The 57,671-nt window shown below is 37.6% G+C and carries 46 protein-coding genes (1 of these 46 cut by a window edge); 14 read left to right on the top strand and 32 right to left on the bottom strand.

Annotation, left to right across the window (positions count from 1 at the left end; genetic code table 11):
• Positions 1-193 precede the first annotated feature (193 nt).
• The 3 genes from GMB86_RS04005 (at position 194) to GMB86_RS03995 (ending at position 3,256) form a co-directional block, all read left to right on the top strand.
• Positions 194-553 carry a Lin0512 family protein gene (locus GMB86_RS04005; protein WP_155217034.1) on the top strand — a complete coding sequence of 120 codons (360 nt, stop codon included), beginning with the start codon at positions 194-196 and terminating at the stop codon, positions 551-553.
• 30 nt (positions 554-583) lie between these two features.
• On the top strand, positions 584-1,786 hold the full coding sequence (locus GMB86_RS04000) for an MFS transporter (RefSeq protein ID WP_155217032.1): 1,203 nt from the start codon (positions 584-586) through the stop codon (positions 1,784-1,786).
• Between the two features lie 123 nt (positions 1,787-1,909).
• Positions 1,910-3,256 carry a D-serine ammonia-lyase gene (locus GMB86_RS03995; RefSeq protein ID WP_155217030.1) on the top strand — a complete coding sequence of 449 codons (1,347 nt, stop codon included), beginning with the start codon at positions 1,910-1,912 and terminating at the stop codon, positions 3,254-3,256.
• Positions 3,257-3,292: 36 nt separating this feature from the next.
• Here GMB86_RS03995 and GMB86_RS03990 read toward each other — a convergent pair whose 3' ends face one another.
• From GMB86_RS03990 to GMB86_RS03980, 3 genes are all read right to left on the bottom strand, one after another.
• Positions 3,293-4,705 (bottom strand): MATE family efflux transporter, encoded by a 1,413-nt coding sequence (locus GMB86_RS03990; protein ID WP_408033828.1) that lies wholly within the window; start codon positions 4,703-4,705, stop codon positions 3,293-3,295.
• 408 nt (positions 4,706-5,113) lie between these two features.
• Positions 5,114-7,363 carry a sensor histidine kinase gene (locus GMB86_RS03985; RefSeq protein ID WP_155217028.1) on the bottom strand — a complete coding sequence of 750 codons (2,250 nt, stop codon included), beginning with the start codon at positions 7,361-7,363 and terminating at the stop codon, positions 5,114-5,116.
• Positions 7,341-8,033 (bottom strand): response regulator transcription factor, encoded by a 693-nt coding sequence (locus GMB86_RS03980; RefSeq protein ID WP_155217026.1) that lies wholly within the window; start codon positions 8,031-8,033, stop codon positions 7,341-7,343. Before GMB86_RS03980 ends, GMB86_RS03985 begins: the two co-directional genes overlap by 23 nt.
• A gap of 388 nt (positions 8,034-8,421) precedes the next feature.
• On the opposite strand from GMB86_RS03980, the gene GMB86_RS03975 reads away from it, so the two are divergent.
• The 4 genes from GMB86_RS03975 (at position 8,422) to GMB86_RS03960 (ending at position 12,815) form a co-directional block, all read left to right on the top strand.
• Entirely contained in the window at positions 8,422-8,970 is a 549-nt protein-coding gene (locus tag GMB86_RS03975) for a biotin transporter BioY (protein WP_155217024.1), read from the top strand.
• A gap of 81 nt (positions 8,971-9,051) precedes the next feature.
• Entirely contained in the window at positions 9,052-10,050 is a 999-nt protein-coding gene (gene bioB / locus GMB86_RS03970; RefSeq protein ID WP_155217022.1) for a biotin synthase BioB, read from the top strand.
• A gap of 249 nt (positions 10,051-10,299) precedes the next feature.
• On the top strand, positions 10,300-11,532 hold the full coding sequence (gene pepT, locus GMB86_RS03965; protein ID WP_155217020.1) for a peptidase T: 1,233 nt from the start codon (positions 10,300-10,302) through the stop codon (positions 11,530-11,532).
• A 173-nt stretch (positions 11,533-11,705) separates the two neighbouring features.
• Positions 11,706-12,815, top strand: a complete 1,110-nt coding sequence (locus GMB86_RS03960) for a 5-methyltetrahydropteroyltriglutamate--homocysteine S-methyltransferase (RefSeq protein ID WP_329602746.1) — start codon at positions 11,706-11,708, stop codon at positions 12,813-12,815.
• 115 nt (positions 12,816-12,930) lie between these two features.
• Here the strand turns inward: GMB86_RS03960 and GMB86_RS03955 are convergent, their stop codons facing one another.
• From GMB86_RS03955 to GMB86_RS03820, 28 genes are all read right to left on the bottom strand, one after another.
• The gene (locus GMB86_RS03955; RefSeq protein WP_155217018.1) at positions 12,931-13,920 is read right to left on the bottom strand and encodes a C-terminal binding protein; all 990 of its coding nucleotides are present in this window, start codon (positions 13,918-13,920) and stop codon (positions 12,931-12,933) included.
• A gap of 38 nt (positions 13,921-13,958) precedes the next feature.
• A complete protein-coding gene (gene hisC / locus GMB86_RS03950) occupies positions 13,959-15,068 on the bottom strand; it encodes a histidinol-phosphate transaminase (RefSeq protein ID WP_155217016.1) in 1,110 nt (369 codons plus the stop codon).
• Between the two features lie 60 nt (positions 15,069-15,128).
• Positions 15,129-15,917 carry an ABC transporter ATP-binding protein gene (locus tag GMB86_RS03945; RefSeq protein ID WP_155217014.1) on the bottom strand — a complete coding sequence of 263 codons (789 nt, stop codon included), beginning with the start codon at positions 15,915-15,917 and terminating at the stop codon, positions 15,129-15,131.
• 4 nt (positions 15,918-15,921) lie between these two features.
• Positions 15,922-16,788: an ABC transporter permease gene (locus tag GMB86_RS03940; protein ID WP_230458990.1), complete on the bottom strand. Its 867-nt coding sequence runs from the start codon at positions 16,786-16,788 to the stop codon at positions 15,922-15,924.
• A gap of 120 nt (positions 16,789-16,908) precedes the next feature.
• Positions 16,909-17,919, bottom strand: a complete 1,011-nt coding sequence (locus GMB86_RS03935; RefSeq protein WP_155217012.1) for an ABC transporter substrate-binding protein — start codon at positions 17,917-17,919, stop codon at positions 16,909-16,911.
• 231 nt (positions 17,920-18,150) lie between these two features.
• Positions 18,151-19,476, bottom strand: coding sequence for an amidohydrolase family protein (locus GMB86_RS03930; protein ID WP_155217010.1), 1,326 nt, complete (start codon positions 19,474-19,476; stop codon positions 18,151-18,153).
• Positions 19,476-20,750 carry a Zn-dependent hydrolase gene (locus GMB86_RS03925; RefSeq protein WP_155217008.1) on the bottom strand — a complete coding sequence of 425 codons (1,275 nt, stop codon included), beginning with the start codon at positions 20,748-20,750 and terminating at the stop codon, positions 19,476-19,478. The genes GMB86_RS03930 and GMB86_RS03925 overlap by 1 nt, the downstream gene beginning before the upstream one ends.
• Entirely contained in the window at positions 20,725-22,020 is a 1,296-nt protein-coding gene (gene hutI / locus GMB86_RS03920) for an imidazolonepropionase (RefSeq protein WP_155217006.1), read from the bottom strand. The genes GMB86_RS03925 and hutI overlap by 26 nt, the downstream gene beginning before the upstream one ends.
• Positions 22,021-22,120: 100 nt before the next feature.
• Entirely contained in the window at positions 22,121-24,139 is a 2,019-nt protein-coding gene (locus GMB86_RS03915; protein ID WP_155217004.1) for a urocanate hydratase, read from the bottom strand.
• A gap of 103 nt (positions 24,140-24,242) precedes the next feature.
• Positions 24,243-25,757: a histidine ammonia-lyase gene (gene hutH / locus GMB86_RS03910; protein ID WP_155217002.1), complete on the bottom strand. Its 1,515-nt coding sequence runs from the start codon at positions 25,755-25,757 to the stop codon at positions 24,243-24,245.
• A gap of 156 nt (positions 25,758-25,913) precedes the next feature.
• Positions 25,914-26,363: a hut operon transcriptional regulator HutP gene (hutP, locus tag GMB86_RS03905; RefSeq protein WP_155217000.1), complete on the bottom strand. Its 450-nt coding sequence runs from the start codon at positions 26,361-26,363 to the stop codon at positions 25,914-25,916.
• A 253-nt stretch (positions 26,364-26,616) separates the two neighbouring features.
• Entirely contained in the window at positions 26,617-27,348 is a 732-nt protein-coding gene (locus tag GMB86_RS03900) for an SDR family NAD(P)-dependent oxidoreductase (protein ID WP_329602749.1), read from the bottom strand.
• A 63-nt stretch (positions 27,349-27,411) separates the two neighbouring features.
• Positions 27,412-28,188, bottom strand: coding sequence for an ABC transporter ATP-binding protein (locus tag GMB86_RS03895; protein WP_155216996.1), 777 nt, complete (start codon positions 28,186-28,188; stop codon positions 27,412-27,414).
• Between the two features lie 30 nt (positions 28,189-28,218).
• Positions 28,219-28,983, bottom strand: a complete 765-nt coding sequence (locus tag GMB86_RS03890; RefSeq protein WP_155216994.1) for an ABC transporter permease — start codon at positions 28,981-28,983, stop codon at positions 28,219-28,221.
• Positions 28,984-29,036: 53 nt separating this feature from the next.
• Positions 29,037-30,008, bottom strand: coding sequence for an ABC transporter substrate-binding protein (locus GMB86_RS03885; RefSeq protein WP_155216992.1), 972 nt, complete (start codon positions 30,006-30,008; stop codon positions 29,037-29,039).
• A 287-nt stretch (positions 30,009-30,295) separates the two neighbouring features.
• Positions 30,296-31,612: a histidinol dehydrogenase gene (hisD, locus tag GMB86_RS03880; protein WP_155216990.1), complete on the bottom strand. Its 1,317-nt coding sequence runs from the start codon at positions 31,610-31,612 to the stop codon at positions 30,296-30,298.
• 586 nt (positions 31,613-32,198) lie between these two features.
• A complete protein-coding gene (locus tag GMB86_RS03875) occupies positions 32,199-34,274 on the bottom strand; it encodes a catalase (protein ID WP_155216988.1) in 2,076 nt (691 codons plus the stop codon).
• Between the two features lie 160 nt (positions 34,275-34,434).
• A complete protein-coding gene (locus tag GMB86_RS03870; RefSeq protein ID WP_155216986.1) occupies positions 34,435-35,442 on the bottom strand; it encodes an aldo/keto reductase in 1,008 nt (335 codons plus the stop codon).
• A gap of 329 nt (positions 35,443-35,771) precedes the next feature.
• On the bottom strand, positions 35,772-36,236 hold the full coding sequence (locus GMB86_RS03865) for a YcjF family protein (RefSeq protein WP_230458989.1): 465 nt from the start codon (positions 36,234-36,236) through the stop codon (positions 35,772-35,774).
• A 218-nt stretch (positions 36,237-36,454) separates the two neighbouring features.
• Complete coding sequence (gene rlmN, locus GMB86_RS03860; protein WP_155216981.1) at positions 36,455-37,522, bottom strand: 23S rRNA (adenine(2503)-C(2))-methyltransferase RlmN; 1,068 nt, start codon at positions 37,520-37,522, stop codon at positions 36,455-36,457.
• 100 nt (positions 37,523-37,622) lie between these two features.
• Complete coding sequence (locus GMB86_RS03855) at positions 37,623-38,675, bottom strand: AI-2E family transporter (RefSeq protein ID WP_155216980.1); 1,053 nt, start codon at positions 38,673-38,675, stop codon at positions 37,623-37,625.
• A gap of 450 nt (positions 38,676-39,125) precedes the next feature.
• On the bottom strand, positions 39,126-40,466 hold the full coding sequence (locus GMB86_RS03850; protein ID WP_155216978.1) for a C1 family peptidase: 1,341 nt from the start codon (positions 40,464-40,466) through the stop codon (positions 39,126-39,128).
• A gap of 173 nt (positions 40,467-40,639) precedes the next feature.
• Positions 40,640-41,452 carry a sugar-phosphatase gene (gene yidA, locus GMB86_RS03845; RefSeq protein WP_155216976.1) on the bottom strand — a complete coding sequence of 271 codons (813 nt, stop codon included), beginning with the start codon at positions 41,450-41,452 and terminating at the stop codon, positions 40,640-40,642.
• A gap of 262 nt (positions 41,453-41,714) precedes the next feature.
• Entirely contained in the window at positions 41,715-43,346 is a 1,632-nt protein-coding gene (locus GMB86_RS03840) for an NAD-dependent malic enzyme (protein WP_155216974.1), read from the bottom strand.
• 344 nt (positions 43,347-43,690) lie between these two features.
• Positions 43,691-44,710 carry an NAD(P)-dependent oxidoreductase gene (locus GMB86_RS03835; RefSeq protein WP_155216972.1) on the bottom strand — a complete coding sequence of 340 codons (1,020 nt, stop codon included), beginning with the start codon at positions 44,708-44,710 and terminating at the stop codon, positions 43,691-43,693.
• A 472-nt stretch (positions 44,711-45,182) separates the two neighbouring features.
• Positions 45,183-47,063, bottom strand: coding sequence for a molecular chaperone HtpG (gene htpG, locus GMB86_RS03830; protein WP_155216970.1), 1,881 nt, complete (start codon positions 47,061-47,063; stop codon positions 45,183-45,185).
• Between the two features lie 420 nt (positions 47,064-47,483).
• Positions 47,484-48,242, bottom strand: coding sequence for an SDR family NAD(P)-dependent oxidoreductase (locus GMB86_RS03825; RefSeq protein WP_155216968.1), 759 nt, complete (start codon positions 48,240-48,242; stop codon positions 47,484-47,486).
• Between the two features lie 26 nt (positions 48,243-48,268).
• On the bottom strand, positions 48,269-48,676 hold the full coding sequence (locus GMB86_RS03820) for a universal stress protein (RefSeq protein WP_329602745.1): 408 nt from the start codon (positions 48,674-48,676) through the stop codon (positions 48,269-48,271).
• A 351-nt stretch (positions 48,677-49,027) separates the two neighbouring features.
• Here GMB86_RS03820 and GMB86_RS03815 point away from each other — a divergent pair, with 351 nt between their 5' ends.
• The 3 genes from GMB86_RS03815 to GMB86_RS03805 all read left to right on the top strand — a co-directional run bounded on the left by GMB86_RS03815 (position 49,028) and on the right by GMB86_RS03805 (position 52,543).
• Positions 49,028-50,485 carry a sugar porter family MFS transporter gene (locus tag GMB86_RS03815; protein WP_155216965.1) on the top strand — a complete coding sequence of 486 codons (1,458 nt, stop codon included), beginning with the start codon at positions 49,028-49,030 and terminating at the stop codon, positions 50,483-50,485.
• Positions 50,486-50,859: 374 nt separating this feature from the next.
• A complete protein-coding gene (locus GMB86_RS03810) occupies positions 50,860-51,258 on the top strand; it encodes a hypothetical protein (RefSeq protein ID WP_155216963.1) in 399 nt (132 codons plus the stop codon).
• 4 nt (positions 51,259-51,262) lie between these two features.
• The gene (locus GMB86_RS03805) at positions 51,263-52,543 is read left to right on the top strand and encodes an ammonium transporter (RefSeq protein ID WP_155216961.1); all 1,281 of its coding nucleotides are present in this window, start codon (positions 51,263-51,265) and stop codon (positions 52,541-52,543) included.
• A gap of 12 nt (positions 52,544-52,555) precedes the next feature.
• Here GMB86_RS03805 and GMB86_RS03800 read toward each other — a convergent pair whose 3' ends face one another.
• The gene (locus GMB86_RS03800) at positions 52,556-53,812 is read right to left on the bottom strand and encodes an amino acid permease (RefSeq protein WP_329602744.1); all 1,257 of its coding nucleotides are present in this window, start codon (positions 53,810-53,812) and stop codon (positions 52,556-52,558) included.
• Between the two features lie 274 nt (positions 53,813-54,086).
• On the opposite strand from GMB86_RS03800, the gene GMB86_RS03795 reads away from it, so the two are divergent.
• From GMB86_RS03795 to GMB86_RS03780, 4 genes are all read left to right on the top strand, one after another.
• Positions 54,087-54,311 carry a YozQ family protein gene (locus GMB86_RS03795; protein ID WP_155216959.1) on the top strand — a complete coding sequence of 75 codons (225 nt, stop codon included), beginning with the start codon at positions 54,087-54,089 and terminating at the stop codon, positions 54,309-54,311.
• A gap of 157 nt (positions 54,312-54,468) precedes the next feature.
• Positions 54,469-54,825 carry a DUF2512 family protein gene (locus tag GMB86_RS03790; RefSeq protein ID WP_230458988.1) on the top strand — a complete coding sequence of 119 codons (357 nt, stop codon included), beginning with the start codon at positions 54,469-54,471 and terminating at the stop codon, positions 54,823-54,825.
• A gap of 398 nt (positions 54,826-55,223) precedes the next feature.
• Entirely contained in the window at positions 55,224-56,651 is a 1,428-nt protein-coding gene (locus GMB86_RS03785; RefSeq protein WP_155216955.1) for an FAD/NAD(P)-binding protein, read from the top strand.
• Between the two features lie 291 nt (positions 56,652-56,942).
• Positions 56,943-57,671: the 5' portion of a NupC/NupG family nucleoside CNT transporter gene (locus GMB86_RS03780; RefSeq protein ID WP_155216953.1), read on the top strand. 456 nt of this gene lie beyond the right edge of the window; only the first 729 of its 1,185 coding nucleotides appear in the window; it begins with the start codon at positions 56,943-56,945; its stop codon lies beyond the right edge, outside the window.

Genomic DNA, 57,671 nt, shown 5'->3' with positions numbered 1-57,671 from the left:
GACCTAAAAAAATAACTTTTTTTGAGATTATCTCAGCTCCACAGAGAAGTTTTTCCTCCGTTCTCTTGATATAATGAGGAGAGAATAATATCTTCTACAATCATCTAACAAAGGGGATAATAGAAAGAAAGATATTCAGTAAGCAATGGATTTATAATTTAACTAATCTATCAAACATATGGAGGATACATTTATGGAAAAGTTAATGTTTATTCAAACAGGATTTGGTGTGGATGTACATGGACAAGATGTGACGAAGGCAGCTATTAGAGCGATTGTAAATGCGATTCATACTAACTCAATGCCTGGTATAACCGACGTATTACCTAACCATGATTTGAACAAGATGAAGGTAAACATTAAATTGGCTGTACCTTGTGACAAAGACAAATTGGATATTGAAAAAGTTAAAGCTACTATTCCATATGGAACCGTTACCGTTGAAGTGATGGATGGCGGCATGTTGACCCGTAGCGGAATCTTTTTAGAGGATAAAGAAGATAAAAACGATTTGATGTATATTGTTAATGCATCGATTGAGACAGGCTATTGAAGAATTAAACTATAGGAGGAATCTTTGTCGATGAAAAATGCGATCACAGAAAGAAAATTGCTTGGTATTGCGGGACTAGCATGGCTATTTGATGCCATGGATGTGGGCATGCTGTCTTTTATTATTGCGGCTTTAAGTGTGGAATGGCATTTAAATGAGGTTCAAATGGGATGGATTGGAAGCATTAATTCGATTGGGATGGCTGTCGGTGCTTTTCTTTTTGGCTTATTCTCTGATCGTGCAGGAAGAAAATCCATCTTAATTATCACTCTTTTATTATTTTCCCTAGGCAGCGGGTTATCTGCATTAACAACCACACTTTCGCTTTTCCTGATTTTTCGTTTCATTGTTGGAATGGGGCTTGGCGGCGAACTTCCAGTAGCTTCAACGCTTGTTTCGGAAAGTGTTCAACCCGAAAAACGTGGCCGAATCGTTGTCTTACTTGAAAGTTTTTGGGCGGTCGGTTGGCTCATTGCAGCTCTTATTTCGTACTTTATTATTCCACACTTTGGTTGGCGAATGGCTCTTATTCTCAGCGCTATTCCAGCTTTATATGCGATCTATTTAAGGATTCATATGCCTGATTCACCAAAATTTCAGTCCGCGAAAACAGAAACGAATAAACCTTCTTTTATAAAGAATATCCTTCACGTATGGTCCAAAGAATTTGCACGCCCAACCATTATGTTATGGATTCTATGGTTCTGTGTTGTCTTTTCGTATTATGGCATGTTTTTGTGGTTACCAAGTGTGATGGTCATGAAAGGATTTAGTTTGATCAAAAGTTTTCAGTACGTCTTAATAATGACCTTGGCTCAGCTACCTGGATATTTTACAGCCGCTTGGTTTATTGAAAAATGGGGTCGTAAATTCGTTCTTGTTACCTATTTGATTGGTACAGCATTAAGTGCCTATTTCTTTGGCTCTGCAGAATCTCTAACTGCCCTTCTTATTTCAGGCATCTTATTGTCATTTTTTAACTTGGGTGCTTGGGGAGCATTGTACGCCTACTCTCCTGAGCAATACCCAACCAGTATCCGTGGAACAGGATCAGGGATGGCTGCAGCTATTGGACGGGTTGGCGGTATTTTAGGACCCCTTCTTGTTGGCTATCTCGTTACTCAACATGTATCCATTAATACAATCTTCCTTATTTTTTGTATATCCATTCTTATAGGTGCTCTCTCTGTTCTGTTATTAGGTAAAGAAACAAAAAGTCGTCAACTTTTATAAATTGAAAACCAAACCAGCTTCATGCGGGCAGTTATCCACCACCTAGTAACGCTTGTTTACACTCATTGCCTTGAGGTGGGGGTCAAAAATTGCCGTTAATGCCGGATAAATTGGAGTGACCTTATGTCTACAAATGATGGCAATACATTGGGAAAGAATGATCCATTAATTAGAAAACTGTTAACTCTTGAAGAAACACTTTGGACAAACCCAAATTATTTTAAGAAGAATCAAACGACGAAAAAGAGCTCGATAACCATAGAAGACATTCAAGAAGCTGAGGAGCGGTTACAACGTTTTGCACCTTATATAGCTAAAGTCTTCCCGGAAACCCGTGCAGCAGGCGGACTGATTGAATCGAAACTAACAAGTATCCCTAAGATGAAAGGCTATCTTGAAAAAATCTATCAAGTACCTATTCATGGTCGTTTATTACTCAAACGTGATGATCAGCTCCCGATCTCTGGTTCAATTAAGGCTAGAGGTGGTATCTATGAAGTTCTTAAGCATGCAGAGTCACTCGCTATCCGCCATGGACTTTTAAAAACAGAGGATAACTATGCTATTTTGGATAGTGAAAAATTCAAAACCTTTTTCTCAAACTTTTCTATCGCTGTAGGTTCAACAGGTAATCTAGGCTTAAGCATTGGTATCATGAGTGCACAGATTGGCCTTTCTGTAAAAGTTCACATGTCGCATGACGCCAAACAGTGGAAAAAGGATCTCCTAAGAGAAAAAGGTGCCGAGGTCGTTGAATATAAAACCGATTATAGTCTGGCTGTTGAAGAAGGGAGAAAGGAAGCAGAGAAAGATCCCACATGCTATTTTATCGATGATGAAAATTCTAAAGATTTATTTCTAGGGTATGCCACTTCCGCACTTCGACTAAAAAAACAACTTGATGATTCCAATGTCACCATTGATGCGGCTCATCCCCTTTTTGTTTATCTGCCTTGCGGAGTGGGTGGCGGTCCTGGCGGTGTCGCTTTTGGTCTAAAAACGCTTTATCAAGAGTCTGTTCATTGCTTTTTTGCTGAACCAACACACGCCCCTTGTATGCTTCTAGGACTATCAACAGGTCTGCATGATCAAATCTCAGTCCAAGACATTGGATTAGATAACAAAACAGATGCCGATGGTCTAGCTGTTGGTCGGCCATCCGGTTTTGTGGGAAAATTAATTGAGCCCTTTATTAGTGGGTGTTATACCGTTAGTGATACCACACTATATCGATTGCTAAGTTCTCTGATTCAAACCGAAGGCATTTATTTGGAACCATCGGCTCTGGCAGGGATGTTGGGACCGATTCAACTTTTAAAAAATGGACAGTCTTATCTTAAGACGAACGATCTGATGAACAAAATGAAAAAAGGGACTCATATCGTTTGGGCAACAGGTGGAAGCATGGTTCCAGCCGAAATCATGAAAGAGTATGATAAAAAAGGTCAAGCATTATTAGGAAAAAAATAAGAGAACTCGCTTTATAGTGAGTTCTCTTTCTATTGATTAATGAACAGTTGCTGGTTTTGAGTTAGCTTCTTTTTTATCATCATCAACTAAACTATATTTTTGCCAAGCTCCATTTTTCCAACGAAAATGCATCGTAATGGCACGAATCCATTCGTCTGCGGCATTCGCTATCCAAATTCCTGGCAAACCCATGTTTAAATGAAAAACAAGAAAATAGCCAAGCGGTAAACTGACACCGACCATCGAGATTAGCCCCATATAGAGAGGAAATTTGGCATCCCCCGCCGCCCGCAAGGAATTAATCATAATAATATTGCCTGTGCGTCCTGTTTCAAGCAAAATACTAAAGAGGATCACTTCAGAACCAAGCTTAATAATATCAGCATTGGTTGTGAACAAGCCAAAAAGTGGTTCCCGTGCAGCTATGATGATGATATCCATCACGATGGTCACTAACAAAGACCATTTCACACTTTGCCTTACTCTTCGATACGCTTCAACCGGTTCTTTAGCTCCAACTAGTCTTCCAGTAATGATGGCTGTTCCCATGGAGACGGCCACACTGAATAAATAGATGTACATCGAAATATTCACGGCATATTGACGAGTAGCCATGGCTTCGGCACCAAGATAGGTCGCATAAAAGAAAAACACGAGCTGACAGCATTGATAAGTGATTTGTTCAACTGCAGATGGAATGCCTATATTAAAGATCTTTATTACATAACTTTTTGTTAAGGTTAAATAATCCTTGATTTTTAGTCTAACATCCATAAGATGATAGAACAGAATGAAAAAGATAATCAAACAAATAAATCGACTGCTGATATTTGATATAGCTGCCCCTTCAACTCCCATAGCTGAGAATCCAAAGTGCCCAAAGATAAACATATAGTTAAACAGTAAGTGTAGGATATTCAGTAACACTGAAACGAGCATGGTATGCTTCGTATAACCATAAGTTCGAATAATAGCGGCTAATATATTAATAAGTGCTTGTAAGAAAATACCTCCACCAACTATCAACAGATAGGTTTTGGCATAGACATAAATATCGCCATGTAAGTTCATGGCTTGGAGCATGAACCCTCCGAAAAGGATGAAGATCAGGCTAAGAGAGATACCCACCATTAAATTTAAGGTAATGGCGACCGCAGAAATCTTAGCTGCTTCATATAATTTTTTAGAGCCAATATATTGCGCAATAACAATCGCTGCACCATTGCCGATCACCTCTAAAACTAAGATCGCAATCGTAATAATCTGATTGGATGCTCCTACTCCTGCAACAGCATCATCGGAAACACCGCTGATCATAAATGTATCGACACTACCAACCAACATAAACAAAAAGACCTCTAGAAAAATAGGCCATGTTAGACGAATGAGTTTTAGATCGTTAGGTACAGACTGCGTTGAAACAGCTTGTTTCTTTTGCACTCTCGTCACCTTCCTCCTTAAAATAAAGTGAAACTTCCATCAGTGGGGGTTTTCTTCATCCCCCACTGATGGTTAGCTGAACCAATCGGACCTTTACGGGCAGTTGATCCCCCACCTATCTTCTTTGACTACTCAGAATCTTGAGGTGGGGGTCTTTACTTGCCGTTAAGGCGGGATGGGATAAAATGAAACTTTTCTAGTGTGTGGGTTATAAACCCCACTTATACTTTGATTCTCAATAATCTTTAAGCAGGATTTTTTATTGGTCGGAAATAATAATTTGTTAAAAGCTCTACGTATAGTAGCATATTATTCTTGGTAATGCACGCACTTTTGAACAAATTTTTTCATCATTTTTTTACCCTTATTTTCTAAATATATAAAAGCCTTATCCATTAAGGTTAAGGCTTATACGTCTTATATATCCAGTTTTACGGTAACTTTAAACAAATCCCCATCTAATTCAATGTCAAACTGCCCATGATGCAGATCAATGATCGATTTACTAATCGCAAGACCAAGACCTGATCCTTCGGTATGACGTGAAGCATCTCCTCGCTTGAAACGTTCAAAAAGTTCGTCCATATTACCACCAAGTTCATATTTGGTGACATTTTTAAATGTGATGATCGCTTCATTTTCTTTTACTCTTAAATCAATATAAACACGTGTATTTTCTAATGAGTATTTAACAATGTTTCCAATTAAATTATCAAAGACACGCCATATTTTTTGTCCATCAACAATTGCATGAACAGGCTTGTCTGGCTTAGTTACTCGAAATTGAAGCTTTGAATCTTGAATAATATCATCGTACTCCGCTAAAGCTTGCTCAAGAAGCTCATTTAAATTCACTTGTTCCATAACGAGTTCAATATTACCACTCGTCATTTTTGTGACTTCAAATAAATCATCGATCAGCACCTTCAAGCGCTTGGCTTTTCGATCAATAATCTGAACGTAACTGTTACGTTCATCATGTGTGAGATCGGGTGTTTTTAGTAATTCCGTGTACGTAATCACGGAAGTTAACGGTGTTCTTAGATCATGACTCACATTGGTGATTAATTCGTTTTTTAGTCGTTCACTTTTTGCTTGTTCCTTTTGAGATGTCTTTACCCCATGCTTAAGTGTATTGATGTCTTCTGCAAGTTTTGCAAGTGGCGTTAAGCCCTTTACAGGAAGATCTTGAGGTAATTCACCACGAACAATTTGTCTCGCATTGATGATGATTTGACTTAAATAGCCCACATATCTGAGAACCAATATAAGGGTTGGCAATCCTACTATTAAAAAAGCTAACAAAATGGGAATTAAGGAATCCCATACATAATAAGAAAAAGCTGCCACAATTCCAAAACAAAAGACAAGCGTTAAGAGAACAAAAACAAAGATTTGCATACCCACCAGATTTTGAAATGTTTTTGATATTGAAAAATAGATCAAATAAATGACACTTTTTTCCCATTGAAGAGATCGTTTTTTATTTTTTACTATATCCATTAAAAAGATCAGTTGAATAGCAAGTGTTGCCATGGACAAGATAGCGAGTCCTTGTTCCCAAAAAATGTCGAGACTATAAAATGTATAATCGACATTAGTCCAGCTCGTACTGTCATTAATAAAGGTTGTAACAAAAATGAGATTCAATAAACAAAGCATGGCTCGTAAATCAATGGGTATTCGGTCATAGACTTTTATAAGATGTGTACTGACGATGCGTTGATAAGTATTCCGTTTCTTATTTAAATAATAACTGAAGATTAGAGCAGCTAAACCGAAGACAAGACAGATGATAATGATGACTCTTTTAATATTATAGTTATGGTATTGATCCATAATAAAGTGATTTTTTGGAGCTGAATTTAAGATAAAGATTTGTCCCTCATAAGTTTTTGCACTTTTGCTCAATACGTTTACAATGGTTACATTAGGTGTTTGTAGACTCTCGCTCTCTGATGTTGTCTGAAATCCAACTCCTTCATCTGGTATATTTATAAAATTTGCTGTATTAAATTCTGTTTGTTTTGACAACGAAAACTTATCGTTAAAAAGCATATCATTTTGGTTAATATCCTTGTCTTGACTTGATATGTTCGTATAAATTTTATCCGTCTCAGTATCCCTGAGGTAATATTTGAATACTTTCTTCCCAAATTCCAAGTTTTTTTGGTTATATTTTTTGATATTTTTGTAGTATTTATCAATTTGTTCTTCTTTAGCTTTGATAATTTTGTTTCTTACGTAGTCATCGCTACTAAAGTTTTTATTTATATCGTCTATTTTTTTATCGCGTTCTTTTTTATAGTAATTTTCGGCATTTTTATTTTTATTCTCCTTTGCTTCATTAATTTTGTTTTCATATTGTTCTGTTATATTAGAGACTTGCTCCATTAAATCCCCATACTGATAGCGATAATCATGAATTTCTTGATCAGAAACGGTTATATGTTTTTTGACTTCTAATGGACTAGAATGGTTCAACTCGAGTGCTGCTAAAGCCGTTTCAAATTCATTTAATTCACTTTGGAAATTTGGTGTTTGAAAATAATTACCTCTGATATATTGTGTACCATGGCTAACTACCGTGTATAAACCATATATGCCGCTTACTAGAAGTAATATCCATATTCCTATTAACAATCTATTTTTCAATTTTGTATCCAATCCCCCATACCACCTTTAAATATCTTGGATTCTTCGGATCTATTTCAATTTTTTCCCTTATTTTTCGAATATGTACGGCAACCGTATTTTCCGCGTTATAACAAGGCTCATTCCACACTCGCTCATAAATGTCATGAATGGAGAAAACCCGTCCTGCGTGTGTCATTAATAATTCACAGATTTTGTATTCAATCGGGGTCAGCTTAACTTCTTCACCATTGACCGTGACCCGTTTTGCTGATGGTTCGAGAGTCAACCCGCGGATATCAATGACTTGTTCCATACCGTCATAGGTTCCTAGTTTCACATAACGTCTCAACTGTGATTTGACTCTGGCAATCAATTCTAGTGGATTAAAGGGTTTTGTGACGTAGTCATCCGCTCCTACTTGTAAACCAAGGATCTTATCCGTGTCCTCGCTCTTGGCGCTCAAAATAATTATGGGAATATTCTTTTGTTCTCGAATTTTAAACGTCGTGGAGATGCCGTCTAATCTAGGCATCATGACATCCAAAATAATAAGATGAATCTCGTGTTCATTTAGTTTATCTATGGCTTCAATCCCGTCTTTTGCTTTAATCACGGTAATTCCTTCATTTTTCAAATATATTTCAATCGCATCACGAATTTCTTTTTCATCATCTACAACCAATACTTGGTAATCATTCATCTCTCTCACTCCTTTCTCTCGAGTATATCATGTGAATTTCTCTTTCACTGCTTATAGTCTAATTCATAAAACTTAACAACTTCCTATAATAAAAATGAAGATTTTCTTAAGAAATTATGAGCTAAATGTGATGATGATTAGGCTTTTTTGTCCAAATTAAAAGCACCTTCTATTCGAAGTGCCAGTATTGTTTTTTTATTTAGGCTCTTTTCCAAGAGATAGTTCCTAGTTTTGTTTTTTGGTTAGTAGTCCCTGTCTAGTCATTTTCCTTCCACCCTTTTTTAGTTATTTTCCCATAAACCAACCGTTAACCAATCAAAATATATTGTTGACAAATAAACAATGTAAACCTATCATTATTCTTAGTTAACACATAAGGAGGACTATCATGAAAACGAAATCATTAACTCTTATATCGTTATTTGTAGCTGTTATGATCGTATTTGGAACCCTACCTACCATCCAAATTCCATTTATCCCTGTCCCATTTACATTCCAGATGATCGGTGTCATGTTGGTGGGGAGTATTTTAGGTGCTAGAAAAGGATTTATTGCCATGTTGGTCTTCATCATACTCATAGCTGCTGGGTGCCCATTTTTATCCGGCGGAAGAGGTGGTTTAGCTGTATTATTGGGACCGACTGGAGGTTATGTTCTATCATGGCCGATCGCTGTTTTCGTCATCGGACTTATTACAGACCACATTAAAGTCATGAAACTTGTCGTGATCCAGTACTATTTCGCTATTTTAGTAGGTATCTTCACTATTTATTTTTCAGGCGTACTTTGGCTATCCATCTATAATCACTTACCGCTTAATAGTGTCATAGCAGGAAATTCTATTCTATTTGTTTTGGATCTTGTAAAAGCCGCTTTATGTGCAACTTTAGCCAGTCAATTAAGAAGCAGACTTGCTGTCTCTGGTAAGTTGTCTTAAAGCTGAATTTCTTAAAAGATAAGACGGACTTTTTGTTTTCATTAGAACACGGCTAAAATACTTAGAAAAGAGGATGCGACAATGAAATGGTTTAGTTTAGCTCAAAAAGTGATTAATGGTTATGAATGTACCAAGGAAGATGCCTTAGACATATTAAATACTCCAGAAGAAGATACATTAAGTCTTGTTCATGGTGCCTATCAGATAAGAAAACATTATTATGGTAATAACGTTAAGTTAAATATGATTATAAATGCAAAAAGTGGCCGTTGCGTAGAGAACTGTGGTTATTGTTCACAGTCTATCTATGCTAATACACAAATTGAAAATTATTCCCTTGTTAATGAGGAAACGATTCTCAAAGGGGCAAGGAAAGCAAAAGAAGATAACGTGGGAACCTATTGTATTGTGATGAGTGGTCGTAAAGCTTCGCCTAGAGAAATACGGGCGGTTTGTTCAGCCGTAGAAAAAATTAAAGATGAAATGAATCTTAAGGTCTGTGCTTGTCTTGGGCTTATTAATGAAGAACAAGCTAAAGAGTTAAAAGCAGCTGGAGTGGATCGATTTAATCATAATATCAATACAAGCGAAGCCCATCATGATCAAATTACAACGACGCATCACTACCAAGACCGTGTAAATACCATTGAAGCTGTCAAAAAAGCCCACATATCGCCTTGTTCAGGGATTATTTGTGGCATGGGAGAGTCTAAGGAAGATTTAATCGATATGGCTTTTGCCTTGAAATCCCTCGACGCTGACTCCATTCCAGTCAACTTTCTCCATGCTATCCCTGGTACAAAACTAGAAAACATGGATGACTTAACGCCGAATAAATGTTTAAAGATCCTCGCTCTTTTTCGTTATATTAATCCAAAAAAAGAAATTCGTTTATCTGGCGGCCGTGAAGTTAATTTGCGCTCACTACAAAGCCTTGGTCTTTATATCGCCAATTCCATCTTTGTCGGGGATTACTTAACAACAGCAGGACAAGATAAAACCGAAGATTATAAAATGATCGAGGACCTAGGATTTCATATTGAGTCAAATGCATTTGAAACAGAAGCCCAAAAGCTCTAGGATTATAACTCGCTCCTTTCGTAATGTAGCTCTGATTTGGTTTGGTTTTTGTAGTAATTCAGTTCAACCAAATTAACCTTCGAAATTACGAGTAAGGAGCTAGTTTCGTTCATGATAACTTTATGAATGCTCCTTAGGGTATGAATTTGGATAATTATGATATTATAAACCTATACATACTCATGTGTTTGTTCAAAAAGAGGCTTTATAGACCTCTTTTTGAGCATTAATCAAAAGGAGATGACAGACATGAAGGATGAACTCATTGAACGATTCACTTCATATGTAAAAGTTGATACGCAATCAAATGAAGATATTGAAACTTGCCCATCAACCCCTGGTCAATTAACCCTCGCTAACAACCTTGTTGAAGAACTTAAGTCTATTGGCATGGAAGAAGTAACAATAGACGAGAACGGCTATGTTATGGCTACACTACCTGCAAACACAACGAAAAACGTTCCCACTATTGGTTTCTTGGCACATGTCGATACGGCTACTGATTTTACTGGAAAAAATGTCAATCCACAAATTGTTGAAAATTACGACGGGAAAGACATCGTTTTAAATGAAGCTTTGAAAGTTGTTTTATCACCAACGACCTTCCCAGAACTTGCAAAATATAAAGGTCATACACTGATTACAACAGATGGCACCACTCTTCTCGGAGCTGATGATAAATCTGGTATTACTGAAATTATGACCGCCATGAACTACCTCATTCAACATCCAGAGATCAAACATGGTCGGATTCGAGTTGCGTTCACACCAGATGAAGAAATAGGACGTGGACCACATAAGTTTAATGTTAAAGCTTTTGATGCTAAATATGCGTACACGATGGATGGCGGCCCTCTTGGTGAATTACAATACGAAAGCTTCAATGCAGCTCAAGCCAAAATAACCATTAAGGGAAGCAATGTCCACCCTGGCTCTGCAAAAAATAAAATGATCAATTCCATGAAAATCGCGTTTGCTTTCAATAGCAAATTGCCAGTTAAAGAAGCCCCAGAATATACCGAAAACTATGAAGGATTTTATCATTTACTTTCGATCGAAGGGGACGTTGAACAAACAAAAATGATCTACATTATTCGTGATCATTACCGCGAGAAGTTCAACGAGAAAAAAGAAACCGTGAAAACACTCATTAATGAATTTAAACAAACATATGGTGAAGATAACGTTATTCTTGAATTAAAAGATCAATATTATAATATGCGTGAAAAAATAGAGCCCGTTAAAGAAATTGTGGATATTGCACATCAAGCCATGGAAAATCTTGATATTAAACCGATTGTTGAACCTATTCGCGGAGGAACCGATGGATCTCAACTCTCTTACATGGGCCTACCTACACCAAACATTTTTACAGGCGGAGAAAATTTCCACGGTAAATATGAATATATATCCGTTGATAATATGATCAAAGCAACGAATGTCATTGTTGAGATTGCTAAATTATTTGAAGAAAAAGCTTAATAAGAGAAAAGAGAAGGTGCGAGAATTTGCTCACACCTCTTTTTTTCATTCTTCATGAGCATTTTATCTACTTAATTTTTAATTCCGAGTCAATTTATCAAATTTAGGTATTCCTTTTTTTCTAAATCTTTGATATCATTCAACTACTCTAACCTAGAAAGGAACATCAACCAGTGAATCAATCAATCAAAAGAAACTTTCCCCCCTTCAGAGCAGATCAAGTTGGAAGTTTACTCCGTACTGATCGTATAAAACAAGCACGTCAACAAAAAGCTCAAGGCGAAATCACTTCAGAACAATTACGTCTCATTGAAGATGAAGAAATAAAACGTATTGTAGCTAAACAAAAAGAGATAGGGTTACAAGCCGTAACAGATGGCGAATTTCGCCGTGCATGGTGGCACTTCGATTTTCTCGAAGGTTTGGACGGTGTCAGGGAGTTTGTCTCAGATAGTGGTATCCAATTCCATAACGTAACGACTAAAGCGCGTGGAATAAAAGTTGTTGATAAAATTGACTTTACCAATCATCCCATGTTAGAAGATTATAAGTTCTTACATCGTATTGCAGGAGATCACGTCGCAAAAATGACCATTCCAAGTCCTAATATGCTTTTATTTAGAGGGCTAGTAGAAGATGGTGTCTATCCCCATAAGGAAGACATGTACCGTGACTTATCTCAGGCTTATAAAAAAGCAATAAAATCTTTCTATGATGCCGGTTGTCGTTATTTGCAACTCGATGATACAGCTTGGGCTCATTTATGCTCTGACGAACAAAAAGAAAAACTACGTTCGCAAGGATTTGATCCTGAGGAAATGCGATTAACATTTACAAAAACGATTAATGACGCTGTAGCCGATCGTCCAGAAGATATGAATATAACCATGCATATTTGCCGAGGTAACTTCCAATCAACTTGGTTGTTTGCTGGTGGATATGAGCCCATAGCTGAGGATATTTTCGGAAAATTAAATGTAGATGGTTTATTCTTAGAATATGACAATGATCGCTCTGGCGGATTTGAACCTCTTCGTTTCGTTAATCGTCCAGATCTCAATATTGTCCTTGGACTGATCACGTCAAAATATGGTGAACTTGAAAATGCAGATGACGTTAAACGCCGTATTGAAGAAGCTTCAAAATACGTTAATCTAGATCAACTTTGCCTCAGTCCACAATGCGGATTTGCTTCCACTGAAGAAGGAAACAAACTAACAGAAGAGCAGCAATGGGACAAGCTACGCCATGTAGTCAATATTGCAAATGACGTTTGGAAGTAAACGTAATAATTAAAAAACAGACAAGGGAGGTAAGTTTTCCTTCCTTGTTTGTTTTATTTACTAGGCACTAACTTTGATTAAAGGTACTGATCTTTATCATGATTAATTATTAAGCCTATGGTTGAACAGATTCAACTTGATTCAATGCATAATTTAACTTTCTGCCCTGCACGACATCAATAATAACCTGGCAAGTTCTTTCTTTTAGCTCCCGAAGCGACTCTTCTGTGACATAAGCTGAGTGGGGTGTTAAGAGTATTTGTTCACACGAGAAATAGGGATGATTTGGCGCAGGTGGTTCCAAGTCTAAGACATCAATTCCTGCACCCTGTATCCACCCAGATTCTATCGCGCCAAGTAAATCCCCTTCATTTATGACAGCCCCGCGGCACGTATTAATCACATAAGCCCCTTTTGGCATCATGGCAAGCGTTTCTTTATTAACCATATTCGTTGTTTCTTCGGTTAAAGGCACATGTAAGGTTAAAATATTAGATGTTGCAAATAGCTCTTCAAATGATACTGGTTCAACTCCATGCTTTAGAATCTCATCATCTGACACATATTTGTCGTATGCGATCAATCTTACTCCGAACATTTGAAGCTTGCGTGCGACAAGCCTTCCGATACGGCCAAAACCAAGAATCCCCACGGTTTGATTCTTAAACCGATAAAGCGGAAGAACATCTAATGGATCCCATTTCCCATTTCTAACCTTTTGGTCATAGTCCTTCAATTGACGAGAGAGTGCAAACATGAGTGCAATTGAATGATCTGATACTTCTTCGGTACAATAATCCGGAATATTAGCTACAGCAATTCCTCGTTCTGTAGCTGCATCAATATCAACATGATTGTAGCCAACGCCAGAAATGGATATAGCTTTACAAGCAGGTAATTGCTCGATTAACTGCCTGGGGCATGGAAATCCAATTTGTGCAACGACCCCATCAGCATAAGGACCATACTTCTTTAAATCCTCTTCTAATGTTTCCGAACGACTGACTTTAAATGTAAAACCGTATTTGTCATACACCTCTTTTTCAATCGAATGATCTGTCCACTCGTCGTCTAAGATCCAAACAAACGGTTTTTGATTGAGCATTGGGTTCACCCCTCTATGACTATGATCCAACTTCTTGATTAATTCAATTGCTTAATATTAGCTATAACAATAGAAAATCTATCTATAAACTTAGTATTCTCACCATGTGAACCAATGGAAACACGAATATGAGTATTATATCCCCAGCCTGAGCAAGGTCTTATGAGCACGCCTTTTTCCATTAACTTTTGAAAGACTTCTACTGCATCCATCTTTACATCAACGAAAATAAAATTAGTATGAGAAGGGGTCACATCAAAGCCTTGTTCTTCAAAGAATTCAACCAATCTTTTCCTTTCAGCTGAATTTTTTTCAATGGTTTTATCTCGATGTGCTTGATCTTTTAATGCAGCAAGAGCTCCAATATGTCCGACTCGATTGACGCTAAATACTTCTCTTACCTTTTTCATGCGATCAATCAATGGCTTTTGTGCTATGGCATAGCCTACCCTGTTTCCTGCAAGACCATAAAGTTTAGAAAATGTCCTTAAAACAATCACATTCGGGTATGTTTTAATAAAATCGACACCCGTTGTATAATGTTCTTCCTGAATAAATTCAATATAAGCTTCATCAAGTATGATGAGAACTTGTTCTGGAACTTGATCTAAAAATGTTTGCAGACGTCCTTCCTCAAGAAGCGTCCCCGTTGGATTGTTGGGATTACAGACAAAGATCATTTTCGTTTTATCTGTTATTTGAGTTAGTAATCCATCTAAATCATAGACAAACCCATCAAGTAATGGGATTTCAACAGGTTTTCCACCCATAAGTAGAGTGCTTGAACGATAGGCGGCAAATGTCGGCGTACAATAAATCACTTCATCGCCTTCATTTATAAAAGCTTGGCCTAATTGATTGATCAAATTATCTGCACCATTTCCAGTGACAATTTCTTCTGGTTTAATACCATAATATTGAGCAAGCTCTGTGACAAGCTCCTCACAAGTTGCCTCGGGGTACAAATTAACTTCTTTAACAGCCTCTATCATCGCTTCAATCGCTTTTGGGGATGGACCCAGTGGATTTTCATTTGACGCTAGACGAATCACTTCATCCAAATGATAGTCTTTTTTCACTTCTTCAATAGATTTTCCTGGTATATATTCTGTTAGAAGATCGGTATATTTCCGCTGATATTCGGCCATGTAAACCCTCCTTTAAAACTGACAAGTCAATGCATCCGTAAAATAGTTCAATGACTCGCTTTACTTTTGAACTTCAAGTTCAATCGCTTTTAGACTTTCTTCGCGAATAAGTTCCGTTAAATGGTCTTTAATTTTTATGAAAGTTGGATCTGATTTGACATGATAGGTCCTAGGGTGTGGCAACTCAATTGGCATATCTTCCTTAATTTTACCTGGCCTAGACGTCATAACGAGAACTCGACTTCCTAAAAAAATGGCTTCTTCTACATCGTGTGTAATAAACAGAATGGTTTTCTTTTTCTTTTCCCAAATATTAAGTAATAGTTCCTGCATGATAAGACGTGTTTGACTATCTAACGCTCCGAATGGTTCATCCAGTAATAAAATTTCAGGATCGTTGGCAAGCGCCCGTGCGATGGCCACACGTTGTTTCATGCCACCGGATAATTGATTAGGGTAGTGTTTTTCAAATCCTTTTAACCCGACGAGTTCGATATAAGAATCGGATATGTCTTTCCGATCAGCCTCTTTCATCCCTTTATTTTTGAGACCAAATTGAATGTTTTTTTCAATCGTTAGCCAAGGAAACAGTGAATAGGCTTGGAAGACCATTCCGCGATTGGATGAAGGTCCGACTAATTCCTGATCACCTAAGTAAATATGACCCGATGTTTGTTCTTCAAGGCCACCCACCATCCGAAGCAAGGTCGATTTTCCACAGCCGGAAGGTCCAAGTATGGTGATGAATTCATTCTCCATAATGTCAAAGTTGATCGTATCTACCGCAAGAACATCGGTTTTTCCTTTATACACTTTTTGTATATTTTGTATGGTTACTTTAGGTTTCAATGGCTTACCTCCCGTAATTCCAAGAAAAGAGTTTTCTTGTCACGATTTTAAGTACGACATCACATATGAGCCCTAAAATACCGATAACAATGATGCCAAAGATAATGTTACTCGTTCGTATCATTCGTTGTGATTCGATGATGACATGTCCTATACCTGAAGGAGCAGCAATTAATTCAGCAACAATAATGTACGTCCAAGCCCAACCTAAGACGAGTCGAGTAATTTCCATAATCCCTGGCATTGCAGCTGGCAAGATAACGGATTTTATAATGCCAAAATTTGTGGAACCTAGTGTATAGGCTGCTTCGAGAAGCTCTTTCCTCACATTCCCAACTTCTACGGCAATCATCAGAACTAATGAAAAGAAGCTCCCAACAAAAATGACGGCGAGTTTCTCTGGTTCTTCAACACCTATCCACAAGATAAACAAAGGGATAAAAGCGGAAACGGGCATATATCGGACAAAGGAGATCACGGGTTCAAAAAAGGCTTCTACCACTTTAAATGTGCCGATCAGAACTCCTAACGGTAAGCCAATGATCAGAGCAAGAAGAAAACCGACAAAGACACGTGATATCGTGGCTAGGATATCTGTTGCAAAACCTAGTTCAGTAAATAATGTGACAGCTGAATTTATAATGTCCGTTGGTGTAGGTAAAAATAATGGATCAACCAAATGTGTATATGTGATCCCTGACCAGACAAGTAGGATGAGAATAAAACTACTAATACTTAATGATAAATAAAGTTTCTTTGAGATCGCCTTTTGCGGCTGAAGCCAGGATATTCTGCGTTTAGTTTCTTTTTTATTTTGCTCTTGGTACATTGGAATGGAAGCGTCATTCACGGCTGTTTTTGGATCCTGCATCGTTCGACCTCCCTAAGGTTTGTAAAATAACAGGTGGAGAGCCCTTCTCCACCTCATACATCCATCGACTTCTAATCATGCGGGCTCTTTTTCTTCATCACTGGTGGTTACCTGAATAGATTACTTAATAAACGAGTAGTTGATAAGTGAATCAGCGCCAGGATCTTTTTTAATGAGATCTTCTTTAAGCCAGAACTTTGTGGCTTTCTCAGTGAGTTCCATTAATTGTCCCGGAGATTCTTTTGTACCAAAGTAGCTTTCATTTTTTTCTCGATCATAATAACGGACCCCGCTAACTGCGCCTTTGAATTCATCGCTTGTTTGACTTGTTGATTTCGCCATAATACTAATGGCATCACCTTCATGCGTTTTATAGTAATCCACCGCTTCATACCATGACTTTACAAAAGCTTTCATGGCTTTAGGATTTTTCTTAATGAAATCACTTCGGAAAGCGATGGTATCTTCAATTACGCCTGGTGTTTCTTTACTGTCTAAAAGAACATGACCAAAACTTGTTTTCTTTGCATTTGTTAACCAAGGTTCCCAAGTGACAGCAGCATCTAATTTCTTAGCAACAAAGGCTGACCCTGCATCCCCTGCAGACATGTTTTGAATTTTAACATCTTTAACATCAATGTTGTTTTTATCAAGCATGTAGAGGAACCAGAAATAACTTGCGCCTCCATCTGTTTGTACACCTACTGTTTTCCCTTTCAAATCGGCTAAACTTTTAATGTCTTTCTTTGCGACCATGCCATCTCCACCGTATGAATCATCCAAAGCAACGACTTGTTGAACGGGGATGCCAGCAGCCGCTGTCATCACGTGAGTATCTACTGTAGAGGCAAAACCTTGAATAGTATTAGCAGCGAGAGCACTTCTTCTGTCTGCTACGGCTTCCATTTTAATCAATTTAACATCTAATCCATTTTTCTTGAAAAAGCCTTTTTCCTGGGCAATATATAACGGAGCGTAACCCACCCAACTGGATAAAGCGATAGCCATCTTTGTCGTTTTTTTATTAGAAGAAGAACTGTTACCGCTTGGCTGATCTTCCTTTGATCCACATCCAACGAGACTTATTAATAAAATAACTCCTAAAATACTAGCTAATAGCTTCTTTTTCATCTGAATACCCCCACCATATTTTTTTATATTCAAAAATAAGACTTGTCCTATTTTACTAGGTGTCCAAGAATTCAAGGAGATAACCTCCAAACTTCTGGACACATGGCACGGTGACGATTCTAAGATGAAATATATTCCAACTTTTTTAATATATAAAAAATTGAAACAATAGGAACAGTTTTATTTTCACATAACTAAAAATAAAACTCAACTATTATATCAATAATTCATTCAACGTTTTGTTAACTCCCACTTTTCAAATAATTGATCGACTTTCCGAACAATTTGCTTTTCAGACATGGTCACGAGTTCACCATCCCTTACAATCTCTTTCCCATCAACGATCACATTTTTTATGGCATTGGGTTGTAATGAATAAACCACATTTGCAAAAAGTTCGGTTTTTGGGGATAATGACAAATCGTTTAGATCTAAACAAATGAAATCGGCCTTCATGCCAGGTTTTAATTCCCCGACTGGGAGTCGCAGCATTTTAGCACCGTTTTTAGTCCCCATATCAAATACTTGCTTGGCCGTGATACACGTACCATCAAGACGACTGACCTTTTGTAACAACGCACACATTCGCATTTCTTCAAGCACACTAATTCGATTATTGCCGCATGCGCCATCGGAACCTAATGAAATTGTAACGCCTGCTTGCGCGAGATCAGGAATTCGAGTAATCCCATCGGATAAAAACATATTGCTGGATGGACAATAAGCAAGGCTACAGTCACGTTCACCAAGCAGCTTAATCTCAGAGTCATCAAGCCAAACAAGATGAATGGCGATCATTCTTTCATCAAGGACACCGAGTGAATCTAAATAATGAACCGGCCTCAAGCCATATTTATCCATAATTTCATTTACTTCAAACATTTCCTCAGCCACATGAATATGAAAAGGAGTATCAAGTTCTTCGGCCAAACGATGACCTGCTTGAATCATCTTAGGTGAAGCCGCATGTGGACTATGTGGTGCAGGTTGGATCGTGACCATGGGATCTCCCTGATACTTGATGGCTAGGTTGCGAGTACGGGTAACCGCATCATCAATCGATTCTCGGTACTGAATAGGTGCTCCTTCCCAATCATACATCGTTCGGGCCATCACAAAGCGGATACCCAAATCCTTGGCGGCTTGAATAACCGCTTCGTCATTGTGCAAACCGTTATCATGGATGTAGAAAAAATCACTGACGGTTGTCGCACCATACTTTAGCATTTCACCAAAAGCAAATAACGCTCCTGTATAAATGGCTTCTTCATCCATTAATGGCGTACAACGGTATAATGCTTCATCCCGCCATTCTAGAAAAGGACGATCAATCGCCATGCCACGTAATAAACTTTGAAAGGAATGATTATGGGCATTAATGGTTCCAGGTATGATGGCCTTATCTTGATAAAGAACCTGCTCAACTCCATGATATTTTCCTTTCATTTGTTCTACTGGACCAATATCCTTAATGAGACCTTTTTCGACTAGCATGGCCTGATTTTTTTTAAATTGGTCATCCATATATATTTCGTTTGCTATAAACAGTTGGGACATCACGAGCCCTCCTTATTATTTAAAGACTGATCAAGTAATAGTAAGGTATGGAGCATTGTATTCGCTGCTTTTTCTATATCATCCATACCTGTGAATTCATCTGGGCAATGACTCTTTCCATTTTGACTCGGTACGAATATCATTCCACTTCGCGTGATGGTTGCCATATGGGTCGCATCATGGCCCGCCATACTCCCTAAACGCAACGTTTTAAGAGATAATTGCTTAGCTGCTGTTTCAATCGAATCGATGACATCTCGATCCATTGGAGAGGGAGGTTGATTAAGAAACACCTGTCTATCTAATTTCATATGCTTTCTATTTTGGAAAACTCGTTTCAAGGCACACTCCCAAGATGAGACAACCTGCCTTATCTCCTCCTCTGTTTTCCCTCGAATTTCAACGGTCAATTCCACTTCCTCGGGAATGATGTTGGCTGCATTTGGCTTAATATGCAGTTCACCAATGGTTCCAACAACTTCATCGGAGGGATGGTCTCGGCAAATAGATTCAAGGAGAAGGATGCATTCGGAAGCTGTTGTTAGCGCATCTTTTCGATCGTTCATCATGGTTGTACCTGCGTGATTGGCTTCTCCAATAATTCGTAGTTTTTCACGATAGATGCCTGTAATGGATGTCACAACACCTATTGGAATTTGATTTCTTTCTAATCGTTTACCTTGCTCGATATGTAATTCTAAGAATGCCGCAATCGTTTTTGAATCTATTTGGGCACGTTCTATATTGTCAAAATCTCCTCCAGCTGAGTTCAATGCGACTTCAAGAGGTAGACCTTCTTTATTTTTTATCCCTTTAATATCCTTCGCTCGCAGGCGTTTTGTCACGATTCGGCTGCCAAAGGTCGATAAGCCAAAAGGATTCGGTTCTTCAGCTGAAAATGAAACACACGTAAATGGATGTCTTGTTTCTTTTCCAGCCTCATAAAGTCTTGTCATAATTTCTAAACTAATTAAAACGCCAAGGGCCCCGTCATATATTCCACCATTTGGTACTGAATCAATATGGGAACCAAATGTGATATGGGGTAAGCCTTCATATCCTTTCCTTGTAGCCCAAATGTTTGCTGCTTCATCTACTTTTACATTTAGATTAATGGCTTTAAATTGTTCAATTAACCATTTTCTCGCTTCAAGTTCCGCTGGGGTAAAGGTCGTTCGATCAATGCCACCTTCTTCATTCCTACCAAATTGTGACAGAATCTTAAGCTGGTTTTCCAATCGATTTCGGTTAATGGATAGATTGGTAGTTATCAAGCATTCTCCCCTCCTGAACAAGGACCTGGCCTTTCTTGATCACCGTTTGTACAAGGTTGACGCCATAATTGTATTGGAGAATTTGATAATTCTTAGCATCAAATAATACCAAGTCTGCTTGTTTTCCAACTTCAAGACTACCAATCGTGTCCGCTTTATCAATCGCATGAGCTGCATTAATAGTACAAGCTGTTATCACTTCCTCCGGTGTCATACCCATCGTGAGACAGGCTAAATTCATGACAAGCAGGAGCGATTCAGTTGGCGAGGAACCTGGATTACAATCGGTTGCTAAGGCTACGGCCATGCCACTATCGATCATTCTTCTTGCTCTTGCAGGTGTAGTCATAAGGAAGAAGGCGGTACCTGGCAGAAGGGTCGCAATGACTTTTTTATTGGCCATATCTTGAATACCTTGATCGGACGCTTTTAACAAGTGATCTGCTGACACCGCTTCTAACTTCGCCGCAAGTTCAGCTCCACCAAATGCCTCAATTTCATCTGCGTGAATTTTAGGTTTTAATCCATATTCAATCCCTGCATTCAATATTCTTTCAGATTGCTCAAGCGTGAAGACACCATCTTCACAAAAAACATCACAAAACTCAGCCAACTTATCTTTTGCAACACGAGGTAATAGTTCTTTAATAAGCAAATCAATATATCCTTCTGGATCCTCTTTAAATTCAACCGGTACAGCATGGGCTCCCATAAAAGTCGAAACGACGTCGACAGGGTGGCGTTCATTTAATTGTTTAGCCACATGTAACTGCTTTAACTCATCTTTGACATTAAGACCATAGCCACTTTTTGCTTCAACGGTTGTTACGCCGTGTTTTATAAATTTATCAAGTCGTTCAGCTGATTGATCGAATAATGTTTCCTCTGATGCTTTTCTTGTTTCTGCCATCGTGCTTAGAATACCACCGCCTTGTTTATGAATTTCAATATATGTGGCGCCTTTCAGTCTCATTTCGAGCTCATTTTCTCGGCTGCCTGCATAAACAAGGTGAGTATGTGGATCGATTAAACCAGGAGTGACAAGCTTACCACTCGCATCGATGGTCTTAATGTCTTCCTTTTTGTCGTTTTTAAGATAGTCCATCGCCTCCTGGTCTGTGCCCACGAAAGCGATGATGCCATCTTTCACTACAACACTTCCATGCTCAATCAATCCTAAGTCCTTCATCGATTGACCTGCCCTAGGCTCTTTACTTCCTTTCATCGTAACAACCTGCGCTGCATTTTTAACATAAAGTATGTGATTCATTAGGCGTTCATTCCTTTACTATTTCAGTATGAAAAAATTCAAGCTTCGCTATTAGCCATTTCTATTGTCGAGCCCATCCCTTACCTCAATCTTAAAAAGCTTAATTCGATAAATCGAGTTTTTCTATGAGGTCATCATCTACTAAATAAGGAATCGTCAAATGATTTTCACCTTTATATTTATCATTGAATTCAACAGCCGTTTCTATAGAATGTTCATTCCGTGCCCAGCTTCTTCTAGCTACACCACCCATAACATCCCAAAGAATCGCGCTTTTTATAATTTCATCCACACGTTCACTTCCATCGAGAACTAAACCAAAACCGCCATTAATAGATTTACCAATCCCAACGCCACCTCCATTATGAAGGGCAACTAGGCTCATACCACGAGCAGCATTTCCCGCAAAACATTGGATGGCCATGTCTGCCATAACGTTACTGCCATCTTTAATATTGGCGGTCTCTCTAAAAGGCGAATCTGTACCACTCACATCATGATGATCGCGTCCAATCATGACGGGTCCAATCTCTTTGTTTCTGACCATGTCATTAAACTTTAAGGCAATAGCCATTCGACCTTCCGCGTCCTGATAGAGGATTCTGGCTTTCGTTCCAACAACAAGCTCATTCTTTTCCGCATCTCGTATCCAGTTGTAGTTGTCACGGTCTTGATATCTTCTATTTGGGTCTATGCAACTCATCGCGGCTTGGTCTGTTTTATGCAAGTCAGAATCTTTACCGCTGAGACATACCCATCTAAACGGGCCATACCCGTAATCAAATAATTGTGGGCCCATGAGATCTTCAACATAAGATGGCAGCGTAAAACCATCCTTCTCATCTACTCCATTCTTAGATATTTCTTTCGCTCCTGCATCATATACCGCCTTTAAGAAGGAGTTACCATAATCGAAAAAGTAGGTTCCACTCGCTTTACATGCTTTTATTAATTCATAATGACGGAGTAAACTTTTATCAACTAAGCGTTTAAATTTGTTTCTATCCTCGCTTAATAACCGTGTTCTTTCTTCAAATGTAACACCCTGAGGACAATAACCTCCTTCATATACAGCATGACATGAGGTTTGATCAGATAATAAATCAATTTTAATACCGTGTTCGACTGCATATTCAAGTAAATCGACAATATTGCCATGGTAAGCAATTGAGATGGTTTCCCCTTTAGCAAGAAACTCCTTTGCTATTTTAAACACTTGTTCTCGATCATCTGAACAAACTGTTACCCAGCCTTGTTTCAGACGTGTGTCGATACGAGATTTATCAACTTCAGCAATGATCCCGACCCCATTCGCAATTTCGACTGCTTTTGGCTGAGCTCCACTCATGCCTCCTAGTCCCGAGCTAACAAATAGATGAGAAGTTAGATCTCCTTCATTAGGAATACCTAATTCAAGACGCCCTGCGTTTAGCAAGGTATTGTAGGTTCCATGAACGATGCCTTGTGGTCCAATATACATCCAGCCACCTGCTGTCATTTGGCCATAATTAGCCACACCCATTTGTTCTGCAATCTCCCAATCTTCAAGGTTATCAAACATGCCTATCATCATGGCGTTCGTTAAAATGACACGAGGGGCATTTTCTCTCGTTTTAAATAAACCGAGTGGGTGACCAGATTCAATCACTAGAGTTTGATCAGCCTCCATGATTTCTAGATACTTTTTAATCAACCGATATTGCATCCAGTTTTGACACACGCTTCCCGTTTCCCCGTAGGTAACAAGTTCATAGGGGTATAATGCGACCTCAAAATCTAGGTTGTTATCAATCATTACTTGAAAAGCCTTGCCTTCAGTACAACGGCCTTTATATTCATCAATCGGTTTTCCGTAAATACTACCTTCTGGACGAAAGCGATAGCCATAGATTCTTCCGCGTGTTTTTAATTCATTTAGAAACTCCGGAAGCAATTCCTCATGATATTTTTCTGGTATATATCGAAGTGCATTTCTTAATGCTGTCTCTGTTTGCTTTTCATTTAAAGAATAGCCTCTATCTGGTGCGCGTCTTATCCCTTGAACAAAAGCTGGCATGTCAGGCAACGCTTCATCTAACGTTAAGTTCATCGTATTGATCACTTTTTGGTTATTGTCCATGTAAATAAACTCCTTTATTTTGAATTTAGATATTTGCTTACCTGAACCCTATTTTTCTAAAATAATAAAATTGATGTCTTGGTTTAATTATGAGGGGGCTTTCTCATGACACACCTTCGTTAATATAAACTTTCCACTCTTCAGCCAAAATTCCTTTTTCAATTTTTTGAATATCCAGAGAAAAAATGCGATCCTTCGTGATTGTTGGGGCTTTTGATCTTATAAAATCGTAAATGGCTTTTGTATAGGAGGCGAGTTTTTCTGGACCTCTGTAATCTGCTGCTTGCGCTGCACAAAGGGCTTCAATCGCCACCACTCGTCTCGTATTTTGAATTATAAGATGGGCATGCCTGGCTGCAGTTGTCCCCATGCTAACGTGATCTTCTTGATTCGCCGAAGACGGAATCGAATCGACGCTAGAAGGATGCGCTAATGTCTTATTTTCTGAAACAAGTGATGCAGCCACATATTGGGTAATCATCAAGCCCGATTCCAATCCTGGATCTGCACTTAAGAAAGGGGGAAAATCATTTAATTGTGGATTCACCAAACGTTCCACTCTTCGTTCAGCTATACTAGCAGTCTCAGAAAGCGCAATTCCAAGAAAATCCATAGCAAAGGCTACCGGTTGACCATGGAAATTCCCTCCTGATATGACATGGCCGCTATCTGAAAAGACTAAAGGATTATCCGTTGCCGCATTAATTTCAATCGCAAGGGTGTCTTTTACATAGTTTAGAACTCGGTGAATAGCGCCATGGACTTGAGGTATACATCTAAGTGAATAAGCATCCTGTACACGAATATCTCCTTGCCGTGTTGTTAAATGGCTATCATCAACAAAACCAAGAATGCGACTCGCCACCTCTTGTTGCTCGGGGTAAGGGCGAACTTGGTGAGACTCTGGGAAAAATGGGTCTGTAATTCCTCTCAGCGACTCAAGTGTTAGAGCAGCGACACTGTCCGCAAACATTGCCAAATCTCTTGCTTCGAGATAACTTACAACGCCAATCGCGGTCATTGCTTGTGTTCCATTAATTAAGGCTAAACCTTCTTTTGCCTGTAAGGTGATCGGGGCGAGTCCGCACTTAAACAGCGCCTCTTTGCCGGACATTTTTTCGCCTTTATAAATGGCTTCTCCCTCGCCGATCAGAACCAATGCTAAATGAGATAATGGAGCTAGGTCTCCGCTTGCGCCAAGCGATCCTTGACTCGGAATAACAGGATGTATGCCATGATTAATACAATCGATTAGAATTTGAAGAGTTTCGTTTGTCACGCCTGAAAACCCTTTTGCCAACGCATTGGCACGTAAAAGAAGCATCCCGCGACTAACTCTTTCAGATAGCGGTTCACCGACACCACAAGCGTGACTGCGAATTAAATTGACCTGCAATTGTCCGATGTCCTTATGTGAAATGAGGGTATCACTCATCTTGCCAAAGCCTGTATTGACGCCGTAGACAACATCTCCTCTTGAAATAACGGACTCGATCGTTTGTCTGCTTCGGTTAATCTTTGCCCATGCATCTTCATGGATTTTAACGTCTTCTTTTCCATCTAATACGCTTTTGATTTGATCTAAGGTTAAGTGTCCTCCATCTAAGTACACTGTCATTTCCTTCACTCCAGACATTTTTTTAAATAACAAAAAGGAGGCCATACCAAATATACTTGGTATAACCCCCTAAATAATCACTATATGACTTTGGGTTATTCAATATTCCTAAATATTTTATAGTTTTTTGATTCACTAGGTCTTGCACTAAAATTCCTAAATGTGGTTAAATCCAAATCCTAATACATCATGCTCATAACCTTTCCTTGGGGCGCCTATCGTCCCACTTAGACAAACACATATCCATTCATCTTTGTTATGAGCGTACTCAACTTCTCCTCTAACAATACAAAATGTTAAGCCTACCGTTCGGAGTATTTCACCAAATTGTACAGTCCCTCTTCCTACACCTTGAATGGCTTCTATAATAGCATGGTAAAGAGCATGAATTTCACGATAGGAATTCGCATCTATGACATGTTTCGCCTTAGCACTCGTCTCAACTGCAGCTACAATTTTCGATAAGTCCATGGCTCCGACTTTTCCAATCGTATACTTGTAACCACGTTCTTTCATTTCAGCTTCAATAACATGCTTCCACTTGTGATTATGCAACAATGTACATAATGACGTTAATTGACCCATAGTAAATTGTGACTCTGACATAATCTTAACCCCTCTCATTGGCTGCATCTATTAGATGTTCTGTTATTTGAAAGTTTAAGTATGAGTGGGTTACATATTATTTATATAATATTTCATATTTTTGATATTTTCAATTCTATTGTCAGAAAATCTAACAAAGTTTTTTATCTATGAGTTAGAAAGCATTTAAACTTTTTGAAAGATCCGGACGAATATAGGCATGACATCATGTTCAATTACCCATACTTTAATTAAAAATTCGTATGACTTATAACTAACTTGCAAGCCAGCCTCCATCAACAATAATGGTTTGTCCTGTAATATAATCAGATACTGAGCTCGCTAAAAAGATGACCGTGCCTGCTAAATCTTTAGAAGTCCCGACCCTCCCGATAGGAATTCGATTTTCGATCCACCTTCTATGTTCTTCATCCTCAAAGAAAGGTTTAGTCATATCGGTTAAGAAATATCCAGGTGCAATCGCATTAACTTGAATGTTGTACTGACTGAGCTCAATGGATAAGGTTTTCGTAAATTGTAAAACAGCACCTTTAGAAGCACAGTAAACGGTAGAACCAGCAAGTCCAATATAGCTGCCTAATGAGGCTATATTAATAATTTTTCCTTGTTTTTGAAGAATCATCTGCTTGGCTACTGCTTGTGATAAAAAATAAGCCCCTTTCATATTAACGGACATAATGGCATCATACTCATCAGGTGTTACATCAATAAAATCTTTAGCAATTTCTGTTCCCGCATTATTTATCAAAATATCAATTCGGCCAAATAAGGAAATAATCTTTTCTATCGGTGTCTCTATATTATTAACATCACTAATATCTAATGATAAAGCCATGGACTCGGGACTCTCCTTATGAATTAAGGCGACCGTTTCATCTAAAGCTTCTTTATTCCGACCAATACAAACGCAGGTGCATCCGGCGCTTGCAAGAGCTTCTGCATACCCACGGCCCAACCCTTTCCCTGCTCCAGTAATAACCGCTATTTTGCCTTTGAGGTGAAATAAATCATCGATCTTTATCCTTCTCGCCCCCTTCCTTCTAATCCACTATTTTAATTTCTTCTGATTCTGCAACTCGACCAATATTTCTCGTTTATACTTTAAAAAATTCTCTGAAAGCTGAACGTTCCAATCCCTCGGTTTTGGCAATTCAATGTTTATTTCTTTTGCCATTCGGCCAGGTTTTGCCGACATCACATACACCCGATCTGAAAGGTAGATCGCTTCATCGACGTCGTGTGTCACAAACAAAACACTTGAACGCGCTTCTGTGAATACTTTAAGTACTAAATCTTGCATTTCTTTTCTTGTTTGAGCATCTAATGCTCCAAATGGCTCATCCATTAATAATAGGTTTGGTTTATATACTAATGCCCGAGCAATGGCGACTCTTTGCTGCATACCGCCCGACATTTGAGAAGGATAAACATCTTCAAATCCCTTTAACCCTACTAACTCAAGAAAATGGTAGGCTAATTCTTTTTTCTTTTGTTTTGTTTTTGTTCTGTCTTTTTTCAAAGCAAAGGCTACATTTTCCCATGCGTGCATCCAAGGGAGAAGACTATACTGTTGGAAAACCACTCCCCGATCTCTGCCCGGTTTAGAGATTTCTTTATCTCTTAGTAAGATTTTTCCTTCACTTACTTTATCCAATCCAGCCACTAAACGAAGTAAGGTTGATTTACCGCAGCCAGATGGACCTAGTAAAGAAACAAATTCATGTTCTCCGACGGTAAGATCGATTTGATCTAATGCCAAAAATGTTTTTTTCTTATCTCTAAATTCTTTAACAACATTCTGAGCCACTAATTCACTTACTGCCATAACAACCTCCTATTGATTCCCTCTCTTTAACTAGTTGCTAATCTTTTCTCTTTCTCTCCAAGGAAACATGATTTTTGCTAGATAACTAAACAGTAAATCTGTCACTAGCCCAAGAATTCCGATCACAAGAATGCCTAATATGATTGTTTCAGTTGATAAGTATCTTTGCGCCTGCATAATACGAAAACCGAGTCCTGACGAAGCAGCCACTAGCTCTGCAACGACCAGATACGTCCACGCCCATCCCCAAATGGTTCTTAATGTATCCCAAATACTAGGCAGTGCAGCACGGAATATAATATCTTTAATAATTTCAAATTTATTAAGCCCTAATGTCAATCCAACTTCTACAACCGATTTTTTGACCGTTTTACAATTATCTGCAATCATAATAACGGCTTGAAAAAAGACACCTATGAATATGATAAAAAATTTTTGCAGATCCGATGTTCCAAACCATAGAATCGAGAGTGGAATAAAGGCCACAGCTGGCATATAACGGATGAATCCAACCAATGGCTCCCAAAAAGCATTCCAGTATTTAGAGGTCCCCATTAAAACACCAATAGGTAGGGCAAAAATGGTTGAGAGAACAAAGCCCATTAATATCCGATAAAAGCTCATCTCTATATCTAGGAACAGGGTCCCATCATCTAGTTGCTTTTTGGCTTCTAGTAAAACTTGCGTTGGCGTAGGCAAAAACAAAGCATCCACGAGACCGGTATAAGTCACAAGTGCCCAGGCCGCCAACACAAGTAAAATGCCAGAAGCCGAAATTAATCTTAATTTACCCATGATAGCCTCCATTTTTAGACTTTAGACGATGTTAAATTCTAACAAACCAAGTTCTACTTTATTGCAAGAATATTTTGCACGTTAACATCATGTTTGAATTTTTCTTGTGAGGAAAGAATTCCTTTAATTTTCTCAATATTTTTCGTTAGATCGCCTGAATCCATAAGTTGTTGTTGTTCGTCAATACTAAAAAATTTAATTCCTTCCAAAATTGGCGGTAAATCTTCAACGGCGCTTCCTGTGCCCTTGGCGACAATTTCATTTCCTTTATCAGGGTTTTTCTTCCAATAATCTAACGCTTCTTGCCAGACTTTTTCTAGTTTATCTTGTAATTTAGGATTTTCTTTTAAGAAAGAGCTTTTGGCTACGGTCATATCACTTATTAAACCCGGAGCATCTGAACCAGAATAGACCGCATGAACATCTTTGTTTTTATTTTTTATTTCACTGATGTATGGCTCATAAGTTACCGCTGCATCAACTTTGTTTGAAGCAAGGGCAATTCCTGCATCTGCGGCAGAAGATAAGACGACTTGGAAGTCTTTTGAAGTTAGGTTGTTGTCTTTTAATGCTTGTTTAAAGAGGAGATCTGATGTCGTTCCTTCTTCATAAGCAACTTTCTTTCCTTTTAAATCTGCAAATGATTGATACTTTCCAGAAGTAATCATTGCGTCAGCCTTCGTTGACTCATCCAAAAATACAATTGATTTAATATCTAATCCATTTTGTCCAACCATTCTTAATGCCGTATGAGAAGCAATATTAGCTAACTGAATATCATCAGAAGCGAAAGCAGCATTTAGATCCGCATCTTGCTTAAACGATACTAATTTAACATTTATTTTATATTTCTTAAAAAGACCCGTTTCTTCTGCAATATACCACGGCGCATAGCCTGTCCAAGGTAAAAGACCCATTTTATACGTCGGTGTGTCTCCCCCTGAACTAGTTCCTTTAGAATTACATCCAGCCAACATGGTTAGTACTAGACTTAAAACAGCAATAAATCCAATTAGTTTTTTCATTTTAATCCCCCATATTCATTATTTTTTTTATTTATATATAAAAGCGTCATTTAATAAAGCATCATTTTTGAAGGGAAAAGTCGTTTTCCAGTTATAAATGTGCCTTTTTAAAGAAGCTATTTATCCCGCCTTAACGGTTAGTAAGACCCCCACCTCAAAATTCTGAGTATTCAAAGAAGATAGGTGGGGGATCAACTGCCCGTAAAGGTCCGATTGGTTCAGCTAACCATCAGTGGGGGATGAAGAAAACCCCCACTGTTGGAAGTTTCACTTTATTCGTAAACAAATTAATTCCGTTCTCTTAATGCTTTAGCGTGCGTTTCAAAACCCTCAATATCAGCAAATTTAGCGGCATAATTTTTGATGGTATCAAACCCGCTTTTTGTGACATAACCAATAGAACTTCGTTTTAAAAAGTCATGAATGGACACGGCAGAAATCGTTTTAGCATATTGTCCTGTTGGCAAGGTGTGATTGGGACCAACCACGAAATTAAATAGAGAGGTTGCTGAATAATCTCCTAGTAGTATTTCACCTGCATTTTTTATTTCATTTAGTAATTCAAATGGTTGTTCGACCATTAATTCAATATGTTCTGGTGCATAGTCATTGGCAAAATCTATAGATTCATGTAAATTATTAGTAACAATAATTCCACCATAATTTGTTAACACTGTTTCTACGAACTGTTTTCTTATCTCGCTATTCAATGAATCTATTAATAGATGGACTTGCTCTTCAACTTGATCTGCCACTTCTTGGCTATGTGTGACGAGTAAGGCGGCACTATCTGGACCATGTTCTGCTTCAATTAATAAATCCAGAGCCGCTTTCTTCGGATCTGCATGCTCGTCGGTGAGAATAATGGATTCACTAGGTCCAGCTGGAACACCTGAATCAATGTATTCTCTAAGATGTAATTTAGCTGCCGTAACAAAAGAACTACCGGGTCCAATGACTTTTGAACATTTTGGTATCGTTTCTGTTCCGAAAGCAACGGCTGCAATCGACTGAGCTCCGCCTACCTTATAGACGTCATGAATTCCCAGAATCTTTGCCGCGTACAATATGGCTGGATCAACCTTACCTTCTTTATTTGGAGGCGTGATGACAATTATTTTCTCGACACCAGCGACAGTTGCGGGCGTACCTAGCATAAGAAGAACTGAAGGAAAACTTCCTTTGCCTCCTGGTACGTAGCATGCCACATCAGATATTGGTGTGACTTTTTCACCCGCCATGACCCCTTTTTCCATCTCCATCATCCACATAGGTTCAGGTTTTTGGGCTTCATGGAATCGTCGAATGTTTCGTGCAGCGTATTGAATCACTTCTTTCATTTCATCATCTAATAGTCGCTCTGCTTCACTAAATTCTTCGAAACTTACCGCAATTTTTTCTTTATCTAGCTTCACTCGATCAAACTTTTCCGTATAGTCTAATATGGCTTGATCTCCATTATTTCTTACACCTTCACAAACAGGTTGGATTAATTTTATTTGTTCCGATATATCAAAGCTTGCTCTATTAAGAATCTTAGCTTTCAATTCTTCAGATGTTTGATCCCAAATAAATCTATTTATTTTAACCGTATTTAGCGCCATCTTAAACTTCCTTTCTCGTAGATTCTGTACCACTTTATAGCTTTGCTACTTTATTGTACCAAAACATTGACAATATTTTTATACTTTTTAAAATAATGACTATATGACTTTCAATTTGATATTTGGCTCCACTGCAATAAAGCCATGTTATCAGGTGATTCATTAACAAAGCCAAATTAATAGATTCGTCCAGATTTATTTTTCTCGACAATTTTTTTGCTTAGTGCAAAAAGGAGGCCATACCAAATAAAGGTATAACCCCCTAAATTTCTAAAAAAACACTATGGGTAAAATAAGTCATATATACTATTCTGTTTTAAAAAATATCGATGATCACTAATTGAGACTATGCTAAAATAATCCATTGTCGAACTGAGTTACTAAATGGATTTTAAATCCCATACTAAAAGTCTAGGTACATTTGTAATAATATAATATTTTATATTTTCTAATATTTCAATTAATGTGTTAAATTATCTTACACACTTTTTCAATATGTATGGTATTTTTTAAGAAACCTCCTGCCCGTATTTACCCAAAAAAACGTATTCTAAAAGCCATCTCTTAGAATACGTTTTTCAAAATATTATAGTTGCCTTTTCCAATGCCGTTGTTCTGTAATAGCTTCTATAAAGTCTTTATTAAATGCGTTCAGATCTTTCGTATTTGTTTTCGCTACAATCCCTGGTTGGTTTAGTTGCAATCCTATTTTTTCTAACAATTTAACCGCGTCATCTGCAGCCCCTATTGTTTTATAATGTTTGAAGGTTTCATAAATAAAATCTTCAACTTCTTTTTGGGCCATTAGCTTCTCAACAGATTTTTCACCACCTGCCACATAAATAGCGTCAAAAAGGACTGAGTCACTTGTTTGAAAAGTATAACTAACATCAAGTTTTTGTCCTTCATCATTTGATAGCACACCTAAGTGATTACTTACCACCTCTGGAATAGCTCCTGCTTCATTTAGAGCATCAAGGACTCCGTTAAGCTCCAGACTATTAAACCCATCTTCAGCAAGTATCGCTATTTTACTAGATTTAGGAGACTTGCTTTTGGTTTCTTGACTTAATGCTGGTGAATTTAATGTTACCGTTGATTCATGGTTACTTATTGAGCCATCCACACCAACATTGCTAGCTATTTCTTTTGCTAACTCGTAATCAACATGGCTAAATAAATCAACAACTTGTTTTCTTATACCCTTATTTTTTACTTTTCCCACTTCAAAACAGAAGGCTGATAGTATATGTTCTTTCTCTACATCTGTCATGCTGTTCCAAAACATTTTGGCTTGAGAAAAATAGTCGTTAAAACTATCACTGCGTGTTCGAACCTTTCTCCCTTCCACTTTTTCTTGATAATGGACATATCCACCTTCTTCTTCAGTTGATGTGGCAGGTGTATTATTTTGGAGAGAGTTTTTGTGATATGAAACAGGGCCCTTATTTATTGTCATCCTATGATAACCATCATTTTGATGATTATGAAATGGACATACAGGCCTATTGATAGGAATTTCATGGAAGTTAGGCCCGCCCAGGCGTGTCAATTGTGTATCCGTATATGAGAATAAGCGCCCTTGAAGTAATGGATCATTTGAAAAATCGATACCAGGAACAACATTTCCAGGATGAAAAGCCACTTGTTCAGTTTCTGCAAAATAATTATCTGGATTTCGATTGAGGGTCATTTTACCAATAATTTTAACTGGAATGACTTCTTCTGGCCAAAGCTTTGTTGGATCCAATATATCAAAATCAAAACGAAATTCATCCTCTTCTTCGATCATCTGAACACCAAGCTCAAACTCGACAGCTTGACCCATTTCAATCGCTTCATATAGATCACGACGGTGAAAGTCAGGGTCTTTACCTGCTATTTTTTGAGCTTCATCCCATACGAGAGACCTCACACCTAATTTTGGTTTCCAATGAAATTTAACAAAACGTGATTTCCCCTCTTGATTCACAAAACGAAACGTATGTACCCCAAAACCTTCCATCATTCGATAACTTCTGGGAATGGCCCGATCAGACATTGCCCACATGACCATATGAGCGGATTCTGGATTATTGGCAACAAAATCCCAAAAAGTATCATGTGCAGTCTGAGCTTGTGGTATTTCATTATTTGGTTCAGGCTTGAATGAATGAACAAGATCCGGAAACTTAATTGCATCTTGAATAAAGAATACCGGAATATTATTCCCAACTAAATCATAATTTCCTTCCTCAGTATAAAACTTCGTCGCAAACCCACGAACATCCCTCACAGTATCCCCAGATCCTCTGGAACCCGCAACTGTGGAAAAACGGACGAACACAGGTGTTTTCACGGAAGGATCTTGAAGAAATTTCGCTTTTGTAAATTCAGCCAATGATTCATAGACTTGGAAATATCCATGGACACCATAACCACGAGCGTGTACAACGCGTTCTGGAATTCTTTCATGATCAAAATGCATGATCTTTTCTCTTAGATAAAAATCTTCCAATAACGATGGACCTCGTTCTCCAGCCTTTAGCGAATTTTCATCATCAGATACTTTAAGACCTTGATTCGTCGTCATTTTTTGACCATTGTTATCTTTGGTAAAAGAATCTAATTGTTTCTTCTTGCTTGTTTCCTCAACTGATTTTTTTTCCTGTTCTTTGCTCATCTTATTTCCTCCCATTTGCCTATTCTATTTGCGAAAGCCTTCATTAAAAATAGAGGATTGGTTAAATTTCACATTATTTGTCTTATACTTTTTCCTTTACCCTTCTACTTTTGATCTAAAACATGAGACTCTACTTTATTTATAGTAGAGTCTCTTTCGATTAAACATGTACTTGTTCTTTTGTTGGAGGAGCCATAAAGGTTGGTCTTCCAATCGGTTCTTTAATATATTTATTTAAAATTTTATCGATATCTTGCATATCTTCCTCGGTTAATACCCAATTGTCAATTCGATTTAAAGTTTCCAATTGATCCGGATGACGTACACCTCTTAAAGCAATGCCCGTTACTGATTTATCAAGTACCCAGCGAACAGCTAAGTCTATGATAGGACGATTAAAACGTTCTTTGGCAAACGTTTTTAATTCTTCAACTGTAGCTATATATTGACTAAATTGAGGTTCTTGGAATTTAGGATCTTGCTCTTTTCTCATATCACCTTTATTAAACTTTCTATCCTTTGTCATTTTACCGGATAACAAACCACGACAAATACTGCTATATAGAAAAGGTGTGATGTTATTTTGAATGCAATACGGAATAACTTGTTTTTCAGCATCTCGTTCGAACATATTATATGGAGGCTCTGCCACATGAATAGGCGACACTTTTTTAAATTGCTCCATTTGATCGACACTAAAATTACTTACGCCAATCGCTCTAATTTTACCAGCATCATATAACTCTTTCATTGCTTCAGCTGTTTCTTCAACTGGAACCAATGGATCTGGCCAGTGTACAATGTAAACATCCAGATAATCCGTTTGTAAACGTTTTAGCGTATCATTAATTTCAGAAGTGATTCTTTCTTTTGAGCCATCTCGAAAAACTTGTCCTTTCTTCCAGTCCAATCCTGGTTTGCCGGCAATAAGGACTTTATCCCTGTTCCCTGTTTCTTTTAATGCTTGACCGATCAATTCTTCAGAGTGCCCCATTCCATAGTCTGCCGCTGTATCAATAAGATTAATACCTTGACCGAGTGCAGCATGGATCGTCTTTATGGAATCATTGTCATCAGAGCCACCCCAAGAGGAACCTCCGATAGGCCAACCACCAAACCCGATGCGAGATGCTTTCATGTTCGTGTTCGAAATGTTGATATATTCCATTCATTAACACTCCTTCATGTTATATTTCTGCAATCTACGAGGTCTGCGGTATTCTATTGTCTTAAATACACTACCACGCATGGTGTTGTATGAAACATATTTTGGTAATTATGTTCTATTAAAAAAAGTGAAGGTTAACTTTACTGAAGAAGTGATAGAGGAAGGCACGTTGGTTAATGTTCAGGTTAAATAATGACCTATTTAACGAATAAAGTTATAAAAAGAACCCTTTGTGCCGGATTCCAAAACAGAATTCGAACAAAGGGTTTTTTAACTAAGCAAATGACTCTCGCTTGTTTATCTTTGCATTTAAAATTGGTATTAAGGTATTAGATTGTACGATCCTTTTCTTCAATCATCCGTTTACATACTTCATAACATTCATCAATGTGAGACTTTCCAAGGTATCTCATAGCGGCATAACTAATACTTGCGGACACTGCTTGTCCAGCAATCGGAACATATTTTGTCACTTGTTTAACAGCCATATGTTTTCCTACCTTTTTTAACAACATGGTGACTGTTTTTTTAGATATAATTTTACCCGCAAGTTGGGTCCCAGCTGATGTAAGAATCACCATGATTTGTGCCTTCACAGATGCATCTAATTTTCCAATTTGTCCTGGGGATAATCCAAATTTATGATTAATTTTATTAAGTAAATTCATCATAAGTGCCATATCAGCTCCAATATCTACGCCAGGAAGGGGAACAACAGCTGCGATAGCTGAAATAGAAGCTCGCTTATTGACTAATGTTTGACACTCATTTTGAATTTTATCTAATTGAGACATGGTAGTTGGTATCATGGTACCCTCCATTAAATACAACTTTTTTTACATTATTCCTTTAGTTAATCATTGATAAACATAAGCGAGGGGTCCAGTAGCTGTTTCTTGTTATGAATGACTTTCTCGGTTCACAGATCAAGGCTAATAGGTATAACTGGAATAAGTTTAGTACTTATAACGTCAAAAACATATCTAATCATTTAGATATGTTTTTGACGTTATTATCGTGCTTTTTCTTTTTTAATTTGTTTACTTCTCAATTGACCGCAAGCCGCATCAATATCTGTCCCATGTTCCTTACGTACAACACAGTTAATGCCTTTTTTCTGAAGCGTTTCATAAAATGTTTGAATGGCTTCTGGTGTACTTCGTTGATATTGGTCATGCTCGTATACTGGGTTATAAGGAATTAGATTCACATAGGCAAGATGCCGTTTATTCGCAAGTAATTTGGCAAGCTGCAAGGCTTCTTCTTTATGGTCATTGACATCTTTTAATAAAATATATTCAAATGTAATTCGACGATTTGTTTTCTTTAAATAGTAATCGACTGCTTGCATCAATTTTTCCAATGGAAAGGCCTTATTGATTTTCATTATTCGTGTGCGAAGATCATCATTGGGTGCATGCAAAGAAATCGCGAGGTTCACTTGTAAATTAAGATCCGCAAACTCATAAATTTTATGTGCGAGTCCACTGGTTGACACGGTTATATGTCTCGCTCCGATAGCTAACCCTTGCTGAGAATTAATGATAGTCAAAAAATCAACGAGATGGTCAAAATTATCAAATGGCTCGCCAATACCCATAACAACGATATGACTCACCCGTTCCTCTTTTCCTTCTTGATCAAAATGATGTTGCACATTCATAATTTGTTCGACGATTTCACCGCTTGTTAAATCACGATTCTTTTTCAATAATCCGCTTGCACAAAAAGTACAGCCGATATTACACCCTACTTGCGTCGTTACACAAACGGATAGGCCATATTTTTGTCTCATTAACACCGTTTCAATCAAATTACCATCCTGCAATTGGAATAAAAATTTTATTGTACCGTCGGCTGATTCCTGTTTGATTTGCTGTTTCAATGTATGCAACACAAAGTGATCTTCTAAAAGTTGAATGCATGCTTTATTAACATTATTCATGTCAGAGAAGGCTGTCACTCTTTTGACATAGATCCAGTCCCATATTTGCTTTGCCCGAAAGGCTTTCTGTCCATGTTCGACCAGCCAATTGGTTAATTTATCAAACGTTAATCCGTAAATGGATTCTTTATTCATTTAGTAACCTCATTTCATTTAGTGCATTAATTCTATACTACTCAAAATAAAGCATGGTCGCAACATCTAACGGACAATAACCCCGATATATTAGAAGAGTCTATTCCTTTTGTCGCCTAAGTCTGATCTTTTTCGCTGGTCTTTTATAATTTACACCAAGAACATCTATAAGGAAGACAAAGACCGGAATACCGACAATCAATCCCCATATGCCAAAGAAATGTTCTGAAAAAATGAGAACAACAAAGGTATAGAAGACCGGTAAATCTGTCTTTGAAGACATAAGTTTCGGATTCAAGATATAGGCTTCAAGAGCGTGGACAATGAGTATGGTTAATACCATGTAGACAACATCTTTAAATCCACCAATAGTGTAACCAATAATACACAGAGGTATTAACGAAATCACAACCCCAGCAACAGGTATTAGGCTAAGGACAAAGACCATGATAATCAAACTAAATAATTGTGGGAAATGTAGGAACCATAATACGATCGCTGTTACGGCCGTATTGACAATGGCAATAAGAAACTGCGCTTCAAGCACTTTTCCAAAAGTCCCAACAAAACGTGAGCCAAAGAAAGCGAGCTCATCATATAAAAATCCAATCTTACTATTTTTAAATCCTCTTGAAAAATGTATGAGTCTTTCTTTTTCTAGCGAGAAGAATAGACTTAATAATAGGGCTAGGAAGAAACTTATCACAAGTGAGCCAAACTGGGAAAATGAAGATAAAACGATTTTTAGGCTCGATTTCAAATAGGCATCTACATGATATTGCTGAAGTTTCTCAATCGCCAAGTTGACCAAATTTAAAATACCCGAATGACTGGTGTGTTTAAAGTAATCTATTGTTTGGTTATATAATTGCAAGGTTTGTTCAGTAATTATTGGTAAATAGATGGTTACAGCAATATAAATACCTAAAACGATTAATAAATACAAGATGACGACCACTAATTTTCTTGGTATTTTAATTGTACGATGAACGACCGTTTCCAATCTGTCAATTAAGAATGTGAAAATAAACGTTAATAAAATTAAATCAATTAAACTCCTTAATAGAAACAATATGAAAATGAGTAAAGCAAAAATAAGGATTCGCCTTATGACACTTTTATGTTTCTGAATATACGTAACTAATACATCCATAAAATCTTAATCTCCGTTTCTATTTTGGCATATTTACTAGAACAAAAGACTTACTATGTATTCAAATAAGACTTATTAAAGTTTATGGAGAATCTTTAAAATCGCTATGTATTTCAGTATTTCCTAATATAATAATTTTAACATAATTTCCGCCCACTCATTTAGAAAATTATTATTATTATAATCAGTTTGAATGACTTATATCTACTTACCTTAAAAATGAAATAAAATGCTAGTCAAAGTAGTAAAAAAACGTTGAACCTATCTGTAGATGTGATCGATACCAAGTAACGATTGAAGGCAATAGGGAAGAACGTAGCCTTTTGAATAAATAATGATAAAAAATAGGCTGCCACTAATCAATAGAGAGTAATGGCAGCCTTTAAATGTTATGTGGAGAACGAAGTCATGGAGTCTTCAATATTTTACTAGTATTGGCTATCGTCCCTATTATCTCCATGTTGCTAGCGACCCCATTGGATCCCATGGTTTTAGACTAATTGGGTCTTGCTTAAGGGCTTTTTGCAGCTCTTCAGAAAGGTATTTCTTATGAATGACGACTTGATATGTATATTCATCCATCCAATCATCGCTCATAACAAAGTAGCCTTTATTTCCCCATTTTTCTCCCCAACTATTTTCCACTTTCCAGCGATTCGGTTTGTCATCAATCAGATTGACCCCTGTTAGGACCATGGCATGCGTTAAGGCACTCCCCATGTAATTGAGACGATCAGATTTACTCATGTCTGATATGAAACCAAAGGCTTTCTCATAATCATAAAGATTCGTATCCATAATTCCATGAACTTGACTAGAATATTGACCCACGTCACAACCAAACCAGACGCTCTCATTGTCTTTAATCTGCTCTACAGCAAGCGATTTTAGTGTCTCCATATCCACATTTAAATATTGGATCTCTTTACCCCCAACCACATTACCAAGGTATTGAACGGTATAGGTTTTACCAAATGGTTTATCTTTTGTTGGAGCATTAATCACACTTACGTAATCGTTCAAATTTACGCCAATGTACTTCTCGTAAAATTCCTTTGGTGAGATGTTCTGATCTCTATGGAACGTCTTATCTTCGTCTCGATATTCAAAATCAAATGTTTTAGGAGGCTCACCTAAAGCATAGGCTAGAATCCGATAGATTTCAGACAACATATGATCTTTTGTCTTATCAAGTTCTCCCGGAGATGCTTTCCCGTTAACTAATTCTCTTAATTTCAATGCATCTTCTCTTAGCCTTTCATTAAGTAAAGCGTTTAAGCGCATGGACTTTTCACTTTGAAAAGTTTCTGGCATAGCTTGCTTTGGTACAACGCCATATTTTTCGACAAGGGAAACGATCATATCCCATTGTCCACCATCTTGCTGAGGCGTTGCAAGCAAAAAAGAAACTAATCGGCCATCTAGCGGCTCTTGGGATGTTTTTATGATGTTTTCCAAAAAGTAATTTGATTTCTCAAATTTATCCCAGAAATTCATATAATTTTGTGATAGATCAAACTGTTTAATGTTCAATTTTTCACTTATCTTGTGGCGAAAGGTATTAAGTGCAGCAAACATCCAGCATCGACCGCTTTGTTTCTGATTCGATACCTTTCCCGTTTTAATCTCATGTGAAAAAACAGGGTTCATCGCTATAACAGCCTCTTTATTTTCAATAGACGCAAGTATCCCATTTTTCATGATGGCATTTTTAATAATTTGATTTTCTTTTTTTGATTGAATATGATCTGAATACTTTTGAACCATATCTATAGAAATTTCTTTAGACAATGAACTTCCTCCTCACCCAATTTATGTTAAAAAGTATGAAAACTTTGTTTTATACGTATGTGCCAAATTTTGTTTTTATCACGTTATTCAAAACAATAGACCTTGAACCTCTTACACCAAAGTCACGAGTGTGCTTGGCTGGTTCATAAATAAAAGTGGAATCTCGATGTTCCCTATCTAGATAAAACAAGCTCATGGATCGCATGGGCTACCCCGTTTTCATTATTAGAACGTGTTTGGTAATTGGCAATTTCTTTGACTTCTGGAATAGCATTGGCCATAGCGACCCCGCAACCAGCAAACTCGATCATACTCAGATCATTTCCGTTATCCCCCATGCAGATGACTTCTTGTCTATTTATACCTAAAGTTTCGGCTAATTTTCGAACCGCATTTCCTTTACTTGCGGCAGGATTAAGCATTTCATAGAAGTAAGGCGAACTCCTTACCATTGTATAGTGTTCACGCAACTCGTTAGGGATGGCTGCAATGACCTCATTTAGATGCTCGGGTTCATCAATAAACATGATTTTTGGTAAAAGGATATCTTCTGGTATTTCTTCTATGGCTCGGTAATGAAGAGGAACTTGCGTCATGTAGGATTCGAGTACTGTATACTTGCTGATATCTTTATTCGGTGTATACAAATTAGCAGAATCAAAAAAATGCATATTTGTACGTAATTTTAAACTTAGATCATAAAAACGTCTTAAATCGCTATAACCTAAAGACAACTCAGTAATAATTTCATTGGTGTAGGTATGCTGCACAAGAGCACCATTATAGGCGATGCAATAATCTCCTTCTTGATCCAATTCAAGATCTTTAAGGTAACGACGAACCCCGCCAATTGGCCTCCCTGTACAAAGCACAATTTTCACGCCTTTGGCTTTTGCTGCATGCAGGGCTGAACGAACTTCGCTAGTGACTTCATGCTGATCATTTAATAATGTTCCATCCATATCTATGGCAATTAATTTATACATATCTCACTCTCCTGGCGTCTTTTGCGGAAATACCTCCACAAAAAGTAGTCTTATCTCTTTCATTTTACCTTATCTGTCGCCAAATATAAAAAAATAGGGGTGTAAGGACACAGGTTAGTCCCGGGAAACCTCCATCAATGTTAAGGATTTCAAGTTATATAAATTGGGATTTTCTCACCTTTAAGGCTCAAGATTCCCACCCAAAAAAGCGGCGCATCCTGCTAAAAATACAGGAAGTACGCCGTAAACCTATCTTGCTAATTCATGATGTATATTCTGGAGTCCAAATCGCTTGATTTATGGCTAAATCAATATCGTCTATCTCCACTTGATGATTTCCTTCTCTTAAACATTCTTTTACCACCGCTTTTGCCACAAGTTTTGAGGTTTCATTCAACCTTGCAACGGATGGCAGCATGGGTGCACCTGGGTTTGAAACATCAATCACATCAGCTACAGCATGGGCGGCTGCCGATAGCATATTAGCCGTTACTCGAGTTGCCTTGGCTATCGCAATGCCAAAACCAAGTCCAGGATAAAGAAGGGCATTATTTGCCTGTCCTATTTTATAAGACACACCGTTATATTCCACTGGAGCTGACGGACTGCCTGTCACAACGAGGGCTTTCCCATTTGTCCACTTGATTAAATCGTTTGCTTTTGCTTCTGCCAATCTCGTTGGGTTCGATATGGGAAAAATAGCAGGACGCTCCGTATGTTTCGCCATTTCTTTTACTACTTCTTCTGTGAAAGCACCACTTACCCCCGATGCACCAATGAGCATCGTTGGTTTAACTTCTTTTACAATACGGTAGAGATCCCTCACGTTTTTTCTTTCAAAATTCACATAGGACTGTGCAAATTTAATTTGTCCAGCGGTTAATCCTTTCATGTTATCTAACACTACTCCATGACGATCAACCAGATAAAATTGCTTAATGGCTTCTGCTTCACTAAGATCCGTAGACCGAACGATTTCTTCTACAAGTTGTTCTGCAATACCAATACCTGCTGTTCCTGCACCAAATATTAGAATACGTTGGTCTTGTAAAGGGATATGGGATACTTTTATCGTTGCAAGCGCCGCCGCCACCATCATAATCCCTGTTCCTTGAATATCATCATTGAAGGTACAAATTCGATCATTGTATTTTTCCAAAATTCTCGCTGCATTACTTCGTCCAAAATCTTCCCAATGAAGCAAAGCTTTTGGAAAAACCTCTTGGATTTCATGAACAAATTGATCAATGAAAGCATCGTATGGTTCACCCTCTATACGTTTATGCCTATTTCCAAGATAATAAGGGTCTTTTAATAAGGCATCATTATTTGTTCCAACGTCTAAAACAACAGGTAAAATGTGTGATGGATCAATGCCTGATGCTGCTGTATAGACCGCTAGTTTTCCAACTGATATATTAACACCATTGACTCCCCAATCACCTATTCCAAGAACTCCTTCACCATCCGTTACGATAATAATATCAATATTGTTTGGTTCGGAGACCGCATTTAGCAATGCCTGGTGCATATCACTAGACTGATTGATGGACAGAAATACAGCATCCTTAGGTGTTGTGTAAGTTTCATGATATTGCATGACCGCATCACCGATCGTCGGTGTATAAATAATAGGAAGTAGGTCTGATATATGTTTAGACATGACATAATAAAAGAGTGTTCGATTCGTATCATATAGTTGCATTAAAAACAAATGTTTTTCCATGTTATCTGCTTTTTGTTGAATTTGATGATATATTTGCTCTGCTTGTTCTTCAATCGTTTGGATAACTGGCGGAAGAAGACCTTGTAATTTATATTTCACTCTCTCTTCTCGTGTAAAACCCGTTCCTTTATTGTACAGCGGATCACTTAATAAATACTTACCTTCCATCCATTGCCCTCCTTTTCTCGTCATAAACAGATCTATTTTAAATAGTTATTCTACTTATTTAGACTAAAAAGTTTTACGTCTTTTAATAATACAACTATACTTTAGTCTATCTTAACCTTCAAAAAAACATTTAATTAAATTTACCCAGTATTAACGGTGATAAAAGGCCCCAACCTCAAGAGAATGTTTGCAAAAGATATCCCTAGGTGAAGGATAACGCCCGATTGGGCCAGACTTTTAATTAGTGGAGGATGGAAAAAAACCAGTTGAAATTTAAATCAAAAAACAAAAAAGGCATGTACCAACGTTTCAACGCTAGTACACACCTTCACTGATTGTTAATCTTATTTGCTTGTTTCAGGTAATTTTACTTCGTTTTTAAGTGTACCTTTAGTTAATAATTCATTAAAGTTTTCGAAGCTAGTCGCAATCATGTTTGAAACAGCTTCCGTTGTCATTGCGGCAACGTGTGGTGTAATTAGAACTTTTGGATATTGAGCAATAAGTTCTTTGATTGTTTCATCAGGGAATTCCTTACCGTCTGAGAAGTCTTTACCGAAGAAGCGAGTTTCTTCAGTTAATACATCTGCGCCGAATCCTTCAAGTTTACCAGATTTGATGGCTTTTAATACCGCTGCTTCATCAACAACCTCACCACGTGCGGTGTTAATAAGAACAGCACCATCTTTCATTTTGCTGATAAAATCTTCACCTACGAAGTTTTCATTTTTACCTGGGAAATAAGGCAAGTGCAAGCTTACAATATCTGATGCTGCTAATAAGTCATCTAATTCCATAAATTCAACGAGTGCTTTTGCACGATCACTTTGGAATACATCATAACCGACAACTTTAGCACCTAAACCTTTGAAAAGTTCAGCTTCAACACAACCGATATTACCCATACCAATGATACCAATGGTACTTTTACGGATTTCTTTACTGAACATTGGTTCAGCGACTTCAAAGTTCAAATCTTTCGTTCTGTCCGTTGTGAATGTTGTATGTCTTGATAAAGAAAAGGCAAGAGATACAGATAATTCAGCAATAGCATTTGGTGAATACGCAGGGACACGAGCAACTTTAATACCATATTCAGCAGCAGCTTCTAGATCAATATGGTTGAATCCAGCAGTACGTGTAAAGACGTATTTAATGCCATAATCGTGGAATCTTTTAATGTTATCACGGTCAGCTATACAGTTTACAAACAACAAGACAGCGTCAAAGCCTTCTGCTAAATGACCATTGTCTTTATTAAGTAATTCATGAACTAATGTTAATTCATAACCATATTTATTTTGTTCGTGATATAGGTGTTCTTCATAAGGTTCTACGCCGTAGCATAAAATTTTGAATGACATAAAAAGTAACCTCCACATATTTAATTTATTAAATTTTCAAGAAAAACGATTTCATAAAACTAATGATTCATTGAATGATCACTGAAATAAATGCTTGTGGTCTATTTCACAGGTTTATTATAGCACTCTATTTTTCACTATAACGCCCATGAAAGTGTCCTTTTTGTGAACACATTAATTGGTTTTTCTTTTGTGTATAATACCCAATGAAGAAATAAATATGCGTGATTACCTATAAACTTTATGAGATCAATAATCATATTTCACTTGATAAATTTATCTGCTTCTCGGATCTTAGAAAGTCGATGAACCGGTGCTCAATCCCTCCGTGAAGTGGCTCAATCCCTTGGCAAAGTGGCTCAATCCCTTCGTGAAGTGGCTCAATTCTATCTTACTTTTAGTCGTTAAACATATAAACAAACAAAAAAATGGACGCATGGATAAGTTCCACCGCCCATTTTCTTCATTAATTTCAAACCATGATTTTACACATGTCATTCGTAAATTCTACTGGATCATTAATTGGCAATCCCTCAATTAACAATGCTTGGTTATACAAGAGATTCGTATATAAACGTAATTTATCTTTATCATTTTCAAAAGCGTCTTTTAATGAGTTAAATACCTCATGATGGACATTAATTTCCAATACTTTGTCTGCTTTAATGTTTTGATTATCCGGCATTTGGTTTAGCACTTTTTCCATTTCGATAGAAACTTCACCTTCAGTCGATAAGCAGACCGGGTGTGATTTCAATCTCTTTGATACTTTGACGCTTTTTACCTTGCCCTGTAATACATCTTTCATATAATCGAATAGATCTTTATTTTCTTTACTCTCAGCTTCTGTGTCTTTTTCACTTTCTTCTGCTTCAAAGCCTAAATCACTGCTAGATACAGATCTGAATTCTTTTTCATCATATTTTTGAAGCATACGGATGGCGAATTCATCTACGTCGTCGGTGAAATAAAGGATTTCATAACCTTTATCAGCTACAACCTCGGTCTGTGGTAACTTTTCAATACGTTCGTTAGATTCACCAGCTGCATAGTAAATGTATTTCTGATCCTCTGGCATTCTCGAAACATATTCTTTTAAAGTCACCATTTTCTTTTCCATAGATGAATAGAACATTAACAGATCCTGCAAGACATCTTTATGAGTTCCAAACTCACTGTAAACACCATATTTTAATTGTCTGCCAAATGATTTGTAAAAGGCATCGTATTTTTCTCTGTCATCCTTAATTAAACTTTTTAATTGGCTCGCAATTTTTTTGTTTATATTTTTTGCGATAAGCTTTAATTGGCGATCTTGTTGTAGCATTTCCCTTGAAATATTAAGTGATAAATCCTCTGAATCAACCATTCCTTTGACGAAACTGAAATAGTCAGGAAGAAGATCGGCACATTTTTCCATGATTAAGACGCCGTTAGAGTAGAGCTCCAAGCCTTTTTCATATTCCTTCGTATAGTAGTCAAATGGCATATTCTCCGGAATGAAAAGAATGGCATTGTATCTGACTGCCCCATCTACGTTGATGTGAATATGTTTAAGTGGTTTATCAAAACCATAACGTTTTTCTTTATAAAAATTCTCGTAGTCCTCATCTGTCAGTTCTTTTTTGTTTTTCTTCCAGATCGGAACCATACTGTTAATGGTTTGTTCTTCGGTAATCTCTTCAAATTCATCTTCTTTATTCTCTTTTGGTTTTTGGACGGTTACATTCATTTTAATTGGATAGCGAATAAAATCAGAGTATTTCTTGATAATCGCTTTTAAGCGGTATTCCTCTAAATACTCATCATAGCTTTCATCCTCTGTATTTTCTTTAATTTTTAATGTAATTTCGGTACCTATGGTCTCTTTTTCACACGGTTCAATCGTATAGCCATCTGCTCCTGTTGACTGCCATTTATAGGCTTCATCGCTACCTAATGCTTTACTCATTACGGTGACTTCATCAGCGACCATAAAGGCAGCATAGAAACCCACACCGAATTGACCAATGATATCATAACCGTCTTTTAATTCTGTTTCCTTTTTAAAAGCTAATGAGCCACTTTTTGCTATCGTTCCAAGGTTGTTTTCAAGATCTTCTTTTGTCATCCCGATACCAGTATCTGAGATGGTCAGTGTTCGGCTATCCTTGTCAGCCTCTATTTTTATGTAGTAACTCTCTTTATCAAAGCTTAATGAATCATCTGTCAACGCTTTGTAATAGATTTTGTCAATTGCATCGCTCGCATTAGAAATCAACTCTCTTAAGAAGATTTCTCGATTCGAATAAATAGAGTGAATCATCATGTCCAAAAGTCGTTTGGACTCAGCTTTAAATTGCTTTGTTTCCATTTGATGGTTCTCCTTTCGTTATATATAAATAATGGTTTATGTTTTTTATACTCTTCTATTTTAGCACTCTAACCCCGCGAGTGCTAATCACTATTTTAATAACATAATTCTTATAAATATGTCAAGGGAAAGAACATGAAACTTAATAAAAAGAGTGTAAGATATTTTGTGTAAATGATATATAAAAAGGAAGACCTTTTCTCATCAACACTTTTAACTCTAATCATTGTTCCACCGGTGTATCACATTCTAAAAAATCTACAAAACAACGTTTGTTAAGAAGGAATAAAAAGAATAAACAAGAAGAAGTAAGTGCCTAAAACTAAAACCGAGGATGATTCCTCGGTTTTAGTTTATTAATATTGATAAACACAATTTGGGACATTCGCATAATGATGGCCTACGCTTTTGTATGTATCTTTATTTACTTAAAATAAATTTTGTCATCTTAGCAACAAGCTTTCTTGGTAAAAAAGTAGATGCCAAAGCACCGATCTTGTTCATCCCACCCGTTATGGCCACCGTTTTTCCACTCATTAAAGCATGGTAGCCCTTTATAGCAACCTTGCTGGCATCGACAGGACGACTGAAAAGTTTTGATCCTTCAATATTAGCTGCTTGTCCAAAATTCGTTTTTGTTGGTCCAGGGCAAAGGACCGTTACGGTAACAGAATGATCGGAGAGCTCTTCAGATAAAGCTTCTGAAAACGAGAGAACATAGGCTTTTGTTGCAAAATAGATCGCCATCAATGGACCTGGTTGAAAAGCAGCCGTACTTGCCACATTTAAGATCTTACCTTTATTTTCGATTAATGATGGCAAAAAGTAATGTGTTAATTCAGTTAGAGCCGTTATATTTAACTGGATCATTTCGCTTTGTTTTTGGATATCTAACTCATTAAAATTTCCGAACAAACCAAATCCAGCATTATTAATAAGGACATCAATCCGGATGGATGCCTTATCAACGGTTTCGTATACCTCTTTTGCTGCGCCAAATTTACTTAAATCCTTAGAGATGATCGTAATATCAATGCCATGGAAGGTTTGTTTGATCTCTTCAAGTTTTTTTTGATTTCTAGCTACGAGCACGAGATGATAACCTTTTTTCGAAAAAAGTTTAACAAACTCATAACCTATCCCGCTTGTTGCCCCTGTAATCAGTACTGTTTTATTCATTATGACCCCCTTAATCCATTTATACGCTATTTTATAATCAGAACAGGACATTTCACTCGTTTTGCCACTTTATGACTCACACTTCCCAAAACCATTTCTTGTAACGAATTTAAACCTCGACTACCAACAATAACAAGGTCAAACTGCCCATTATTAGCATAGTTTACAATGGTCGGTCCTGCTTCTCCATGCTCTATCTTTATTTCATAAGGAACTTGAGCCTTTTTAAAGGCACTTTCTACTTCCTTTAATTTCTTTTCTCTTTCTGCTTTTAGATCAGGATTTAGAACTTCGGATTTTACTTTTGAAATATCTATAACGTGAATGATTTTGACACTCGCATTCGGATACAAAGACGCCATTTGAATGGCATGCTTGGCTGCTCTTTTCGCATTCTCTGACCCATCAACTGCAAGCAAGATTTTCTCATACACTAAAATCCCTCCCTCACTTTTATGTACCACCTTTTCTTTTCCCATTTCAATATAATTATATCGCATCCCCAGCCTTTAAGTTAACACTTTTGAGTATTATCTTCTCACATGTGCACCAATTGCCCAAATTACCTTCTAAACGTCATAACTGAACATAATTCGCATAGTTTAATATATAGAGAGAGAAAATTTATGGTAGACCTCTGTTATTTCTCTTCTAAGAGTGTCCTATAACAGCCCTAATAATATCCCTAAGAACATCGATTGTCCTAGGGCTTATTTGACGAATTGCCGGAAATAACAGATAATTATGTTAAAAGGAGGAGAAACAATATTAGGAATAATAAAAAAATGAATACAACAAAGCAGGTAGATGCCGAGTCGGACACTGATAATCAACTTGGGCATAAGGGTTTTTTACGTATGATTACGTTAGTCTCAACTTTCGGAGGGCTTCTCTTCGGTTACGACACTGGCGTCATTAACGGAGCATTACCTTATATGTCTCAAGCCGATCAGCTTAATCTCAATTCTTTTACTGAAGGACTTGTTGCAAGTTCACTCCTATTTGGTGCAGCTTTCGGAGCTATTTTTAGTGGCAGGTTAGCCGATAAAAAAGGGCGACGAAAGGTCATCTTATACCTTGCCATCTTGTTTCTAGTCTCAACTCTTGGCTGTACTTTAGCACAGAATGTCCCTGTGATGGTTGGTTTTAGATTTCTACTTGGGTTAGCTGTTGGTGGTGCCTCAGTTACCGTCCCAACGTTTTTAGCCGAAATCTCACCAATGGAACGTAGGGGCCAAATAGTTTCACAGAATGAGTTAATGGTAGTAACAGGACAGCTTTTAGCCTATATTTTCAATGCAATCATTGGTAATACACTAGATGGTAATAATCACGTCTGGCGTTACATGTTGGTCATAGCCACCTTGCCAGCTATTTTCTTGTGGATAGGCATGTACATCGTTCCGGAAAGTCCGCGGTGGTATGCCTCTAAAGGTAAGATGGGCGCAGCACTACGTGTACTCAGAAAAGTGCGCCAAGAAAAACGTGCTCAAGCAGAGGTTATCCAGATTAGGGAATCTATTAATAAGGAATCAAAAGTAGTCAAGGTAACATTAAGAAATCTTAATGAACCATGGATACGACGCATTCTTTTTCTAGGTATTGGTATTGCCATTGTACAGCAAATTACTGGTGTGAACTCCATTATGTATTATGGAACAATAATTCTTCAGAATGCTGGTTTTAGTACAAAAGCTGCTCTTATTGGTAATATTGCCAATGGTATTATTTCTGTTGTTGCTACTCTTATTGGAATTCTACTATTAGGTAAATTTGGTCGACGTCCCATGTTATTAGTTGGTCTCATTGGGATAATGTTATCTCACTTACTGATCGGTATTTTTTCTCTCACTTTAGATGGAACCGCCATTTTACCATATGTTGTTCTTTCACTAACTGTTCTATTCCTTGGTTTCCAGCAAGGATCGATAGCACCCGTCACATGGCTCATGCTATCCGAAATCTTCCCTCAGAAACTTAGAGGCCTTGGAATGGGAGTATGCGTTTTCTGTCTATGGATAACGAACTTTCTCATTGGTTTGGTTTTCCCGATACTACTCGATAAGATTGGATTATCCACAACGTTCTTCGTTTTCTTTGCGTTAGGGTTAGGAGCTTTTGCATTTGTAAAAAAATATTTGCCAGAAACCCATGGGCGCACATTAGAGCAAGTGGAGAAGTATTTCCGTCGTGCACATAAAAATCGAATTGTCCGGAAAGCCAAAGTCAACGAAAGCAGATAACAATATTGCTGATAATAAATTTATGAAAGCGATATCTAAAGGAGCTGTAAATCAGCTCCTTTTTTTCTGTTTATAACCTCGTATCGTCCATCGATCAAAAAGCTGCTCTTCTTTAATTGCTACCTTATTCTTGTCTTTGTACCACTTATAGATCACTTATATCTCTTCTATGTAAGTATTTTTAGGTGAGATCACATTAAAATAGTGAGTTATTATCTAAGCTTTTCAACATATTAATTTTATTAATTTAATTAAAGGTTTACCAATTAAAAATCTAAAAGTTAGATAAATTGTAAAATTAACTAATTGACTGGCAGTTTATATGCCATTATAATGTTAGTAAATCTAACATAGAATTCTGAGGTGCCTTCGGTATGATATCGCAAAAAGATTTAGAAACTCATTATCAAATACCTGTCATTAGTGATCTGGCATTATTAGAGCATATTAAAACTTCCAAGAAACAAGAAATTGACGTTATTAAAAATAAAATCAGTCAATATCAAAATAAGAAAAAGGCTGAAGAAGCTTTTTATAATACCTTATCGCCCATTAGGAAATTTTTTGCAGGCAGACCACCTAGTCATCATCTTGCTGTTGAGTATATCGTTCACGTGAAAGAACGAATTAAACAAATCGATGCTTTAAACCAACAAATTTTGGAGTTGGATCGTGCGATGAAACGTCTTAGCAACGGGGCATCTTTAAGCCATATTGAATTCTCTAGTAAAATAAATGAAGAAATAAGATTATGTACTAAATCGGAGGATTAACATCATGAACATTCACACACTTAGTTCCGGTTTGAATACAATTTGGGTTGTACTGACCGCTGCCATGATTATTCTAATGGAAGGCGGTTTTGCTCTTTTAGAAGCTGGATTTGTTAGACAAAAGAACAGTGTCAATATCATCATGAAAGTGTTTGTTGATATAACCATTGGTACTCTATGCTTTTATGTGCTAGGTTTTGGTTTTATGTATGGTCATAACTTTCTTGGAATCATTGGTACCAATGGCTTTATGATGCTTGGAAATCTGACACATTTAGATCTGCCCATCTCTTTAGACACTTTCTGGCTTTTCCAGGCCGCATTTGTTGTTGCTGTGATTTCAATCGTCTCTGGTGCAGTTGCGGAACGCATTAACTTTCGAGCTTATATTCTTTTTGCAATTCTTATGACGGCACTGATTTATCCTATCGCTGGACACTGGGTATGGGGCGGTGGTTGGCTCGGAAAACTAGGTATGATGGATTTTGCTGGTTCATCCGTTATTCATGCCTTAGGTGGTTTTTCTGCTTTAGCTGCAGCTATTTTTATTGGTCCAAGAAAAGGAAAATTTACGCCTCAAGGGACAAGCTCCATTGCCTTGCCTAGCAATCTACCGCTAGCGTCTGTTGGAGCGTTTCTTCTATGGTTCGGATGGTTTGGATTTAATGCAGGGAGCACGTTAAGTGCCACCGATGTACGAATTGGCCACATCGCTATTGTCACGATGCTATCTGCAGCATCAGGCGGAGCAACAACATTACTCTATACGCTATTTCGATATAATCGATCTGACGCTGGTGCTGTCATCAATGGCTCCTTGGCAGGATTAGTCGGGATAACAGCGGGTTGCGCTTTCGTGAGTGATCCATTCGCCATTCTTATAGGGGCTATCTCAGGCCTCCTCATGTTGTTCGCTACGGACTTCTTAGAATCAAAACAAATTGATGATCCTGTCGGTGCATTCCCCGTCCACGCTGTATCAGGGGTTTGGGGAACGATCGCTGTGGGGTTATTTGCATCAGATGGTGGACTTTTAACTGATGGACATTGGCACCTAATTGGCGTACAACTTCTAGGCTTAATCGTTTTATGTACATGGGGATTTTTTCTAACTTGGTTAGGTTTATCGGTGATTAAATGTTGGATACCAGTCCGAGCAACTGAAGAAGAAGAAGAGTTAGGATTAGATGTGAGCTACCACGGGGCCATAGCGGCTTATCAAGAACGTGAATTTATTGAATTTCAAGATATAAATCCTCAAATTAAAAAGGATGAAGACAATTAGAAGAATATAGTGTTAGATAAAAGGATTGTAGTAGAGAAAGTCTCTGCTATAATCCTTTTTATCATTTACTCTTACTGAAAATTTTCGACAAATTTCGGGTGGTGACAGGCACCTATGTTTAAATATTAAGAGAACGCCTGCAGCGGTCGTAACATATTCATATAGCGTGTTCGGCAATAAAAATGAAAATAGAATGGATACCGCAAGTCCCATGGCTGTAATCAATAGAGATTTCGTTGCTACGCCCCGCTTATTTTTCTCTTTCAATATTTTAGGGGCATCTCCATCGTCAGCGAGGGCAACCAAGATTTGTGTAATTGAAAACAGCGCACCCACCATAGTTGAAAAGGCCGCACTAATAATAATGAGGTTAAAAAAGGATTCAATAAAAGGGAACCGAAAAGCAGATAACGCCGACACAAACGGACTTGTAGCTGTATTAATACGTGTCCAATTGGCTAAATATAACACAAAAAATAAAGACAGGAGATACATTGACACAAGCGCAATCACGAGTCCATAACCCGCTTTTGGAATTTCATGCTTGTTCTTTAATTCTGCTGAAGCAATTCCGACAACTTCAATTCCTCCAAAGGAAAAAAAGATAAAGATCAAAGCCGACCATAAACCCCCTACACCTTGAGGAAAGAACTGTATAAATGATGTATGCTCAATGGTCGTCATATTGATTGGATGAATGAAACCGACTAAAAATAAAACTCCAAAAACCACAAAAGCTAGCAATGTCGATAATTTTATAACGGCGAACATCGATTCAATGGTGCCAAAATTTCGGACACCCATAAAGTTAATACCAAATCCGAGTAGTGCATAACATATTGTAAAAGTCCATAATGGGGCATTTGGAAACCAAAATTTTGTAAAAGTTGATAACGCGACGATTTCACTAGACATAATTAACAATCCGGACAACCAATACATCCAACCAATCACAAATCCATATGATGAACCAAAAGCTTTTTTTGAATAGGCGCGAAAAGAACCTGATTGAGGATCATTCACCGTCATTTCCGCTAAGGCACTAAAAACAAAAAAGGCTGTGACCCCAGCTAATAAATAACCAAGTAAAATGGAAGGACCAGCAAGATGAATGGAAAGCCCGGTCCCAAGAAAATAACCTGCCCCAATAACAGATCCAATACCAATCAAAGAAAGCTTCCACCAAGGAAGATGAGGGCCATTCCCTTTCTTTATTTGTTTCTCTTTTTGATGAGTAACAACTTGTTTAAAAAGTTGATGAAATTTCACAGAATAAGCCTCCCGACTAATATAACTTTTAAATTAGTATGGACATTACCTTTAGAAGCATGCATCTAATTCCCCGTCTAATTTTAGTGATACTTAACAATGATAAATAGGAACATTAGTTCTATTATCCAACCAAATGACGGAAAATGTAATTTCGGGTGGTGACAAGCACCTATGTTTAAAATTTTCGACAAAATTCGGGCGGTGACAGGCACCTATGTTAATTTGAGTAAAATTGGTGATAATAAAACAAACCAAAAAGGGGGTTTTTTTGTTGGCATTAGACAATCAAAAGGAAACAAAGAGTTCAGAAGTTGCGGAAAAATCGTACGATGTAAATGATTATAAAAGTCATTCTGAAGTAGAAAAAGGATTGGCAACCACTCATGAGCAAGTTAGTGATACGTTTGTTGAGGGTACCATTGACGGTGTTATGGAAGATGTTGACGGAAAGGATATTCCTTTAAAACGTAAAGGTTTGAATAAAGGGAACGTTTAAATGCGACTCCTTTTTATGTTTGAGTAAAGTATTAACTTAACTACCCTAACATTTTTTCCTTCAGTTTCCATACCGAATATAGCCCATAAACAATTTCTTATGGTGAATATATTTTTTCGTTTTGGATAACCTAATCTACATTAAGGGAGGTATGAAATTGACTAGTTTTTTATTAAAAATCATTGCTTGTCCAGTTGCAGTTATTATTTCAATGTTTTTATTTCCTGGTGTCAACTATGATTTTATAGGGCAAGCCATCATTGTCGGTGTAGTACTTGCCATTGTCGGTGTAGTTATGGAATATGCTCTGTTAAAACGAGGGACTTTATGGATCAGCACAGCGGCTGATTTTATCGTATCTGTACTGATTGTCTATTTTCTTTCTAATATGGTGTGGGGAGATACAGTGACGTTCTTTGGAGCCACTCTCATCGGGCTTTTACTTGGTGTCGTTGAATACTTTAGCCATAGATACTTGATTTCTACTGGCAAAACCCAAAAGTCCCCATCATGAGCACAATCTAACAAACAAACTCATTCATTTTATGATGAGTTTGTTTTTATTTCTCGTGGTTTCTAATTACTAACCTCGCACTCCCCATGACTTTAGTTCATGGGGAGTTTTTTCCTTTTGTATGAACAATGCGTTTAAGACCAGTCATAAAAGATGACTCTTTTTACGTATTATATCCATCTAGAATTGTGATATTTAACAATCATTAACAGGAAGTTTAGTTACATTATACATACAACCAAATGACTGAAAAATGTTAAAATATAGACATAGCAAATATAGCAACGTTTATGCAACATGCGTTCATCGTATTAATTTTGTTTATAAATGAGGATGACTTTTTATAAAAGAAAGGCACTAGTCTTAAGAATTGTGTTCGGTGAAAGGAATGAATATCAATGAGTTTAGAGACTTTAAATGAACGTGTAAAAACCGATCTTTCCTATCTTGATTTTGGAGGACCAGAATGGGTACGTCCTGTGAACCACCCAGATGGGCATGTCTATGATGTTATCATTGTCGGTGGCGGACAAAGCGGATTAGGAACAGCTTTCGGATTACTTCGTGAACGAATATCCAACATTCTTGTCATTGATGAAAATAAAGAAGGTTTAGAAGGTCCTTGGGAAACTTATGCTCGTATGGTCACACTACGAACCCCAAAACAACTCACTTCGATTGATCAAGGTATCCCTTCTCTCACCTTCCGTTCCTGGTGGGAAGCTCAAGCCGGGGTTGAAGGCTGGGAGGCCATTGACAAAATTCCACGAGGGGATTGGATGAATTATCTCAGGTGGTATCGTCAGGTTCTAGGTCTTCCTGTCATTAATGAGGTCAAACTTAAGCTGATCGAACCAACGGAAGAAGGTATTCATCGACTTCATATCGGAGGGCCTGGAGCGCCATCCAACACCTTGTTAGCTCGAAAAGTCGTACTTGCGACTGGAATTCAAGGTGGTGGTGAATGGCATGTTCCAGCTTTGATTTCAGAGAAGTGTCCTCGCCATCTCTATGCCCACACCTCGGAAGCCATTGATTTCGAGGCATTAAAAGGCAAAAAAGTCGCTGTTTTAGGCGGTGGCGCTTCCGCATTTGATAATGCCAATTTTGCTCTTACAGAAGGAGCAGCAGAAGCTCACGTCTTTGTTCGCCGGAAAGAAATGCCTCGGATAAATCCTATCAGACAAATGGAGGCATCTGGTATGATTGAACATTTCCATGTCTTATCGGATGAGGATAAATATGCAGCGATGTCACACTTTTTCAAGCATAATCAACCGCCGACTAATGATACTTTCGGACGTGCATCAAAATGGCCAGGGTTCCATTTGCACTTAGGTTCCCCTTGGCTTGACGTAGAAGAAAAGAGCGAAGGAGCGGTAGTGACGACACCACAAGGAAAATTTACGTTCGATTTCCTTATCATTAGCACCGGCCTACTTACAGATCCTGCTCTTCGTCCTGAACTTTCACTTGTCGAAAAACATATTGCCAGGTGGGGAGACCGCTATCATGCACCAGAGGAGGTATTCAACCCTGTACTTGATGCACACCCTTATCTCAGCCCTGGGTTCGCTTTCTTAAGTCGTGATGAAGAGGGCAAAAAGCTCTTACATGGACTGTTTGCCTTTAACTATTCAGCTTTATTAAGTTGTGGTCTTTCTGCTTCAGCTCTCTCAGGTATGCGTTTTGCCATTCCAAGACTGACATCAGCCATCGCTGAGGAACTATTTCTCGATGATCGAGAGACAAATTTAAAAGACTTTTTCGAATATGATCAAGTTGAATTTGTTGGTGAATGGCCGAAAGTGACAAGTAAATTATAATTTTATAAACTCATAATACACCAGTGTTTTTTAGAAACACTGGTTTCTTTATGTCATTTTTTCTTTTATTAATTTCAATGGCAGTAGTATTGAAATTCCATATAAGCGGGCGCCTTTTTCATCGACCTGCGTCATTCTTTCATTCTAAAAATACAAATTGCAAAGGGATTAACCGTATGCTAGGATAAAAAATTGACTGAACTCAATGGCTTTTATCTCTTGATATAAAATAATTTTGGCCAAAAGAGGGTAAAAGATAGAAAAGAAAGAGTTCGTTTTTAAGGAGGCATCATGAATTTCATAATTGGTATTATTGGTTTATTCATCACTTTGTTTTTAGCTTGGATTGCAAGTAACAACAAAACGAAGATCCGAATTCGTCCCATCATCGTCATGATGATCATCCAATTTCTTCTTGGATTTTTATTATTGAGGACAAGTGCAGGAAATTGGTTGATTAAAGGTATAGCCAATGGATTTGGAGAACTTTTAACATTTGCGGGACAAGGGGTTGATTTTGTTTTTGGCGGATTGGTCAATAACAATCAAATGTCCTTTTTTATGAGTGTCTTGCTTCCGATTATTTTTATTTCTGCTTTAATTGGCATCCTACAACATTGGAGAATCTTGCCGATCATGATTAGCGGTATTGGATATGTTTTAAGTAAAATCAATGGCATGGGAAAACTTGAATCATACAATGGTGTGGCTTCAGCCATTTTGGGACAATCTGAAGTTTTTATTTCAGTTAAAAGACAGCTCGGAACGTTACCTCCACACCGACTTTACACATTATGTGCATCAGCCATGTCAACGGTTTCCATGTCGATTGTTGGCTCCTATATGGTTTTAGTAAAACCTGAGTACGTTGTCACCGCGATTGTATTAAATCTATTTGGAGGATTTATCATCGCATCCATTATTAATCCATATAGGGTCTTACCAGAAGAAGATGCCATAAAAATTGAAGAAAATGAAAAGAAACAATCCTTCTTTGAAGTTCTTGGTGAATACATTATG

It is taken from the genome of Terrilactibacillus tamarindi, from assembly GCF_009718825.1.
GTDB classification, from domain to species: Bacteria; Bacillota; Bacilli; order Bacillales; family Sporolactobacillaceae; genus Terrilactibacillus; species Terrilactibacillus tamarindi.
Note: the sequence above shows the minus strand (reverse complement) of the source record. Positions and strands in the feature narration are given on the sequence as shown.

Bases quoted from the DNA above. Each gene is read 5' to 3' on its own strand.
- GMB86_RS03915 (WP_155217004.1), bottom strand. From the start codon at position 24,139: ATGGACAATAACCAAAAAGTGATCAATACGATGAACTTAACGTTAGAT.
- GMB86_RS03805 (WP_155216961.1), top strand. From the start codon at position 51,263: ATGAACATTCACACACTTAGTTCCGGTTTGAATACAATTTGGGTTGTA.
- GMB86_RS03875 (WP_155216988.1), bottom strand. From the start codon at position 34,274: ATGAGCAAAGAACAGGAAAAAAAATCAGTTGAGGAAACAAGCAAGAAG.
- GMB86_RS03835 (WP_155216972.1), bottom strand. From the start codon at position 44,710: ATGTCATTCAAAATTTTATGCTACGGCGTAGAACCTTATGAAGAACAC.
- hisD (WP_155216990.1), bottom strand. From the start codon at position 31,612: ATGGCGCTAAATACGGTTAAAATAAATAGATTTATTTGGGATCAAACA.
- GMB86_RS03995 (WP_155217030.1), top strand. From the start codon at position 1,910: ATGTCTACAAATGATGGCAATACATTGGGAAAGAATGATCCATTAATT.
- GMB86_RS03940 (WP_230458990.1), bottom strand. From the start codon at position 16,788: ATGCAGGATCCAAAAACAGCCGTGAATGACGCTTCCATTCCAATGTAC.
- hutH (WP_155217002.1), bottom strand. From the start codon at position 25,757: ATGACAGTGTACTTAGATGGAGGACACTTAACCTTAGATCAAATCAAA.
- GMB86_RS03825 (WP_155216968.1), bottom strand. From the start codon at position 48,242: ATGAATAAAACAGTACTGATTACAGGGGCAACAAGCGGGATAGGTTAT.
- GMB86_RS03815 (WP_155216965.1), top strand. From the start codon at position 49,028: ATGAATACAACAAAGCAGGTAGATGCCGAGTCGGACACTGATAATCAA.
- GMB86_RS03895 (WP_155216996.1), bottom strand. From the start codon at position 28,188: ATGGCAGTAAGTGAATTAGTGGCTCAGAATGTTGTTAAAGAATTTAGA.
- GMB86_RS04000 (WP_155217032.1), top strand. From the start codon at position 584: ATGAAAAATGCGATCACAGAAAGAAAATTGCTTGGTATTGCGGGACTA.
- yidA (WP_155216976.1), bottom strand. From the start codon at position 41,452: ATGTATAAATTAATTGCCATAGATATGGATGGAACATTATTAAATGAT.
- GMB86_RS04005 (WP_155217034.1), top strand. From the start codon at position 194: ATGGAAAAGTTAATGTTTATTCAAACAGGATTTGGTGTGGATGTACAT.
- hutI (WP_155217006.1), bottom strand. From the start codon at position 22,020: ATGAATCACATACTTTATGTTAAAAATGCAGCGCAGGTTGTTACGATG.
- bioB (WP_155217022.1), top strand. From the start codon at position 9,052: ATGAAATGGTTTAGTTTAGCTCAAAAAGTGATTAATGGTTATGAATGT.
- htpG (WP_155216970.1), bottom strand. From the start codon at position 47,063: ATGGAAACAAAGCAATTTAAAGCTGAGTCCAAACGACTTTTGGACATG.
- GMB86_RS03810 (WP_155216963.1), top strand. From the start codon at position 50,860: ATGATATCGCAAAAAGATTTAGAAACTCATTATCAAATACCTGTCATT.
- GMB86_RS03955 (WP_155217018.1), bottom strand. From the start codon at position 13,920: ATGCTCAATCAAAAACCGTTTGTTTGGATCTTAGACGACGAGTGGACA.
- GMB86_RS03935 (WP_155217012.1), bottom strand. From the start codon at position 17,919: ATGAAAAAGAAGCTATTAGCTAGTATTTTAGGAGTTATTTTATTAATA.
- GMB86_RS03890 (WP_155216994.1), bottom strand. From the start codon at position 28,983: ATGGGTAAATTAAGATTAATTTCGGCTTCTGGCATTTTACTTGTGTTG.
- GMB86_RS03840 (WP_155216974.1), bottom strand. From the start codon at position 43,346: ATGGAAGGTAAGTATTTATTAAGTGATCCGCTGTACAATAAAGGAACG.
- GMB86_RS03885 (WP_155216992.1), bottom strand. From the start codon at position 30,008: ATGAAAAAACTAATTGGATTTATTGCTGTTTTAAGTCTAGTACTAACC.
- hutP (WP_155217000.1), bottom strand. From the start codon at position 26,363: ATGTCAGAGTCACAATTTACTATGGGTCAATTAACGTCATTATGTACA.
- rlmN (WP_155216981.1), bottom strand. From the start codon at position 37,522: ATGAATAAAGAATCCATTTACGGATTAACGTTTGATAAATTAACCAAT.
- GMB86_RS03975 (WP_155217024.1), top strand. From the start codon at position 8,422: ATGAAAACGAAATCATTAACTCTTATATCGTTATTTGTAGCTGTTATG.
- GMB86_RS03870 (WP_155216986.1), bottom strand. From the start codon at position 35,442: ATGGAATATATCAACATTTCGAACACGAACATGAAAGCATCTCGCATC.
- GMB86_RS03980 (WP_155217026.1), bottom strand. From the start codon at position 8,033: ATGAATGATTACCAAGTATTGGTTGTAGATGATGAAAAAGAAATTCGT.
- GMB86_RS03930 (WP_155217010.1), bottom strand. From the start codon at position 19,476: ATGTCCCAACTGTTTATAGCAAACGAAATATATATGGATGACCAATTT.
- pepT (WP_155217020.1), top strand. From the start codon at position 10,300: ATGAAGGATGAACTCATTGAACGATTCACTTCATATGTAAAAGTTGAT.
- GMB86_RS03785 (WP_155216955.1), top strand. From the start codon at position 55,224: ATGAGTTTAGAGACTTTAAATGAACGTGTAAAAACCGATCTTTCCTAT.
- hisC (WP_155217016.1), bottom strand. From the start codon at position 15,068: ATGGCCGAATATCAGCGGAAATATACCGATCTTCTAACAGAATATATA.
- GMB86_RS03855 (WP_155216980.1), bottom strand. From the start codon at position 38,675: ATGGATGTATTAGTTACGTATATTCAGAAACATAAAAGTGTCATAAGG.
- GMB86_RS03865 (WP_230458989.1), bottom strand. From the start codon at position 36,236: ATGTCTCAATTAGATAAAATTCAAAATGAGTGTCAAACATTAGTCAAT.